The 56522-nt window shown below is 63.0% G+C and carries 53 protein-coding genes and 1 tRNA gene (1 of these 54 running past the window's edge); 30 read left to right on the top strand and 24 right to left on the bottom strand.

Annotated elements, in window-relative coordinates; translation table 11 throughout:
• Nucleotides 1–536: 536 nt before the first annotated feature.
• On the bottom strand, nucleotides 537–911 hold the full coding sequence (locus tag IFT57_RS22530; protein WP_192152721.1) for a c-type cytochrome: 375 nt from the start codon (nucleotides 909–911) through the stop codon (nucleotides 537–539).
• A 113-nt stretch (nucleotides 912–1024) separates the two neighbouring features.
• Here IFT57_RS22530 and ampC point away from each other — a divergent pair, with 113 nt between their 5' ends.
• Together ampC and IFT57_RS22540 are read left to right on the top strand one after the other, a co-directional pair.
• Nucleotides 1025–2185 carry a class C beta-lactamase gene (ampC, locus tag IFT57_RS22535; RefSeq protein ID WP_244657405.1) on the top strand — a complete coding sequence of 387 codons (1161 nt, stop codon included), beginning with the start codon at nucleotides 1025–1027 and terminating at the stop codon, nucleotides 2183–2185.
• 73 nt (nucleotides 2186–2258) lie between these two features.
• Nucleotides 2259–2819 (top strand): hypothetical protein, encoded by a 561-nt coding sequence (locus IFT57_RS22540; RefSeq protein WP_192152722.1) that lies wholly within the window; start codon nucleotides 2259–2261, stop codon nucleotides 2817–2819.
• A 250-nt stretch (nucleotides 2820–3069) separates the two neighbouring features.
• On the opposite strand, the gene IFT57_RS22545 is transcribed toward IFT57_RS22540, so the two are convergent.
• The 8 genes from IFT57_RS22545 to IFT57_RS22580 all read right to left on the bottom strand — a co-directional run bounded on the left by IFT57_RS22545 (nucleotide 3070) and on the right by IFT57_RS22580 (nucleotide 11792).
• Nucleotides 3070–4362 (bottom strand): sensor histidine kinase, encoded by a 1293-nt coding sequence (locus tag IFT57_RS22545; protein ID WP_192152723.1) that lies wholly within the window; start codon nucleotides 4360–4362, stop codon nucleotides 3070–3072.
• A 146-nt stretch (nucleotides 4363–4508) separates the two neighbouring features.
• Nucleotides 4509–4585 (bottom strand) — tRNA-Val (locus tag IFT57_RS22550).
• Between the two features lie 104 nt (nucleotides 4586–4689).
• Nucleotides 4690–5415 (bottom strand): UPF0149 family protein, encoded by a 726-nt coding sequence (locus IFT57_RS22555; RefSeq protein ID WP_192152724.1) that lies wholly within the window; start codon nucleotides 5413–5415, stop codon nucleotides 4690–4692.
• A gap of 23 nt (nucleotides 5416–5438) precedes the next feature.
• Nucleotides 5439–6425, bottom strand: coding sequence for an asparaginase (locus IFT57_RS22560; protein WP_192152725.1), 987 nt, complete (start codon nucleotides 6423–6425; stop codon nucleotides 5439–5441).
• A gap of 13 nt (nucleotides 6426–6438) precedes the next feature.
• The gene (locus tag IFT57_RS22565; protein WP_192152726.1) at nucleotides 6439–7629 is read right to left on the bottom strand and encodes a hypothetical protein; all 1191 of its coding nucleotides are present in this window, start codon (nucleotides 7627–7629) and stop codon (nucleotides 6439–6441) included.
• A gap of 12 nt (nucleotides 7630–7641) precedes the next feature.
• Complete coding sequence (locus tag IFT57_RS22570) at nucleotides 7642–8535, bottom strand: nitrilase family protein (RefSeq protein WP_192152727.1); 894 nt, start codon at nucleotides 8533–8535, stop codon at nucleotides 7642–7644.
• Nucleotides 8536–8664: 129 nt separating this feature from the next.
• The gene (locus IFT57_RS22575) at nucleotides 8665–10602 is read right to left on the bottom strand and encodes a flavin monoamine oxidase family protein (protein ID WP_192152728.1); all 1938 of its coding nucleotides are present in this window, start codon (nucleotides 10600–10602) and stop codon (nucleotides 8665–8667) included.
• 206 nt (nucleotides 10603–10808) lie between these two features.
• Nucleotides 10809–11792: a 2-hydroxyacid dehydrogenase gene (locus tag IFT57_RS22580; RefSeq protein WP_192152729.1), complete on the bottom strand. Its 984-nt coding sequence runs from the start codon at nucleotides 11790–11792 to the stop codon at nucleotides 10809–10811.
• A gap of 219 nt (nucleotides 11793–12011) precedes the next feature.
• On the opposite strand from IFT57_RS22580, the gene IFT57_RS22585 reads away from it, so the two are divergent.
• Nucleotides 12012–12893, top strand: coding sequence for an alpha/beta hydrolase (locus IFT57_RS22585; RefSeq protein ID WP_192152730.1), 882 nt, complete (start codon nucleotides 12012–12014; stop codon nucleotides 12891–12893).
• A 104-nt stretch (nucleotides 12894–12997) separates the two neighbouring features.
• A complete protein-coding gene (locus IFT57_RS22590; protein WP_122795201.1) occupies nucleotides 12998–13909 on the top strand; it encodes a formate/nitrite transporter family protein in 912 nt (303 codons plus the stop codon).
• 12 nt (nucleotides 13910–13921) lie between these two features.
• Here IFT57_RS22590 and IFT57_RS22595 read toward each other — a convergent pair whose 3' ends face one another.
• Nucleotides 13922–15001 carry an MBL fold metallo-hydrolase gene (locus IFT57_RS22595; protein ID WP_192152731.1) on the bottom strand — a complete coding sequence of 360 codons (1080 nt, stop codon included), beginning with the start codon at nucleotides 14999–15001 and terminating at the stop codon, nucleotides 13922–13924.
• Nucleotides 15002–15187: 186 nt separating this feature from the next.
• Here IFT57_RS22595 and IFT57_RS22600 point away from each other — a divergent pair, with 186 nt between their 5' ends.
• From IFT57_RS22600 to IFT57_RS22615, 4 genes are all read left to right on the top strand, one after another.
• The gene (locus IFT57_RS22600; RefSeq protein WP_192152732.1) at nucleotides 15188–17320 is read left to right on the top strand and encodes a putative bifunctional diguanylate cyclase/phosphodiesterase; all 2133 of its coding nucleotides are present in this window, start codon (nucleotides 15188–15190) and stop codon (nucleotides 17318–17320) included.
• A gap of 118 nt (nucleotides 17321–17438) precedes the next feature.
• Nucleotides 17439–18629, top strand: a complete 1191-nt coding sequence (locus IFT57_RS22605) for a GAF domain-containing sensor histidine kinase (RefSeq protein ID WP_192152821.1) — start codon at nucleotides 17439–17441, stop codon at nucleotides 18627–18629.
• Between the two features lie 87 nt (nucleotides 18630–18716).
• On the top strand, nucleotides 18717–19118 hold the full coding sequence (locus tag IFT57_RS22610) for a YidH family protein (protein WP_192152733.1): 402 nt from the start codon (nucleotides 18717–18719) through the stop codon (nucleotides 19116–19118).
• A complete protein-coding gene (locus IFT57_RS22615; RefSeq protein WP_192152734.1) occupies nucleotides 19115–19444 on the top strand; it encodes a DUF202 domain-containing protein in 330 nt (109 codons plus the stop codon). Before IFT57_RS22610 ends, IFT57_RS22615 begins: the two co-directional genes overlap by 4 nt.
• Before the next feature lie 4 nt (nucleotides 19445–19448).
• On the opposite strand, the gene IFT57_RS22620 is transcribed toward IFT57_RS22615, so the two are convergent.
• Nucleotides 19449–20084 (bottom strand): DUF998 domain-containing protein, encoded by a 636-nt coding sequence (locus tag IFT57_RS22620; RefSeq protein ID WP_192152735.1) that lies wholly within the window; start codon nucleotides 20082–20084, stop codon nucleotides 19449–19451.
• A 119-nt stretch (nucleotides 20085–20203) separates the two neighbouring features.
• Here IFT57_RS22620 and IFT57_RS22625 point away from each other — a divergent pair, with 119 nt between their 5' ends.
• Nucleotides 20204–20611 (top strand): GNAT family N-acetyltransferase, encoded by a 408-nt coding sequence (locus tag IFT57_RS22625; protein WP_342030373.1) that lies wholly within the window; start codon nucleotides 20204–20206, stop codon nucleotides 20609–20611.
• Between the two features lie 16 nt (nucleotides 20612–20627).
• Here IFT57_RS22625 and IFT57_RS22630 read toward each other — a convergent pair whose 3' ends face one another.
• Both IFT57_RS22630 and IFT57_RS22635 read right to left on the bottom strand, forming a co-directional pair.
• Nucleotides 20628–21605: a YihY/virulence factor BrkB family protein gene (locus tag IFT57_RS22630; protein ID WP_192152736.1), complete on the bottom strand. Its 978-nt coding sequence runs from the start codon at nucleotides 21603–21605 to the stop codon at nucleotides 20628–20630.
• A 221-nt stretch (nucleotides 21606–21826) separates the two neighbouring features.
• Nucleotides 21827–22018, bottom strand: coding sequence for a CsbD family protein (locus IFT57_RS22635; RefSeq protein WP_122474959.1), 192 nt, complete (start codon nucleotides 22016–22018; stop codon nucleotides 21827–21829).
• A gap of 217 nt (nucleotides 22019–22235) precedes the next feature.
• Between IFT57_RS22635 and IFT57_RS22640 the strand changes: the two genes are divergently transcribed.
• On the top strand, nucleotides 22236–22616 hold the full coding sequence (locus IFT57_RS22640) for a hypothetical protein (protein ID WP_122474961.1): 381 nt from the start codon (nucleotides 22236–22238) through the stop codon (nucleotides 22614–22616).
• Between the two features lie 21 nt (nucleotides 22617–22637).
• On the opposite strand, the gene IFT57_RS22645 is transcribed toward IFT57_RS22640, so the two are convergent.
• On the bottom strand, nucleotides 22638–23474 hold the full coding sequence (locus IFT57_RS22645; protein ID WP_192152737.1) for a CvfB family protein: 837 nt from the start codon (nucleotides 23472–23474) through the stop codon (nucleotides 22638–22640).
• A 215-nt stretch (nucleotides 23475–23689) separates the two neighbouring features.
• Here IFT57_RS22645 and IFT57_RS22650 point away from each other — a divergent pair, with 215 nt between their 5' ends.
• The 3 genes from IFT57_RS22650 (at nucleotide 23690) to IFT57_RS22660 (ending at nucleotide 25687) form a co-directional block, all read left to right on the top strand.
• Nucleotides 23690–23878 carry a hypothetical protein gene (locus tag IFT57_RS22650; protein WP_177327984.1) on the top strand — a complete coding sequence of 63 codons (189 nt, stop codon included), beginning with the start codon at nucleotides 23690–23692 and terminating at the stop codon, nucleotides 23876–23878.
• A gap of 161 nt (nucleotides 23879–24039) precedes the next feature.
• The gene (locus IFT57_RS22655; protein WP_122795208.1) at nucleotides 24040–24759 is read left to right on the top strand and encodes a TorF family putative porin; all 720 of its coding nucleotides are present in this window, start codon (nucleotides 24040–24042) and stop codon (nucleotides 24757–24759) included.
• 67 nt (nucleotides 24760–24826) lie between these two features.
• A complete protein-coding gene (locus IFT57_RS22660) occupies nucleotides 24827–25687 on the top strand; it encodes a DUF6279 family lipoprotein (RefSeq protein ID WP_192152823.1) in 861 nt (286 codons plus the stop codon).
• Between the two features lie 9 nt (nucleotides 25688–25696).
• Here the strand turns inward: IFT57_RS22660 and glcC are convergent, their stop codons facing one another.
• Nucleotides 25697–26449, bottom strand: coding sequence for a transcriptional regulator GlcC (gene glcC / locus IFT57_RS22665; protein ID WP_192152738.1), 753 nt, complete (start codon nucleotides 26447–26449; stop codon nucleotides 25697–25699).
• Between the two features lie 198 nt (nucleotides 26450–26647).
• Here glcC and glcD point away from each other — a divergent pair, with 198 nt between their 5' ends.
• From glcD to IFT57_RS22700, 7 genes are all read left to right on the top strand, one after another.
• A complete protein-coding gene (gene glcD, locus IFT57_RS22670) occupies nucleotides 26648–28147 on the top strand; it encodes a glycolate oxidase subunit GlcD (protein WP_192152739.1) in 1500 nt (499 codons plus the stop codon).
• Nucleotides 28147–29208, top strand: a complete 1062-nt coding sequence (gene glcE, locus IFT57_RS22675) for a glycolate oxidase subunit GlcE (protein ID WP_192152740.1) — start codon at nucleotides 28147–28149, stop codon at nucleotides 29206–29208. Before glcD ends, glcE begins: the two co-directional genes overlap by 1 nt.
• A gap of 18 nt (nucleotides 29209–29226) precedes the next feature.
• Complete coding sequence (glcF, locus tag IFT57_RS22680; protein ID WP_192152741.1) at nucleotides 29227–30447, top strand: glycolate oxidase subunit GlcF; 1221 nt, start codon at nucleotides 29227–29229, stop codon at nucleotides 30445–30447.
• Between the two features lie 59 nt (nucleotides 30448–30506).
• Nucleotides 30507–30908 carry a heme-binding protein gene (locus IFT57_RS22685; protein ID WP_122714292.1) on the top strand — a complete coding sequence of 134 codons (402 nt, stop codon included), beginning with the start codon at nucleotides 30507–30509 and terminating at the stop codon, nucleotides 30906–30908.
• Between the two features lie 30 nt (nucleotides 30909–30938).
• A complete protein-coding gene (locus IFT57_RS22690; RefSeq protein WP_192152742.1) occupies nucleotides 30939–33119 on the top strand; it encodes a malate synthase G in 2181 nt (726 codons plus the stop codon).
• Nucleotides 33120–33231: 112 nt separating this feature from the next.
• The gene (locus IFT57_RS22695; protein ID WP_192152743.1) at nucleotides 33232–33978 is read left to right on the top strand and encodes a response regulator transcription factor; all 747 of its coding nucleotides are present in this window, start codon (nucleotides 33232–33234) and stop codon (nucleotides 33976–33978) included.
• Between the two features lie 29 nt (nucleotides 33979–34007).
• On the top strand, nucleotides 34008–35336 hold the full coding sequence (locus IFT57_RS22700; RefSeq protein WP_192152744.1) for an ATP-binding protein: 1329 nt from the start codon (nucleotides 34008–34010) through the stop codon (nucleotides 35334–35336).
• Nucleotides 35337–35349: 13 nt separating this feature from the next.
• Here the strand turns inward: IFT57_RS22700 and IFT57_RS22705 are convergent, their stop codons facing one another.
• The 3 genes from IFT57_RS22705 to cysK form a co-directional block, all read right to left on the bottom strand.
• Nucleotides 35350–37302 carry a TonB-dependent receptor domain-containing protein gene (locus IFT57_RS22705; protein ID WP_192152745.1) on the bottom strand — a complete coding sequence of 651 codons (1953 nt, stop codon included), beginning with the start codon at nucleotides 37300–37302 and terminating at the stop codon, nucleotides 35350–35352.
• Between the two features lie 195 nt (nucleotides 37303–37497).
• Nucleotides 37498–38436, bottom strand: coding sequence for an aspartyl/asparaginyl beta-hydroxylase domain-containing protein (locus tag IFT57_RS22710; protein ID WP_049862475.1), 939 nt, complete (start codon nucleotides 38434–38436; stop codon nucleotides 37498–37500).
• A gap of 935 nt (nucleotides 38437–39371) precedes the next feature.
• Nucleotides 39372–40346, bottom strand: coding sequence for a cysteine synthase A (cysK, locus tag IFT57_RS22715; RefSeq protein WP_122795219.1), 975 nt, complete (start codon nucleotides 40344–40346; stop codon nucleotides 39372–39374).
• Nucleotides 40347–40469: 123 nt separating this feature from the next.
• Between cysK and IFT57_RS22720 the strand changes: the two genes are divergently transcribed.
• The 3 genes from IFT57_RS22720 (at nucleotide 40470) to IFT57_RS22730 (ending at nucleotide 43839) form a co-directional block, all read left to right on the top strand.
• Complete coding sequence (locus IFT57_RS22720; protein ID WP_122795220.1) at nucleotides 40470–41546, top strand: DUF748 domain-containing protein; 1077 nt, start codon at nucleotides 40470–40472, stop codon at nucleotides 41544–41546.
• 238 nt (nucleotides 41547–41784) lie between these two features.
• Entirely contained in the window at nucleotides 41785–42630 is an 846-nt protein-coding gene (locus tag IFT57_RS22725) for an AAA family ATPase (protein ID WP_192152746.1), read from the top strand.
• A gap of 30 nt (nucleotides 42631–42660) precedes the next feature.
• Nucleotides 42661–43839, top strand: a complete 1179-nt coding sequence (locus IFT57_RS22730) for a vWA domain-containing protein (protein ID WP_122795222.1) — start codon at nucleotides 42661–42663, stop codon at nucleotides 43837–43839.
• Between the two features lie 63 nt (nucleotides 43840–43902).
• Here the strand turns inward: IFT57_RS22730 and IFT57_RS22735 are convergent, their stop codons facing one another.
• Genes IFT57_RS22735 through IFT57_RS22745 form a run of 3 tightly spaced genes read right to left on the bottom strand, consistent with a single transcriptional unit; the run spans nucleotide 43903 to nucleotide 45780 of the window.
• Nucleotides 43903–44442 carry a DUF2937 family protein gene (locus tag IFT57_RS22735; RefSeq protein WP_192152747.1) on the bottom strand — a complete coding sequence of 180 codons (540 nt, stop codon included), beginning with the start codon at nucleotides 44440–44442 and terminating at the stop codon, nucleotides 43903–43905.
• Nucleotides 44443–44484: 42 nt separating this feature from the next.
• Complete coding sequence (locus IFT57_RS22740; RefSeq protein ID WP_122795224.1) at nucleotides 44485–45267, bottom strand: class II glutamine amidotransferase; 783 nt, start codon at nucleotides 45265–45267, stop codon at nucleotides 44485–44487.
• A gap of 30 nt (nucleotides 45268–45297) precedes the next feature.
• Nucleotides 45298–45780, bottom strand: a complete 483-nt coding sequence (locus IFT57_RS22745) for an MFS transporter (RefSeq protein ID WP_192048328.1) — start codon at nucleotides 45778–45780, stop codon at nucleotides 45298–45300.
• 120 nt (nucleotides 45781–45900) lie between these two features.
• Here IFT57_RS22745 and IFT57_RS22750 point away from each other — a divergent pair, with 120 nt between their 5' ends.
• Nucleotides 45901–47955 carry a S9 family peptidase gene (locus IFT57_RS22750; protein WP_192152748.1) on the top strand — a complete coding sequence of 685 codons (2055 nt, stop codon included), beginning with the start codon at nucleotides 45901–45903 and terminating at the stop codon, nucleotides 47953–47955.
• A gap of 249 nt (nucleotides 47956–48204) precedes the next feature.
• Here IFT57_RS22750 and IFT57_RS22755 read toward each other — a convergent pair whose 3' ends face one another.
• Nucleotides 48205–48483 carry a hypothetical protein gene (locus IFT57_RS22755; RefSeq protein ID WP_082484675.1) on the bottom strand — a complete coding sequence of 93 codons (279 nt, stop codon included), beginning with the start codon at nucleotides 48481–48483 and terminating at the stop codon, nucleotides 48205–48207.
• 84 nt (nucleotides 48484–48567) lie between these two features.
• Here IFT57_RS22755 and IFT57_RS22760 point away from each other — a divergent pair, with 84 nt between their 5' ends.
• The 5 genes from IFT57_RS22760 to IFT57_RS22780 all read left to right on the top strand — a co-directional run bounded on the left by IFT57_RS22760 (nucleotide 48568) and on the right by IFT57_RS22780 (nucleotide 54611).
• Nucleotides 48568–49248: a spermidine synthase gene (locus IFT57_RS22760; protein WP_192152749.1), complete on the top strand. Its 681-nt coding sequence runs from the start codon at nucleotides 48568–48570 to the stop codon at nucleotides 49246–49248.
• Between the two features lie 249 nt (nucleotides 49249–49497).
• Nucleotides 49498–50157, top strand: coding sequence for a DUF1120 domain-containing protein (locus IFT57_RS22765; protein WP_192048333.1), 660 nt, complete (start codon nucleotides 49498–49500; stop codon nucleotides 50155–50157).
• A gap of 235 nt (nucleotides 50158–50392) precedes the next feature.
• On the top strand, nucleotides 50393–51118 hold the full coding sequence (locus tag IFT57_RS22770) for a fimbria/pilus chaperone family protein (RefSeq protein ID WP_192152750.1): 726 nt from the start codon (nucleotides 50393–50395) through the stop codon (nucleotides 51116–51118).
• Nucleotides 51118–53490, top strand: coding sequence for a fimbria/pilus outer membrane usher protein (locus tag IFT57_RS22775; RefSeq protein WP_192152751.1), 2373 nt, complete (start codon nucleotides 51118–51120; stop codon nucleotides 53488–53490). Before IFT57_RS22770 ends, IFT57_RS22775 begins: the two co-directional genes overlap by 1 nt.
• Complete coding sequence (locus IFT57_RS22780) at nucleotides 53487–54611, top strand: DUF1120 domain-containing protein (protein WP_192152752.1); 1125 nt, start codon at nucleotides 53487–53489, stop codon at nucleotides 54609–54611. The genes IFT57_RS22775 and IFT57_RS22780 overlap by 4 nt, the downstream gene beginning before the upstream one ends.
• A 7-nt stretch (nucleotides 54612–54618) precedes the next feature.
• Here the strand turns inward: IFT57_RS22780 and IFT57_RS22785 are convergent, their stop codons facing one another.
• The gene (locus IFT57_RS22785; RefSeq protein WP_192152753.1) at nucleotides 54619–55269 is read right to left on the bottom strand and encodes a DUF1120 domain-containing protein; all 651 of its coding nucleotides are present in this window, start codon (nucleotides 55267–55269) and stop codon (nucleotides 54619–54621) included.
• Between the two features lie 182 nt (nucleotides 55270–55451).
• Nucleotides 55452–56108 (bottom strand): DUF1120 domain-containing protein, encoded by a 657-nt coding sequence (locus tag IFT57_RS22790; protein WP_192152754.1) that lies wholly within the window; start codon nucleotides 56106–56108, stop codon nucleotides 55452–55454.
• A gap of 227 nt (nucleotides 56109–56335) precedes the next feature.
• Here IFT57_RS22790 and dapE point away from each other — a divergent pair, with 227 nt between their 5' ends.
• A protein-coding gene (dapE, locus tag IFT57_RS22795; RefSeq protein WP_192152755.1) for a succinyl-diaminopimelate desuccinylase crosses the window boundary here: on the top strand, nucleotides 56336–56522 show its start. Its footprint extends 965 nt past the window's final position; 187 of the gene's 1152 nt are visible here — the first part of the coding sequence; it begins with the start codon at nucleotides 56336–56338; the stop codon falls past the right edge of the window.

The raw sequence follows: 56522 nt of genomic DNA on the forward strand, positions 1-56522 counted from the left end.
GCGCGCATTCTACGCTAGCCTCACATCCTGTCAAGCGTTTATTTCGAAGTATTTAGTTAATCTCTAACAACTTCAACCGCTTGCGCTTTCGATTGCTCGTCAGCGGGAGGCGAATATTACTAGATTTTACGGGTGAGTCAACACCTCTTTGCAAAACTTTTCACCCCATCGAGACCCTTCACGCCATCGACATAGTGCCGTCATGGACCTGGCAGCGCGCACTCAGGTCGATGGGGCTCGATCTGGCATACGTGCTGGCGCTTGGGATCGCCCATGGGCAGCTCGCGCTGCGAGGCCGGCCCTTTTCGCCAAGGGTCTGGCGGGTTCATGGGGTCTGTCATATAGACACCACTTGAAGCGCATCCCGCCAGACACACCACTATTGCCAATATTGCTTTCCGCATCCAATGCCCTCTTGAAAAGGATTGGAGAATACGAAGGCAAGCCAGCCTGTCAAAGAGGCTGGTTCCGAGATTGTCGTAGGATGCTGCCTTGAGGTCCAAGCCGGACGTGTGCTGACCGTGTCCTTCCCAGCTTCAGGGATTGCTCTTGAGGTACTCAAGCAGGTCGGCCATCTTTTGATCGTTGCCGAACCACCACAAACGCATTTTGGTACCAGGTACCACATCGCTGGGTGCCTCGACGAAGGCGGCGATCTTCTCGGACGTCCAGACGATGCCCGAGTTCTTCATCTCGGCAGAATAGCTGTAGTCCCTGGTGCTTCCTGCCGCGCGGCCGATCACGCCGTTTAGCTGCGGGCCGAATGCGGCCTGGGCACCGCGGCCTACTTTGTGGCAACCGCCGCAATTCTTGTCGAATGTTGCCTGGCCAGCTACGGCGTCTCCCGCAGCCAGGGCGTTGGCCTGCAGCGGGACCAGTAGCGCGAAAAGCGCGCAGGTTACTGATTTCATGTTTCCTCGGGGGTGTTGTTACAGACGCTCATCATAACGGCTGACACACCAAAGAGAGATGCCGGGATAATGCAGGGTGATCACTGCCGATAAAAACGAAAAAGGAGTCACTCATGCGCAGATCGCGCACAGCCATGGTCATGGTGGGTTTCGCGGCAATCACGACTGCATGGCCGGGCGACGGCACCTATGCCGCGCAGCCTGCAGTCGAACGCCTGGTAAAGGCTCGGGCCGAATCATTGATGGAGCAATACAACATTCCGGGCATGGCGGTCGCCATCACTGCCGGTCGCCAGCAGCTGTTCTTCACCTATGGGCTGGCGTCGCGCGAGACGAAGGCGCCCGTGACCGCAAACACACTGTTCGAGCTTGGCTCGATCAGCAAGACTTTTACTGCCACCCTAGCTACCTACGCGCAAGCCAATGGGCAGTTGTCCCTGAGCGATCATCCCGGCCAGTATCTGCCGACATTGCGCGGCACACCGCTGGACCAGGCGTCCCTTGCCGACCTGGGCACCCACAGCGCCGGCGGATTCCCTCTGCAACTGCCGGACGACATCCAGAACACCGCACAACTGATGACGTACTTTCACGACTGGCAGCCCACTTATGCACCGGGTACCCGGCGCAGCTACGCGAACCCCAGCATTGGGTTGCTCGGTATGATCGCAGCCACGAGCATGAAGATGCCGTTCGGCCAAGCCATGCACGACAAACTGCTTCCTGGTTTGGGCCTTGCTCACACTTACCTGAATGTCCCAACTGCGCAGTTGCCGCTCTATGCGCAGGGTTACGACAAGAACGACCAGCCGGTGCGGCTGAACCCTGCGGTATTGGCCGAGGAAGCCTATGGCTTCAAGTCCAGTGCGCGGGACATGCTGCATTATGTTCAGGCACAGATCGGAGCGGTGGCCTTGCCTGCGAAGCTGCGCGAAGCGCTGGACGCCACGCAAAGGGGCTACTTCAAGGTAGGTGGCATGACGCAAGCCCTGATCTGGGAACAGTACGGCTACCCCGTCGCGCTCGATACCCTGGTGCAAGGCAATTCCAATGCAGTAGCCCTGACCACCCAACCCACAAGCCCGCTGGAGCACCTGGACGAGGTATGGGTAAACAAGACCGGGTCCACCAATGGATTTGGCGGGTATGTGGCGTTTGTACCGTCACGGGGAATCGGCGTTGTACTGCTGGCGAACAAGAATTATCCGAACGAAGCGCGGGTCAGGTTCGCCCATGAGTTGGTCCAGGCACTGGACCAGCGACTGGACAAGTAGGGCGTTCACGCACGTTCTCAAGCCCATGGGTCTGGAGTAGGATCCGAGTCCTGACCTTATTGGAGTTTCGTCGATGCGCCGCACTTGCCTGTTTCTCGCTCTCACGCTCGGCCTGGTCAACGCGGCCTGGGCTGCCAAGCCAGCACCGAGCGCCCCGAAAGTGCAGACCGTCAAGACGCTCGACGGCAAGTTCATGTTTACCCTGCCTGCGGGGTACACCGCCAACCCGCTGCCACCTGCCGATCCGAAAAGCGACGCTGCAGGTGCCAAGGGGATGATGTACATGAATGAAAGGGAAAGACGCGTGGTGGTGACCACTGAGCTGCCCATTCCCAAGGGTGGGCATGCTGCCGACAACGATGATGAGTTCCTGACGGGTGCTACTGCAGGTTTCATCAAGCAACAGGCGACTGCACTGCCTGACTTCAAGAAGACTGCGGAAAAACGCATCACCTTGCGAAAGCTGGGCGTGGAGCAGATCGACAGCACCGCGACAATGGGCGGCGGCGCAACCATGACGACCACGTTCGTGGCCGGCTCCGGACAGACCATGTCGGTTGTGCAGGTGATTTCCCGCGCCAGTGACCAGACGGGTCATGCGGCCATGGTCAAGCATATCGTGACGGGCAAGTAACGGAATCGGCCCACCCTGCCCGGCTGTGGCAGGGGGTTTGCTGTGCGCAGGACAAAGCAGCGCCCAACAAAAAACCCGCCGAAGCGGGTTTTTTGTCTAGCCATTCCAACATCCTGTCAGCAGCTTCCTTGCAATGGCCGGTCGTCCCTGACCCTGAGTCGCATCCTTCGTCTCAGTTAGTGAGGCTAGATTACTGGGATCACGGTGATCGCAATAGAGGCGATTGGAGCCACGACGTGTAAGTGATTCGCTATACCGCTGCTGCCCGGCGCAACCAAAGGGTCACAGTGGTGCCCTCCCCCGGCCGGCTCTCGATCCGTGCGATACCGTCTGCGCTCGACGCGAAACCGTACACCTGCGACAACCCAAGCCCCGTACCCTGTCCGGCAGTCTTGGTGGTATAGAACGGTTCGAAGACCTGGGCCAGTACGTCTTCCGGGATGCCCGGCCCGTCGTCCGCAACGCTCAGGCAAAGGTAGGTACCGTCGGCCAGTTGGGCGTCGCCGCAGACGACACGTTCACAGGTGGCCACGCGGATCTGCCCGGCACCGCGCAGCGCATCGCGCGCATTGACCAGCAGGTTGAGCAACGCAGCGTCCAGTTGATGGGCGTCGCACATCACCGCCTGTGCTGGCGCTTGCAGATCCAGCTGCACCTTCGTCGACGTACCGAGCGCGCGACCGAACAGGTCACTGTTGTGCTCGATCCGCTCGTCAAGTACGACCGCCTGCACGCTGGGCTCTTCGCGACGGGCGAAGGCGAGCAGGTGATGAATCAATTGCGCGCCCTGCCGAACCGCCTGCAGACCAATTTCGGTAAGGCGTTCGACTTCCAGGGGCTTGCGTGCCTTGAGGCGAGTCATCTGCAGGCTGGCACTGACGGCCTGCAACAGGTTGTTGAAATCGTGGGCGATACCAGCAGTAAGTTGACCCAGCGAGGAAACCCGTTGGGCGTGGCGCAGGGTCTGCAGGGTTTGCTGGTGCTCGCCCAGCACGCTGTCGAGCTGACGGGACAAGGCGAGGGTCTGTTGCTCGCGCTCGGCACTGAGCAGGCGCAACTCCAATTGCGCAGCCGTTTGCCGTGCCAAGGCCTGCAAGGCGCTGCACTGCGCCGCATCCAGCGTACGCGGCACGGTATCGATGACGCATACCGTCCCCAGTGCCAAACCCTGACGCGAGATGATCGGCGCGCCGGCATAGAAGCGGATGTAGGGAGGGCCCAACACGAGCGGACTGCCCATGAAGCGCGGATCCAGATGAGTGTCCTGCACGATCATCACGGCATCAGGCGCAAGAATGGCATGGGCGCAGAACGCCAGGTCGCGGTGGGTTTCGGATACGTCGAGCCCCACACATGCCTTGAACCACTGACGCTCGCGATCCACCAGAGAAACCAGGCCGATGGGCGCCTTGCACAGCTGAGTCGCCAACTGGACGATATCGTCAAAACCCGGCTCCGGGACACTGTCGAGCACACTCAGATGTTCGAGCGCAGCCAGGCGTTCGGACTCGTCGATAGGCGATGGGGCCGGGCTGTGAGACATGCAAAAGGCCAAGTGAAGGAATTGATCGGCGATAATGCGCGCGGTGAGCCATGGCGGCAAGCATGTGCGGGCATATTGCGCATGAACGAAAAAGGGCGACCCTTCCGGATCGCCCTTCTGCACCGCCCAGCAGAGCGGATTTTGTTTGGTAGGCGCGATTGGACTCGAACCAACGACCCCCACCATGTCAAGGTGGTGCTCTAACCAACTGAGCTACGTGCCTGCTGTGGCGCGTAATTCTACGGATTGGTGCGCCACTGTCAACGGCAATTTGCCGTCACTGGTAAAAAAATCGCTCACTTGCAGTGGATGCATTCGATGCGTCCGTCAATGCAGGCAGCATTGCTTGAACTTCTTGCCGCTGCCACACGGGCAGGGATCGTTGCGACCCGTCTTGGTGTCGGCAGTGACGGGCGTCTTGCCCGGACGACGCTCGAACCAGTACTGGTGCAGACGGATGGCGGCCATCTGAATCATTTCCATGGCCTCCTCGGCGTCCAGTTGCTCGCCTGATGCGTCATGCTTCAAGAGGTCGACACCCTGCGTGTGCAGCGTGATCAATGCCAGCAGGTCCTGTTCCTGATCAGGCATGTCGAGCCAGCTGCCGCCCACCACAACCCCACGCTCATAGCCATAGCACCAGTCCTCGACACTGACGACGTCTTCGTCGTCGAACAGATTGAAGATCGGCGCGAAGTTTTCGAAGTCTTCCTCCAGCAACATGGCCAACTGATTCATGTGCTGGATGAGGAGGTCGAAGAATTTCTCGAACTGCTTGTCGTCCTTGAAGACCGGCAAGTGATCAGGCCCACCCCACAGCGCTGCGTACCAGTCGTCGAAAGCGATTGCCTGAGGGCACGAAACGATGGCTGTGAAAAAGCCATCGAGCTCGGAGATGCTGCCGACCGATTTCTCGCTGGCGTATTGCCCCAGTACGTCTTCCACGTAATCCAGTTGTGCGTCGGTCAGCGCGTCATTGCTGATGTTGTAGGCCATGGTCTGCTCGGTCGGGTCATCAAAAAGAATGCCCGCATTGTAGCCGCCAGCGTGCACGATGTCCCCGGATCTGCTGCTGATCAGTTGTCCGACGGGCTCAGGTAACGCCTGATGTCTTGCTCTTGGCCGCTACCAACCAACATCCACAGCAGGATCCTGCATTTGCGCGGGCAGAGAAAGCCGCCCATCACGGCGCCTTTCGCCTGCAGATCCACCTCGCCGCCTACAAAACCGTAACTGCAGCTGGCCGTTGGCCCACTGCCCGTGCGAGTGGCCACTATGACTGGCATATGCTGGGCAATGACTTGCAGGCTGGCGGCCCAGCACTGCGATACATGCCCGGCGCCGAAACCGGCAATGACCAAGCCCCGATACCCGGCGTCGACGACCCTGTCGAGCAACAAGGTGTCTGCATCCAGTGTGGCCTCCAGCAGCAACACGGTGTGATCGGTTCGGGTGGGATACGGCAGGCAGCAGCGCGCTGCAGGGGCGGCGGCGTAGTGCACCCGACCTTCGATCATCAAGCCAATCGGCCCGTAGGGTGCCGAGACGAAGGCATCCATGGCCAGGGCAGCCACCTTGCGCACCCGGGACGCCGCGTGCACCTGATCGTTGATCACTACCAACACGCCACGCCTGCGGCTGTGTTCGGCCAGCGCCACCTGACTTGCAGCCAGCAGATTCGCCGGGCCATCGGCACCGCAATGCGATGCCGCACGCATGGCGCCCGTCAGTACCAGAGGTTCGTCGAGATCCCACAGCAGGTCGAGGAAGAAGGCGGCTTCTTCCAGGGTATCGGTGCCTTGGCTCAAGACCACGCCGACGGCCCCGGCCGTGACACAGCCACGGGCCCATTCCAGGGCCTCGAGCAAGGCTTGGAAACTCATGGAGGCGCTAGGCAGTAGGCTCAGTGTGTGCACCTGAACCTCGGCCAGCGACGTCAATTCGGGCAGCAGATCCACCATGCCCTGCCCGCTCAAGCTGGGCTGCACACCCGCCCCGTTTGCCGGGGCCTGCATGCTGATGGTGCCGCCCAGGGCACCTACGGAAATTCTGGGTAGAGCCATGGGCGGTACTCCGTCAAAGGTTCGAGCTGCCGATGATCAGGCCGATCAGCGGAAGGATGAGCACAGTGCTGATTGCCATGGACAGCACGTTGCCGATGTAGCCATGCATGTAGGATGGCAGCCGCTGGCTGATGGCCACGGCAAGCGGCGGGGCCAGCAGTGCGCCCAACGCGGCACTGAGGATGATCACAGACAGGCTGCCACCATGGACCAGAATGGCGGCGGGGGCTACCGAGACGACAGGAATGTAGGTCGGATACCAGCCGCGGGCAATCCATTGGTGGCGCCAGATCAGCACACCCAGCGCTGAAGCCAGGGTTTGCGCCGCCAATAGTTGCAACAGCCAACCGGAACCGTAGAACGGACTGGCCGGATTCAGCATCAGAGCCAGCAGCGCGCCCAGCACCAACCCCAGGCTTGCCCATTCATTGCCGAAAAACGGCGCCTCGGAGAAGTCCGCAAGGATGCGGCGCAAGGTCCAGCGCACACCGTAATCCGGCGTCGGAGCCATTACCGGTGGCGCTGTCGCCGGTGCCGCATCGGGCCTGACCAGCACTGGGAAACGCTTGCACAGCAGGAAGCCGATCATGCTGCCCACGGCCATGCCGGTGACATTGCCGATCACCACTGGCAATACCAGCGGGGTACACACGTACTTGACGATGAGCAGGCAGGCCGGGGTGATCAGCACGGCGCCCATGACGGCCCCGGTGAGCGCCACGCGCCAGCCACGCCCGAACAACAGCACCGTGGCCGCTGGCATGGACACGAAAGCGACGAAGGTTGGTTGCCAGGTATCGGCCGACAGCGTCCAGCCCCAGAGCAGATTGCCCAGACCCAGGCCGAGCAGCGAGCTGGTCACCACCCACGGCCATAATCCAGTGCCGTAGCAGATGGCGAAGCCCTGCCAGCGCTTGCCGGTGTGATTGGCCCACCAGCCTAGCCCTGCACCCGCAAGCAGGCCGATGGAGGCAAACTCATGCTTGTAGAACGCGACTTCGCTGATATCACCCACCACCCAGCGCCACCAGGCCGCGGGATGGTGCAGATTAGCCATCATGTCGCCATAGCTGGGCCACAGCGCATCGACGGCCAGCAGCTTGCCGCTGATCACGGTCAGGGTAATGGCCAGCGACAGTATCAACAGGCCAGTGAGGGTTCCGCTGGATGTGCGGGCTTGTGTGTCGTGCAGAGAAGTTTGCATGACCAGCCCTCCTCAGCGCGGCAGCGCGACGTGACGGTCATAGCCCAGCATCGAGCCATAGAGGTCGACCCGGCGGTCGCGCGGCAGGTCGTTGAGGCTGTTCCAGATCGGTGCACTGCGTGCAGAGACGAGGTCGATGTCGGCATAAAGGATGGTTTCCTCTTCGGCTCCGGCCACCGCGCTGAGCGGCCAACCGTTGGTTCCGGCGATCAACGAACAACCGAGGAAGCGATCGCCGCGGTCGGTGCCAATGCGATTGGCCGCAGCGATGAAGGTGTTGTTGACGTGTGCTGCAGTGATGGTCAGGTACGACGCCATGCATTTGCCGGTTTCATCGAACAGGGGCGGCGGCGTCCACACCCAGTTGTTCAGGCTGCAGATGATGTCGGCACCCTGCAGGCTGAGCAGGCGTGGCACTTCCGGAAACCAGACGTCCCAGCAGATCATCAGCCCAATGCGCCCGATAGGCGTTTCGAACACCGGAAAACCGAGGTTGCCGGGACTGAACCAGAGTTTTTCAAGGTTCCAGAGATGTGCTTTGCGGTACTTGCCGATGAAACCTTCGGGGCCTACCAGCACAGCGCAGTCGTAAAGCTTGTGACCATCGCGTTCCGCCAGGCCGGCGGCGAGATAGACCTGATGTTCGCGTGCGAAGTCGATCCAGGCCTGCGCGCTGGGGCCTTCCGGCACGCCCTCGGCCAGCGCGAACGCTTCTTCGCGGTTGCGATAGGCGTAGCCGGTGTTGGCCAGCTCCGGCAGCACGATCAGTTGGGCGCCCCCTGCAACGGCGCGCTGGGCCAGGTGAAGGCTATGGGACAGGTTGAACGAGCGATGTTCGAGGCCACATTGTGGATCGAACTGAACGACAGCGACCCGCACGGGGCTGATAGCGGAAGCAGAGGACATGGAGGCACCTTTTTGTTGTTTTTGGATTGCCTCCGCATGAAAACGCATTCATTTAGATGATAAAACCGGACGCTTCCCAAGCATCTGTAGGATTAATCCGGCAAGTAGTGCCAAGGAGTACCAGGTCGTTCAGGACTCGGTGCCATACCGAGGGTAATGGGACAGATCGAATCCGCCGTTGAACGCGGCACCCTGGTTGGCGCAGAGGTTGATCACCGCATCCACGGCGCCGCGCAGCGCCGGTTCGGTCCAGCCGGCGTCGACCGAAAAAGACTCACCCGCGAAGTACAGCCCGGACAGGCTGCTGTAGTCGCGGTTGTAGCTCATCAACCCGACCGCATCCTGGTAGGCGCCGGCGCGGTAGAGTTTGGCGCAGCCCAGCGCATTGCGGTCCGTGACCCAGCGCTGCACGCGTGCATTGGTGGTGTCGATGAACGGAGAAATGCGCGAGCCGACATTGCTGCAGCGCAGCAGGATGCGGTCCAGCTCGCGCACACAGTTGTCGACCAGCTCGGCATCGCTGAACGCTGCCAGCTTGGTCGCATCGTCCTCCCAGGTGTAGCTGAGCAGGATGCAGTCATAGGCATAGCTGTCGTTGTAGCGATAGGCATAGACGTCGTGCACAAAACTGTCGGTGATGAGTATCTGCGGTATGTCACGCTTGGCCTGGAGAAAGGTTTTCTTCAGCGGCGCGTAGACTTTGCAGCTGGTTTCCCAGTGTGCGGTCTTGTAGGCATTGATGGTGGGCTGGGGCAGCATGGCCGGGGTGAAACCCGCCACCTGGATGCGCGTTTCGAGGATCCAGGAGGGCACCGTGACGATGACCGAGTCGAACCTCTGCTTCACTTGCCGGCTGGCCAGTGCGTCGCTTTGATGCCAGCGGTAACCCACTTCTATGCGGCCGTCGGCCAGTCGCGTGAGACTGTTCACCGGGCTGTCGGTAATCAGGCCCGCAGGCTGCTCGCGCAATCGCTCGTAGGGCGAGCGAGCGCCCTCCTTCAAGGGCATGAACATCAGGCACTCATCCAATGCGGCCAGACCCAGGTAGCGAGGTGGGGCGAACGACACGCCCTTGGAGTCGGTCACGGCCTGCTCCGTCAGGAACGGAGCGGCCAGCGGCTTGCCCTGGCCATCGACGCGACCATGAACCAGTTGCAGATGGCTGCTGAAGCCGAAGATCGCGGTGCGCAGCGGATAAAGGCTGCACACGTCATAGAAGGCGCCCCAACTGCCGTCGCCTATGCCGATGGCGTAGAAGATCGAAGATTCGTCGGCCGACATGCCCAGGCCACCGAAGTCTCCTGGCTGGTCGGGATCCCAGAGAGCGATGGCTGGAGAGCGAACCAGTTCGCGGAATGGTACATGCTGGTAGCGCGTGACAATGGCAGACCACAGGGCCGGCCACTCTTCACTGCCGAACACGACGGCGACCCGGGTCGCCATGCGCTCGGCGAACAGCTTCCATTTCTGGTAGACGGCTTGCAGCACGGCGGTCGGCGGCGACGTGCTGCCGTCGGGGTTGTTCCAGATCAGCAACTGAGGTTCGGTCTGCCCTTCAAGTTGACCTTCGCGCAGATAGATACCGGTGGAGCGTACGAAGGGCGTGCCGGGATTGGGGAAGTCCGAGGTCTTGAGGTCGTAGAGGCCAGCGTAGTAGGCCATCAATGAGCGGCCATCTACCGGCGCCTCGCCAGTGCGATTGAAAAAGGGCATGCGCATGGCGCCCATTTCGAAAGGCGTCGAGGCCGTGGATTGAGGGTTGTCGACCTGCACGGTGAGGTGACGTCCGCCGAGGCGGCGCGACTGCTCGATCAAGGTGATGCGTTCGAAGCCACAGCGCAGCAGTTCGCGGGCTGCCACCAACCCTGCAACGCCCGCGCCGATGATGCAGATGCGGTGGTGTGGGTTACCTGCGTGCGCAATGCCCCCGGTTTGTTCGAGCAGGCGGCGATAGTCGAAGCATAGATCCGGAGGGTTGGGAAAGCGGGCGGCCCACGGCAGGCTGGCGGGGTTTTGCACGGCGGCCGCGATGTCGGCGGGATGGTTGTGGGATGAGCCAATGGTCATGAATGACAGTCCTTGTCGGTCGGATTGAGGAGGCGTCAGTGTGCGAAGCCGTGGTGCGTCCAGGCAGAGGGATTGGGGGGCTGCGGTGTAGGAAGGATTTGGGGCGTATGTGGGAAGCAGGTGCGGTGGTTCAGGGAAGTTGCGGTGTGGCCGGACGCGGCTCGCGCCGCTGCTACAGGGGGCCGGGTGTGTCGCCGCGTCGGGTGTTAGACGGGACGGGGGTTTGTAACGACGTTCTGGAGGGGCTGGCCTTGGTGCAGCCGGTTGATGTTGGCGGCGATGAAGGCGTAGCGGCGTTCGAAGAGGCCCTGGGTCCAGCCGGAGGCGTGGGGCGTGCAGTAGGCATTGGACAGGTCTTCGAAGCGGTGGTGAGCGGGTGCGACCGGATCGGTGTCGCCGCTGGGATAGCTGTACCACACGTCCAGGTAGGCCTTGGCGATGAGGTTGTCGCGCAGGGCATGGTAGAGCGCGTGCGCGTCGACCACGGCGGCGCGGGCAATGTTGATCAACACGGCATCGTGGCGCATCGCGGCAAACTGCGCAGCGCCGAACGCGCCGCGGGTGCGCTCGTTCAATGGGCAGGTGAGGATGACGAAATCGGCACGCGTGAGTGCCTGGTCGAGCTCATCGGGGGTGTACGCCTCGTCCATTGGGCCTTCGACACGTCCGCCGTTGGCGCGAGCGGAAATGGCGATGACGCGCAGGCCGAAAGCCTGGGCACGGGTGGCAACAGCCTGGCCGATACGGCCGAAGCCGACGATGACCACGGTCTTGCCGAACAGCTCGCCGCGCGGCTGACGCTTCAGGTAGGCGCCCGTCCAGTGTTCGGTACTGAAGCGCGCACGAAGAACCGCCAGCTCGACCTGGTGTTCGAGCATGCAGGCCAGGGCGTATTCAGCCATGGGAATTTCATGCTCGAACACATTGCAGACAGTGGCACGGGGGGGCAGCGCGGCAAAGTCGATGCCGTCCAGGCCGGCGCCGGGTACCTGCAACAAGCGGAACGCCGGTGCGGGGCCAGTGCGCTGGAAGCGCATCGAGACCAGCACATCGGCGCCTTCGATCTGCGCGTCCCAGGCAGCCGATTCCTGTGCCTCGCGGGGCAGCGCAACGAATTGCGCCGGGTGGTCCAAGGCAGCGGAGAGCTCCTCGCGGTGTGTCGCGGCCTCTCCCACCATCACGATTTTCATCTGTCGTCCTCCTGTGGCGTAGCGCTGCCAGCAATGGTAGCGCAAACATCGTTAGTGGGCGGACAGTAGAAGATCGGCTCGGCGATGGCAATAGAGCGTGCGCAGTGCGCACCGGACAACCGCCCCGAGCGGCCCCTGACACCGCTTGAAATCAATTTGCAATGAACAGCCTCTGGTGCGTCCCTGTCCAGTACTCAGAACCGTTTGGAGTTTGCATGCATGGCGACACCTACCACCGCGCCACGTCGTCGGCGTTGGCTGCCCTTTCTGCTGCTGGCTTTGGCTATCGGTGTGGGCTTGCCGTATGGCTGTTCGCAACTGGCCTATAAAGAGCGGCAGCTGCTGTTCAACATCGAACCGGGTACAGCCAGTTGGTACTCGGGATTGCCCTCCGGGGTGACCGAGCTGCAGATTCCGGTCGAGAAGGCCTTGAGCAGTACCCAGTACCTGCATGCATGGTGGTGGCCAGCGCCGCGGGCCGATGCACCGGCGGTGCTGTATCTGCATGGCACTCGTTGGAACCTGACGGCACAAGTGCGGCGTATCAGTCAGTTGCGCGAGCTGGGCTTCTCGGTGCTGGCCATCGACTACCGCGGTTTTGGCGAAAGCCCTGGCGAGCTGCCGTCGGAGCGCACCGTGTACCAGGATGCCCAGGCTGCCTGGGCCCGACTGGTGCAACTGCAGCCCGACGCCGAGCGACGATTCATCTATGGCCATTCGCTGGGCGGTGCCATCGCGGTGGATCTGGCAGAGCATCTGGCCGAAGGTGACGAACCCAAGGCCGCCGGGCTGATCGTGGAGTCCACTTTCACCGACCTGGCCGCCGCTGCAGCGGCTGTGGCCAATACGTCCCTGCCCGTGCGCTGGATCATGTCGGAGAAATTCGACTCCATCGACAAGATCGGCGACATCGGGATTCCGGTGTTGATCGTTCATGGTCTGGATGACAGCTATGTGCCCGCGCGTTTCAGCCAGGAGCTGTTCGACGCCGCTGCCGAACCCAAGCGGTTGCTGCTGGTACCCGGGGGTACGCACAACAACAGCATGACCCTGGGCAGCCAGGCTTACGCCAAGGCGCTGCGCGAGGTATTCGGTTTGTAGCCGACGCCCGGCGGGCAGTAACGCAACTTATTCGGCGCCCTGAAGGTCTGTGCTGTGGCAGCCGTGCACCGGGCACGCGCGCCACCGCATTCGCAGGAACCTCCATGGAAAAGCACGAACCCAGCCTTGATGCTTCTGAAGCAGACGGCAAGACCCCTGGCCTGTCGGCCGACGAAAAAGCCGAGGTCCATGAAAACCAGCCGCCCCGCGCGGCGGTGCTGCATGAAACCATTCGCATACAGGGTGATCACGAACTCGAACGCACGGTAGCCGCCTTGTGGTGGTCTGCCTTGGCTGCCGGGCTGACCATGGGACTGTCGCTGATGGCCATGGGTCTGTTCAATTCACGCCTGCCCGATGGCGAAACCAGCAAGGTCATTGCCAGCCTGGGCTATTCGGCTGGCTTTCTTGCGGTGATTCTGGCACGCCAGCAATTGTTCACCGAAAACACCCTGACGGCCGTCTTGCCGATCATGAGCAAGCCGAGCCTGAGCAACTTCGGCCGGCTGTTCAAGCTGTGGGGCGTGGTCCTGGCAGGTAACCTGGCGGGGACCTTGCTGGTGTCCTACGTCATGCTGCATTTGCCGATCTTCGATGCCAAGACCGATGTGGCCTTTCTGGAAATTGGCCGCAAGGTGATGGAAAACGACCTGTCGCAGATGTTTTCCAAAGGCATCATCTCGGGCTGGATGATCGCCACCATGGTGTGGATGATCCCTTCGCAGGAAAGCGCCAAGATGTGGATCATCATCCTGGTTACCTACCTGATGGCACTGGGCGACTTCACCCACATCGTCGTGGGCTCGGCGGAGGTCTCCTACCTGGTGTGGGCAGGCGAACTGGACTGGAAAGCCTTCTGGCTCGACTTTGCCGCACCGACGCTGGCCGGCAACATCATCGGCGGCAGCTTCATTTTCGCCCTGATCAGCCATGCGCAGATCAGAAGCGAAAGCGGCCTGCCGCCCAAGGACGATGGCCAAGGCAAGGCGCGCAAGGAACCCAACGCCGACGCTTGAGCTCGTGCCGCATCAGGGCGTCGGCACGGGGGCCGGTGAATCGACCTGCTCCCACCAGTGCACACCGGCCTGGGGATTGCGCATGTCGACCCGCTCCCCCATGCGCGGCGTGCTCAACGGCACGTCCCTGGCCTGGGCCAGTGCGCTGATGCGATCAAAAGGTTCGTGCCAATTGTGTATCGACAGGTCGAAGGTCCCATTGTGGATCGGCAGCAGCGTCTTGCCGCGCAGGTCCAGGTGCGCCTGCAGGGATTCTTCGGGCTGCATGTGCACGTTCGGCCAGGCGACGTTGTAGGCACCGGTTTCCATCAGGGTAAGGTCGAAGGGACCGAACCGCTCGCCGATCTGCTTGAAGCCTGGGAAGTAACCGGTATCGCCGCTGAAGAACAGCCGGAAGTCCTTGTCGATGACCACCCACGATGCCCATAGCGTGCTGTTGCTGTCGAACAGGCTGCGCCCGGAAAAATGCTGCGAAGGGGTCGCCACCAGACGCAATCCGCCCACCTCTGTTTCCTGCCACCAGTCCAGCTGGCGCACCTTGCTGGCAGGCACGCCCCAGTCGAGCAGGCGGTCGCCTACGCCCAGAGTGGTCAGGAAGTATTCGGTCTTGTCTGCCAGCGCCTTGATCGCGTGCTCGTCCAGATGGTCGTAGTGGTCGTGGGACAGGATAACGGCCTTGATCGGCGGCAGGTCGGCGATGCTGATCGGCGGCTGGTGGAAGCGCAACGGGCCCGCCCACTGCACAGGCGAGGCGCGCTCGGAAAAGACCGGGTCGGTCATCAGGAACTGGCCATTCATCTTCAGCAGCACGGTCGAGTGCCCCAACCGCCACAGGCTGTAGTCCGCCGCCGCCAGCAGTTGCTGGCGAGACAGGCGCTCGACGGGCAACGCTGCCTGCGGACGGGTGCCTGGCGGCTTGCTCAACAGCAGGTATTTGATGCCGATGCGCAGCTTCTTCATGAAGCCGTCCTTGGGCAGGACCACCTGATTGCGATACTGGCCGTCCTCGCGCAACGAGGTTGGCAGTTCTTCGGCGTTAGGTGAAAACGACGTCATAAGCGCAAGCACTCCGAAAAGCAGTGGAATATTCATGCAGCCCTCTGGCTGGAAGATGCGTGTTACAGCATACGCTTTCGGCCTGGCGTGAGAAGCCCGTGCTCGGCCCGGAGCGCCGGGACAGTGCCTGCATCCGGCGCTTGGTCGCCCATCGGGAACCATGTCGCGGCCGCAACCGTCCAGATGAGCTCAAGAAACGTCTGTTCGCAAGGACCGCTGCTCATGAATGTTGTTGATGCCGCCAACCCTTCCCGCTATTCACGCCGCGCACGGCTTCTGGTGCTGGCGTTCGTGCTGCCCATCCTTGCCAGCGTGGTGATTGCTGGCGGCGCCGTGCTCGGCGTTCCCGGCTCGGTGGATCGCGCCGGCAACCCATCGGCAGAAACGGTCGCTGCGGACAGCGTGAGCGGCGAACGCGATCTGGGTGATAACAGTGGCCGGCCGCTGATCTCCCTCGAAGATGCCGGCGCAGGACTCCCCGTGCAGACGCCACCACCGGGTGGCGAACCGCTCTGGAGCATGTCGCTGCCGACGATTGCCGTACTGCTAATGGTCGTATTGGGCGTCTCTGGCGTGCTGTTGCTGAGGACGTTGCGCAGCTTGCGCGACATCGACCAGGACCATGCGCGGTTGCAGAACGAGCATCGGGCCCTGCAATCGAGCGAAGAGCGCCTGCGTGACCTGACCAGCGCCAGTTCGGACTGGATATGGGAGACCGACGAGTTCCTGCGGGTCAGTTATCTGTCCTCGGAATTCACCGCCTCCACCGGGTTTGCTGATGATGCCTGGCTGGGCCAGCCCATTGAACTGCTGCTGCAGTGCGATACCCTCCCTCCGGGCCAATGGCTGCAACAGTTGGGAAACACCACCACAGCAGCAGGGGCTGGTCAGTTGCGTTGCAGCTACCGCGACAGCGCCGGGCAGATGCGCCATAGCCGCATCGCCGCGCGGCCCATCGTGCTTGAATCGCGCGTGGTCGGTTATCGCGGCACGCTGGTCGACATCACTGACCAGGTCAGTGCCCAGGCTCAGTTGGCCCACCGCTCGACCCACGATGCCGTGACAGGCCTGGGGGATGAGCATGCCCTGACACGGTTCCTCGACCAGACCCTGGCCGACCGCCTGCGTCCGTTGCCATTGACCTTGCTGTTGCTGGATCTGGAAGGATTCGACGAACTGCAAGAGGCCCTGGACCAGCCCGCGCGCGAATGTGTTCTGCGCACGGTTGCCAGCCGCCTGCGCGACAGCACGCGCAGCAATGATCTGGTGACACGGCTGCACGCCGGACAGTTCATGCTGGTACTGGCCAGCATCGACGAGATGATCGAGATCGAGCATTTCTGCCAGCGCCTGATCAACAACATCCAGCGTCCGATCGTGCATGGCATCAAACAGCTACAGGTGGGTGTGAACATCGGTGTGGTCCATGACCAGCCCGCACGTGGCGATGCCAACGAGTGGATTCGCTGCGCGGACGTTGCCTTGCGTCAGGCCAAGGCTCGGGGCGCCGGCAGTTGGCAGCATTTTGCGCCCGCCCTGGATCGGCAGAACCAGCTCAGGCAACTGGAAAACGATCTGGCATCAGCCATACGCCACGAACAGCTGCTGCTGCACTTTCAGCCCAGGTTCAGCGCCGAGGCCGACCGAGTGGTCGCCGTTGAGGCACTGCTGCGCTGGCAGCACCCGGTCGAAGGCTTGCTTACCTCGGACGTTTTCCTGCCCTTGGCCGAGCGCAGCGACTTGATCGTAGCGATCGGCCGCTGGATGTTGGGTGAGGCCTGCAAGGCAGCACGCCACTGGCCACAGTCGATTGCCGTGTCGCTGAGCCTGGCACCGGCGCATTTCAGCCGCGGCGATGTTGCGCGTGATGTTCGTGACGCGCTGGCCGCTGCCCGCTTGCCTGCAAGCCGTCTGCAGGTGCAGGTCGCCGAGCAGGTGATGCTGGGCTGTGCAGAGGGTGCCGTGGGTGCGCTGAACGCTCTGAAGGAATTGGGTGCAGGTCTGATTCTCGATGAGTTCGGCAGTGGCTACTGTTCCCTTGGGTATCTGCGTCTGTATCCCTTCGATGGGTTGAAGATCGACCGGCGCTTCGTTGCCGGCATGGCTGACCACACGCGGGATCGCGCAATGGTGCGCGGGATGATTGACTTGGGCGAGGCCATGGGGGTGCGTGTGATCGGCGCCGGTGTCGATACCGTGCAACGGCTGCTCGCCCTGCAGCATGAGAGATGCGTGGAGCTGCAAGGCGATCATCTGAGCAAGGCCCTGGATCAAGCCACACTGGGGCCGTTGCTCAAGCAGCAGAGCGCCGCGCGCAGGTCTCACCCGCTGCCGCAGGCGGGTGAGTACAGCTGATATAAACTGTGCGGACCGAAGATTTTTTTACAGGCTCGAACGGCATCGCTAGAATCGGTGCACCGTCCGGACACGACCAGGCAATGGTTCCGGCATGCGCAACCACAATGGGCACTCCATGGGCACAACTGCAGCAGCCGACATAGCCACCCTCGCGCGTATCGACGCGGTCCCGGCAATCCTGCAGGTCATCTGCGAAACCACCGGGATGCGTTTCGCCGCAGTAGCCAGAGTCACCGAAGATTCGTGGATCACCTGCGCGGTGCTCGACAACATGGGCTTTGGCCTGGAAGTCGGCGAGGAGTTGGACGTGACCACTACCCTGTGTCACGAGATACGCGCCACCCACCAGACCGTCATTATCGACAAGGTCAGCGAAGACGAGGTGTACTGCAACCATCACGCGCCGCGTATCTACAAGTTCGAAAGCTACATATCGACGCCCATATTCCGCGCCGATGGCAGCTTTTTCGGCACCATCTGTGCACTCGATCCACGGCCCACGTACTTGAAGGGCAGCACCATCGAGCCAATGATGCAATCGTTCTCGCGTTTGCTGGCGGTGCAGATGGAGAATGAAGAACGGCACCAGCGAACGGCCACCGCGCTGCTGGAAGAACGTGAAATGGCCGATCTGCGTGATCAATTCATTGCGGTGCTCGGCCATGATCTGCGCAATCCCCTGTTTGCCATCAATGCCGGCTCTGAGCTGCTGCAGCGACGCGTCACGGATGAGCGCAGCCTGGGCATCGTCAAGCATATCCAGACCAGTGCACGTCGCGCTTCGCAGCTGATCGAGGATGTGCTGGATTTTGCCCGGGGCCGACTCGGGGCCGGTATCGTGGTGGACCTGCAGCCCGATGCCGACCTGACGCGAAGCCTGGAGCACGTGGTCTCTGAGCTGCAGCGCATCCATCCCGACCGGGTCATAACGATGGATGTCGACGACCTTCAAGGCGTGCTGTGCGACAAGGAGCGCATTGGCCAACTGCTTTCCAACCTGGTGTCCAACGCCATCATCCACGGTGCCGCGGACAGCGAGGTGCGTGTGTGCGGCCGAATGTCCGATCAGGCATTCACGCTGTCGGTACATAACCGCGGGCCGGCGATCGCCGAGAACGTGCGCTCGCAGTTGTTCAAACCTTTCGCCCGGCCAAGCGTGCGCAGCCCACGCGGTGGCCTTGGGCTGGGCTTGTACATTGCCTACCAGATCGCGCTGGCCCACGACGGTCGACTGGAAGTCGCCTCGAGCGATGAAGACGGCACGCAGTTCAGCTTCCACCTGCCCCTGACCACCAGCGGCGCCTGAGGCCGGGGCGACACGTGCGGAAAGTGGACGGCACGGCGGCCGGCAGTGGTAGCATCGCCCTACTTCCACACCCTGTCTGGCAAACACATGGCGAGACCTGACCCCGGGATCCCCCCCACCCATGGACAACGCAGCGCGCGGCAGCTGAAGCTGCTCACGGGCGGCAGCGAGCCCGACCCACGCTTCACGCTGGCTAACGAGCGCACATTTCTGGCCTGGATTCGCACGGCGCTGGCCTTGATGGCCGGCGGCATCGCCGTCGAAGCGTTCACCGCAGACGTGTTCGCACCCGAGTTTCGCAAGAGCCTGGCGGTCATCCTGCTGCTGCTGGGTATGCTGCTCAGTGGAAGTGCGAGCCTGCGCTGGCTGAACGTGGAGCGGGCGATGCGTCACAAGCAGCCCTTGCCCATTCCGTTGCTGGTGCCGCTGCTGTCCATTGGCGGTGCGCTGGTCACTGCAGCGCTGATAGCTTTCGTCGTACTGCGATGAACGTGCCGCACGCGGGGCATCAGGACGAAGGGCTGCAGCCTGAACGGACGTTGCTGGCGTGGGGGCGAACCCTGTTGGCGATGCTGGTGGCGAGTTTGTTCTTTCTGCGCTGGATGCCCAACCACGGCCGCTTCGCCGGCGGCTTGATCGCATTCACTCTGCTGGGGGCGTTGCTGATCTGGCTGAGCCAGCGGCGTCGATACCGCTGCAGAGTGGAAGGGATCAGCCGCGCGCGCTTCCCGGCCGACGTGAAGGGCGTGCTTGGCCTGGGCAGCATGGTCACAGTGATCGGCGGCGCGGCGATCTGGATCACCTTGATGACGTGACGCCTCAAGCGTAGTCGTTGCGCTCGGACTTGAGCAATGCCCAGGCCAGCCCGGCGACCCACAGCAGCGAGGCGAAGTAGTTGACTCGCTGGAACAGGCCGAAGCCACGGCCCACGTCCATGGCCGCTGCCATCCACGGCAGGCAGCCCAGCGCGAACAGACTGCAGATCAGGGACAACCAGACCAGACCCTTGCGGCCCTCGCGGCGTGCCACGACAATCCACAGTGCACTGGCGAGCGACAGGCTTGCCGACATGATCACGCTGGCGATGGTATGCAGGTTCTGCTGCGTCGAAGGGTATTGCAGGGAACAGCCGACGTCGCAGGTGAAGTACCCAGCCGCCAGGCTTGCCAGACCGTACACGATGATGAGCGAGGCGCTCAGCCGCGCCAGGCGCAGATGGGCATGGCCCGCGTACAGGCCAATACCGAACGCTATCGACAAGAGGCCCAGCGGGTACTGACCGAGCCAGGCCCAGAGGGCGTGAGTGGGTGCATCGGTAGCGCCCAACAGACCCATTGCCTGATCGATGTGGCTGTACCCGGCATACAGGCTGCCGGTCACGATGAGGCTTGCGGCCAGCCATAGCGGGCTGATCAGGCCAGCCAGGTAGAGTAATTTGCGAATCGGCTGCTGCACAGCGCATCTCCGTCATAAAAAAGAGGCCCGGACCTTACTACAGCGTCGGTGCCGTCACGAAGCAATTTTTCCCGCCGTGGGGCAAACCCGGCGCTTTGGCAATAACAGGATACATTTACGTGGAATTCATCGAACTGCCGCCCTGTGCGCGACCGCTGCTGGACAAGTTCTACAAGTTGCAGAACAGTCGGATGCGCAGCGTGGGCAACGCCCGCTGGTGGGTAGCACGGAGCGACGAAATCGTTGCAGGTTCGAACTTCCTGCCGGTGCTCGGGGGGCACTGGTTGACTGGCCTGCACGTGGCTGTCGATCAGCGCAACAAGGGCTTGGGCCGACGTTTGCTCAGCGCCGCCCAGACCACGCTGGGCGGGCCGGTATGGTTGTTTTGCGAACCGCCATTGCGTGGTTTCTACCTCAGCCTCGGCTTCGAGGATGCGACCACCCTGCCTGCCGAGCTGACCCAGCGCCTGCAGCGCTACCGAGCCAGCAAGAACTTGCTGGCCCTGGTGCGTCCGATTGCTGCTTGATCTGCATAGCCTATGTTCAAGGCTGCTGGCGCGCTGCAACCGATGACGGCGTGGCAGGGTTTGCACGCAGGTCCTTTTCGCCCGTGGGTACGGTCCCGGTCTGGTCCACAGCGGGGGCGGTTTCCTCCGGATCCTTGGCACCCTTGTCCTTGCCCTCGGCCGACATGTGTTCGATCACTGCATTCATCTCGGCGCCCAGCAACAGCACGGCAGACGAGATATAGAAATACAGCAGCAACACGATAATCGCGCCGATGCTGCCGTACATGGCGTTGTAGTCGGCGAACGTTTTCACGTAGTAGGCAAAACCCAGCGATGCGACGATCCAGACCACCACGGCGAGCATCGAACCGGGCGTGATGAAGCGGAACTCCTGCTTCACGTCAGGCATGACGTAGTAGATCACCGCGACGGCGATCATCAACAGGATGACGATCAGCGGCCAGCGCAGGATGGTCCACAGGGTGACGATGAAATCTTCCATGCCGATCTGCCCGGCCAGCCACTGCATGACCTGGGGACCGGTGACCATCAAGGCCGCTACGCACAACAGCATGCCGGCAAGGCCGATGGTGTACAGGATCGACAAGGGAATGCGCTTCCAGGCCGGACGCTCTTCGACCACATCATAGGCGGCGTTCATTGCGCTCATGGTCAAGCGCACGCCTGCCGAGGCGGTCCACAGGGCGACTACGATACCAATGGAAAGCAGACCACCTTTGGACTGCTGCAACTGGTCGATCACAGGATTGACCTGTTCCAGCGCCTGTGGCGGTAGCACCAACTCGGACTGCAAACGCATCCACGAGAAGAAATCCGGCAGATGCAGGAAACCGATCAGGGCGATCAGGAAAAGCAGAAAGGGGAATAGCGAGAACAACATCTGGTAGGCCAATGCCGAAGCATAGGTAGGCATTTCGTCGTCAACGAATTCCTTGACCGTGCGAACCATGACCTTCATGAAAGGCAGGTTGTTCATGTGGGGAAATAGCATAGCGTCTCCTTGCGCCACTCGACTTTCGAATACACTGCCTGGGTGGATGCACAACCCAACTGAGTCAAGCAGTCGCGGCAGGCTCATAGCGGCACGCTTTCTACCGTAAAGCTGCAGGAAAAACGACAATCAGAGTATGTACGTCCGTGTCCGCCCAATAGCACAACGGCCATCGTTTGATGACCGTTGGCGAACTTCACTCAGGCAGGAAACACGCTGCCTCAGGGTTTTTTTACAGCGTCTTTCACAGTGTTCTTGACTTCGCCTTCTACTTGCTGGGCTTCGCCTTTCTTCTCTTGCACTGCACCTTTGACCTGCAGTTCTTCGTTACCGGTGACTTTGCCCACGCCTTGCTTGACGTTGCCGACTGCTTCGTTGGCCATGCCTTTGATCTTGTCTGAAGTGCCGCTCATGGTATGTCTCCTGGTCATTTAGGAATGTCTTGTCTCGACACAGGAATTGACCGGCACCGGCCATCCAGAGTTTCAAATTATTTTGCGTGGCAAAAGACGCCGTGGTCGTGCGGCAGGCACATGGGTTTTGCCAGCGCTTTATGTTCGGCCGATTTGCCCGCAGAATGCCGGTCGGATTCGGCCAGTGCGCCGAAGCGTCATACCTGTAGGAATTTTCATGAAACTCGACAAACCCCAAGCCATCGCCCGTCGCAACAAGGAACTGGGTGGCGCGGTGCTCGGCGTCAACAACTGCCATTTCACCGTGCTGGACGCCAAACGCAACATCTGGTGGTTCGACATCCCTGTGGCACGCCTGCAGATCGGCCAGTACGAATGGATTCACCTGCTGCTGCATACCCCTTCCAGTGATCAGTTGCTGCACCTGAAAGTGACCACGGCGTTCTTGCGTGAGCACATGGAAGGGCTGGTGGTACGCAATGCCGGCAAACGCAAGTCGACAGTCAGCCTCGAGCTGAGCGCCGACAAGGATTCGTTCCTCAAGGATGTGCGCCCCACCGGCAGCGGCGTCGGCTTCGCGCCATTCCTGCAGGCCTGAGAGCGGCCTGCGTGACGGGCTTCAGACCAGTTCGATACGGTCGGCGTGGATGACGATCTGGCCGTCCTTGTACAGCGCGCCGATGGCTTTCTTGAAGTTGCCCTTGCTGACACCGAAGAGGTCGCTGATCACCTGCGGATCGCTCTTGTCGCTGACCGCGAGGGTGCCCTGGTTGGCGCGCAGCTTGTCGAGGATCTGGGCATTGAGGCTGCTGGTCAGTTGCGCGCCAATGGGCTGCAGGCTCAGGGCAATCTTGCCGTCGCTGCGCAGCTCCTTGATGTAGCCCTTCTCCTGCTTGCCGGAGCGCAGGAACTTGAACACTTCGTTCTTGTGGATCAGGCCCCAGTGGGCGTTGTTGATGATGGCCTTGAAGCCCATGTCGGTTTCTTCGACCACCAGCAGATCGACTTCCTGGCCTACCTGATAGGCCGGCGGCAGCTTGTCGAGGTAGCGATCCAGGCGGGCGGTGGCCGTAATGCGGCGCGTACGTTTGTCCAGGTACACGTGCACCACGCAGTACTCGCCCGCTTTCATCTGGCGTTTTTCTTCGGAGAAAGGCAGCAGCAGGTCCTTGGGCAGCCCCCAGTCGAGGAAGACGCCAATGCTGTTGATTTCGACGACCTTGAGGCTGGCGAACTCACCCACCTGGACCTTGGGCTTTTCAGTGGTGGCCAGCAGTTTGTCTTCGCTGTCCAGATACACGAAAACGTTCAGCCAGTCTTCGTCTTCGCTGGGAGTATCCTTGGGGATGTAGCGATTGGGCAGGAGGATCTCGCCATCTGCGCCGCCGTCCAGATACAGCCCGAAGTCCGTATGTTTTACCACTTGCAATGCGTTGTAGCGCCCGACTAAAGCCATTTCGAATATTCCTCGTCACCTGGCTCGGCATTCTACCCGAGAACCTTGCGGTTGGCTGCGCAAGGCGCCTTGCGCGGCAGGTATTGGAGCGCCAGAACCTTGCAGGCGAGAACCTTGATAGCCGGGGGTCACAGCGTCACCGCTGGTCCATATAGCCCAGCCGGGAGAGGATAAATCGTGTACAATGCCTGGCCATATTAATTTTTGACAGGTTAATGGCAGCCATGCGCGTTAAAGCATCCAACAGCAAAGTCAAACCCGCTCCAGCCGTAGAAACCAGCGAGTCGATCAACGAACAGATTGCCGCATTTCTCAAGTCCGGTGGCGAGATCCAGCAGATTGCCAAGGGCGTGAGCGGCCAGACCTTCACCCCGTCCAAGCACATCAGCCTGGGCAAGAAGTAAGTTTGCGGCCCGGCCATCGCGCCGGGCAAAACTTCAGCGTCGTGTTACTCCCCGCATCACCCTCATCCCCCTTGAATCGACGAATGGCAGCGTCGCGCCGCCCATGAGCGGTATGCTTGCACCCTTCTAGATCGGGCCGTCCAGGCTTACTGGAGGTAGGTATGTTCAGACCCAGCTGGTTGTTGATAGCCGGACTCGTGGTCCCCCCTTCCCTGTGCGCCCAGGTCATTCAACGTGACATCGGCGATTTCAACCTCAAGCTCGGCACCACACCGTCGCGCAGCATGGCCGTGGGCCTGGTGCAGCCGAGCACCGGCAGTTCCTTCCACGGCGGGCTGGACCTGACTCACGACAGTGGTCTGTATTTCGGCCAATGGTCGCCCAACATGGGCCTCGCCTCCTCCAGCAATCTGGAGGTGGATTCCTATATGGGCTACAAGCATCCGTTCGATAATTCGCTGGGTTATGAAGTGGGCGTGATCCAGTACAGCTACCCCGAACTGGATGCGCCTTCGACGCATGCGTTCTACGCCGGCCTGCGTGTTCTGGATCGGCGCTTCGGCGCAGCGTTCAACAATACCCCCGACGGCCAGAACAGCACGCTGTTCGCTGACCTGGGCGGCCTGCCCCTGCTGGATGTGGGCTTTACCATGAAGGTCAGCAACCATCAGCTCACCACCCCATTCACCATCGGCGAGGGGCAGGAAGTGCGGGCATTCAACGACTGGTCGCTGCAGATGTCACGGCCGATCGGCAGCTTCGACCTGGACTTCATCTACAGTGGCTCGGACCTGAGCGGCGCCAATTGCGCTGCCTATTCAGGCCAGAATGGCCAGTGTGACAGCATGTTCATGCTCAAGGCCCAACACGCGTTTTTCTGAACCGCACGCACCGGCATGGCTCTATAACCACAACAACGCCATCGCACGGACCGCTGCCATGAATCCTCTGTTTCGTCGCTTGTCGCATTGCGTGCTGCTCGTGGGCTTGTGCCTGGTGTTCAGTGGTTGCACGCGGGTGGACTTGGCCTATCGCAATCTGGACGTAATCATTCCATGGTCGATGAACGACTACCTGGACATGAACCGCGAGCAGAAAAGCTGGTTCGACGAACGCCTCAAGGAACACCTGCGCTGGCACTGCACCACGCAACTGGCAGACAACCTGCAGTGGCTGGACAAAATCCAGCAAATGGTTGCCCAGCAGCAGGTGACTGCGCCGGCACTGCGCGAACGTACTGCCGAAGCCAAGCAGGCAATCTCCGCCATCGCCGTGCAGGTCACGCCCTCGGCGGTCGAGTTGCTGCAGGGGCTGGACGACAACCAGGTGCGGGCCCTGCAGCAGACGCTCGACGAGGATCTGGTCAAGCGTCGCAAGGAATACGTGGAGCCGCCACTGCAGGCACAGATCGACGAACGCGCCAAGCGCATGAGCAAGCGCCTGACACCTTGGTTCGGCAAACTCACCGATACGCAGCAGCAGCGCGTGCAGGCTTGGTCGCAGAGTCTGGGCGAACAGAATCGTGAATGGATCGACAACCGCGAGCACTGGCAGGCGCAGTTCATGGCTGCCTTGCAGCAACGCCAGTCGACCGAATTCCCCGCGCGGATCGCGCAATTGCTGCAACAGCGCGAAGCGGTGTGGACCCCGCAATACAAGCTGGCCTATGCACGCACCGAGCAGGCAGCCATCGACCTGATGACGGGGCTGGCGGCCGACAGTACACCTGAGCAACGTGTGCGCATCGAGCGCAAGCTGGGTGAACTGCGCGATGACTTCGCCAACCTCAAGTGCCTGAAGAACACCTGATCCGAGGTTTCAGGCCCAGCCTTCCAGACGCAGCGTCGCACGTACCAGACGCTGCTCTTCGCCTTCGATTTCCCGCAGGTTGGCGCAGATGCTTTCGATATGGGCAACGGCCGCCTTGCGTGCTTGTTCGGGCTGGCGATTGATCACTGCGGCATAAAGCTTGGCGTGCTGCTTGTCGATCTGTTGTTTCTGTGGCTGGCGGTGGTACAGGTTGTTCACGCAGGCAAACACCGAGTTGAGCAGCAGGTCAGTCAACGAGCGCAGGGTCTGTACCAGCACCGGATTGTGCGAAGCGTCGCAGATCGCCAGGTGGAAGGCATGGTCCAGGTGCGCATGCCGGGTGGCGTCCAGCGGTTGGTCGTGGGCGGCCAGCAATGCCTGATAGCTGCGCTCGATCAAGACGAAATCAGCCTGAGTACCGCGCAGCGCGGCCAGCCGTGCCGACTCGCCTTCGAGCAGTGAACGCACTTCGAACAAGTCGTAGAGCGTGCGCGGCTGGGAACTGAACAGGTGCATCAAGGGTGTGGCATCGTTGGCGGGAGACAATGACGCCACGAACGAACCGCGGCCCTGCTCGGTGGCGATGATGCCCCGGGCGCGCAACAGCTTGAGGCCCTCGCGCAGCGCGTTGCGCGACACACCGAGTTTTTCCACCAGTCGCCGCTCCGATGGCAGCGGTTGGCCGGTCTTGAGAACGCCATCGACGATGAGCCGCTCGATGCGTTCGCACACTACATCGGCGATCTGAGGTTTGTTGTGCATGCCGTGCCTGCTGGTAGGACCATCGCCCGAGACTACCGCCGAGCATTCGGCGATCACCCGAAAATAAGCCAGTAGACGCCTCGATAGAAGCCCCCCGGCGAAAAGAACTGGTCCTACCAGTGGTTCCGACCATAGACAGGCCGGGTGTTTGCGACCACTGTTGAGCGCATAAGAACGACAAGCCGGTGGCCTGCGCCCATGAACATCCTCTACGACGAACGCATCGACGGCGTCCTGCCCAAGGTCGACAAGGCCGCACTGGTGCAGGCACTGCATTCCCGCATCCCCGACCTTGCCGTACTGCATCGCGCCGAAGACCTGCGCCCCTACGAATGCGACGGACTCAGTGCCTATCGCACCGTACCGCTGCTGGTGGTGTTGCCCGAGCGTATCGAGCAGGTCGAGGCTCTGCTCAAGTTGTGCCACGCGCAAAAGGTGCCCGTCGTCGCACGTGGGGCAGGTACCGGACTGTCCGGGGGTGCCCTGCCACTCGAACAAGGTGTGCTGCTGGTGATGGCGCGCTTCAAGCAGATTCTCGAGATCGACCCCGCCGGACGCTGGGCGCGTGTGCAGCCCGGCGTGCGCAATCTGGCGATCTCCCAGGCGGCGGCGCCGTTCGGCTTGTATTACGCCCCCGACCCCTCGTCACAGATCGCCTGCTCGATCGGCGGCAACGTTGCGGAAAACGCCGGCGGCGTGCACTGCCTCAAGTACGGTTTGACCGTGCACAACCTGCTCAAGGTGCAGGTGCTGACCATCGAGGGTGAGCGCCTGACCCTGGGCAGCGATGCCCTCGACTCGCCCGGTTTCGATCTGCTGGCGCTGTTCACCGGTTCCGAAGGCATGCTCGCCATCATCACCGAGGTGACCGTCAAGCTGCTGCCCAAGCCGCAGGTGGCCAAGGTGCTGCTGGCCAGCTTCGACTCGGTGGAAAAGGCCGGGGCGGCCGTGGCCGACATCATCGCCGCAGGGATCATTCCCGGTGGCCTGGAAATGATGGACAACCTGGCCATTCGCGCTGCCGAAGACTTCATCCATGCCGGCTATCCGATGGACGCCGAAGCGATCCTGCTGTGCGAGCTCGATGGCGTGGAAGCCGATGTGCACGACGACTGCCAGCGCGTCTACCAGGTGCTGACGGAGGCCGGCGCGACCGAGGTCCGTCAGGCCCGCGACGAGGCCGAACGCCTGCGTTTCTGGGCCGGGCGCAAGAATGCGTTTCCTGCCGTGGGCCGACTCTCGCCCGACTACTACTGCATGGACGGCACCATTCCGCGTCGCGCCCTGCCGGGCGTGCTCAAGGGCATCGCCGAATTGTCCGAGCAATACAGCCTGCGCGTGGCCAACGTGTTCCATGCCGGGGACGGCAACATGCACCCGTTGATTCTGTTCGATGCCAACCAGGCCGGTGAGCTCGAACGCGCCGAAGCACTCGGCGGGCAAATCCTGGAGCTGTGCGTGGCGGTGGGCGGCAGCATCACCGGCGAACACGGTGTGGGCCGGGAGAAGATCAATCAGATGTGCGCCCAATTCAACAGCGACGAGCTGACCCTGTTCCATGCGGTGAAGGCCGCGTTCGACCCCGATCGGCTGCTCAATCCCGGCAAGAACATTCCGACCCTGCAGCGCTGTGCCGAGTTTGGCGGCATGCATATCCACCACGGGCAACTGCCATTCCCCGAACTGGAGCGCTTCTGATGGCCGACCGCGATTTCGACGCCAGCGAGCAACTGCTGGATCAGGTTCGGCAGGCGCTGGCCGACGACCGCCCGCTGTGCATTCAGGGCGGCAACAGCAAGGCCTTCCTGGGATGCATCGGTGCCGGCGAGCGCCTCGATACGCGCGCACACTGCGGCATTGTCAGCTACGACCCTACGGAGCTGGTGATCACCGCACGGGCCGGCACGCCCTTGCAGGCCCTGCGCGCCGCCGTCGAGCAGGCCGGGCAGATGTTGCCGTTCGAGCCACCGGCCTATGGCGAGCAGGCCACCCTGGGCGGCACGGTCGCGGCCGGATTGTCGGGGCCGCGTCGACCCTGGGCCGGTTCCGCCCGCGACTATGTACTGGGCACCCGGGTCATCACCGGGCTGGGCAAGCACCTGCGCTTCGGCGGCGAGGTGATGAAGAACGTCGCCGGCTACGACCTGTCCCGGTTGCTGACCGGCAGCTTCGGCACGCTGGGCGTGCTGACCGAGGTGTCACTCAAGGTGCTGCCCAAGCCACGCGCCTGCTTCAGCATCAAGCTGACCTGCGACGCCGAGCGCGCCTTGCTCAAGCTCGCCGAATGGGGCCAGCAGCCAATGCCGATCAGTGCCGCCTGCCACAGCGATGGCGTTCTCTATCTGCGCCTGGAGGGCGGCGAAGGCTCGGTGGCCGCAGCCCACCAGCGCATCGGCGGCGAGCCCATCGACTCGGCGTTCTGGGATGAGCTGAACGAGCATCGGCTGCCCTTCTTCGCGCAGCCCGAAGCACTCTGGCGGTTGTCGCTGCCCAACAACACCGCTGCCTTGCAACTACCGGGCGAACAACTGATCGACTGGGGCGGTGCCCAGCGCTGGCTGAAATCCAACGCCAGCGCCGCGTCGATTCGCCAGGTGGTCGAGGCGGTCGGCGGGCACGCCACCTGCTACACCACAGGCGTGACCCCCGAGCCGTTTCAACCCTTGCCCGAGCTGCTGCTGCGCTACCATCGCCAGCTCAAGACGCAGTTGGACCCACAGGGCATCTTCAACCCCGGCCGCCTCTACGCGCAGCTGTGAACCAGGAGCCGTGAACCCATGCAGACCCAATTGAGTGATCAGGCCCGCCTGCTGCCGCGCGCCGAGGAAGCCGAGCGTATTCTGCGCAGCTGCGTGCACTGCGGCTTCTGCAATGCCACCTGCCCCACCTATCAACTGCTGGGCGACGAACTGGACGGCCCGCGCGGGCGCATCTACCTGATCAAGCAGGTGCTCGAAGGCCACGAGGTGACGGCGGACACGCAGCAGCACCTCGATCGCTGCCTGAGCTGCCGCAACTGCGAGACCACCTGCCCTTCGGGAGTGGACTACCACAACCTGCTGGACATCGGCCGTGCAGTGGTGGATCAGGCGGTGCCGCGGCCGGTCGAACAACGCTGGCTGCGCGGCGGTCTGCGCGCGCTGGCCCCGCACCCGACCGCTTTCAAGGCGCTGATCCAACTGGGCCAGACCTTTCGTCCACTGTTGCCGCAACGCCTCAAGGACAAGCTGCCGCGTCAGGTGCATGCTGCCGTGTCGCGGCCCGCGACGCAGCACGCCCGTCGCGTATTGATGCTCGAAGGTTGCGTGCAGCCCGGGCTGTCGCCCAACACCAATGCCGCCGCCGCGCGCGTCCTTGACCGCTTGGGAATCACCGTTACGGCGGTTCGCCAGGCCGGTTGCTGCGGCGCGGTGGATTACCACCTGGACGATCAGGCCCGTGGCCTGCAGCGCGCCCGACACAATATCGACGCCTGGTGGCCTGCAATCGAAGCGGGCGCCGAAGCCATCGTGCAGACAGCCAGCGGTTGTGGTGCGTTCATCAAGGACTATGGACACCTGCTGGAACAGGATCCGACCTACGCCGACAAGGCTCGAACCGTCAGCCGCCTGGCCAAGGATCTGGTCGAGGTGTTGCGCGACGAGCCGGTGGAACAATTGGCTGTTCATACCGACCTGCGCCTGGCCTTTCACTGCCCGTGTACCTTGCAGCATGCGCAGAAGCTGGGCGGCGTGACCGAACACCTGTTGCGCCGGTTGGGCTTTCATTTGACCGACGTACCGGACGGCCACCTGTGCTGCGGTTCCGCCGGTACCTACTCGGTGACTCAGCCGGTGTTGTCGCGGCAATTGCGCGACAATCGCCTCAATGCCCTGGAAAGCGGCGCCCCCCAGGTGATCGCCACTGCCAACATCGGTTGCCAGAACCACTTGGATGGGGCCGCGCGCACCCCGGTACGGCACTGGATCGAACTGGTCGAACAGGCCATGGCCGATTGACCCTGTATTTTTGAATGCACTGCACTTTTAACCTCTCGACAACAGAACTGGAGAAGCCCATGCAAAGCAAAGCGATTCTTGGCCACGAAGACGTCACCCGCATCCTCGCCGCAGCACGCGCCGAGGCGCAGAAGAACAACTGGGCAGTGGGCATTGCCGTGGTCGACGACGGCGGTCATCTGCTGGCGTTCGAACGCCTGGACGGCGCCGCCGCCAGCACCGCCTACATCGCACCGGGCAAAGCGCGTACCTCGGCCCTGGGGCGCAAGGAATCGGTGGTGTTCGAAGAGATGGTCAACAACGGACGTACCGCGTTCCTGTCGGGTAACCTCATGACCTGTCTGGAAGGTGCCGTGCCGCTGATCCACGAAGGCCAGGTCATTGGTGCGGTCGGCGTGTCCGGGGTCAAGCCCGGTGAGGACGCGCAGGTCGCCAAGGCCGGCGCCGCTGCCCTGGTCTGAATTCCCGCCCCCGTATTCGAGGAGACTGCAATGAAGCACCGCATGAGAGCCCAGCGTCTGCAGGTCGACGCCACCCTGTACGATTTCATCGAGAACGAAGTACTGCCTGGCAGCGGGCTGGAATCCGAAGCGTTCTGGACCGGTTTCGACGCCCTGGTCCATGAATTCGCGCCGCAGAACCGCCTGCTGCTGGCCGAACGCGACCGTTTGCAGACCGAACTGGACAACTGGCACCGTGCCCACCCCGGACCGATCCAGGACCCGGCTGCCTACCGCAGCTTCCTGCAGTCCATCGGCTACCTGCTGCCACAGCCCGACCGCGTCGAGATCAGCACCTGCGATGTCGATGACGAGATCGCCCGGGTGGCCGGCCCGCAACTGGTGGTGCCGTCGACCAATGCCCGCTATGCCCTGAACGCGGCGAACGCTCGTTGGGGCTCGCTGTACGACGCGCTGTATGGCACCGACGCGATTCCGGAAAGCGATGGCGCGACCAAGGGCCAAGGCTACAACCAGGTTCGCGGCGACCGCGTGATTGCCTTCGCCCGCGCCCTGCTCGACCAGAGCACTCCGCTGGCCAACGGATCGCACCGCGATGCCAACGGCTACCGCATCGAGGGTGGCCAGTTGCAGGTGAGTCTGACCGACGGCAGCGTCAGCGCCTTGGCCGATCCAGCTCAGTTCGTCGGCTATCAAGGCGATGCGCAGCAACCGGTTGCCGTGCTGCTCAAGCACCATGGCCTGCACATCGAGATCCAGATCGACGCGACCTCGCCTATCGGGCGTACCGACGCGGCGGGTGTGAAGGACCTGCTGCTCGAAGCGGCCCTGTCGACCATCATCGACTGCGAAGACTCGGTAGCGGCGGTGGACGCCAGCGACAAGGTGGCGATCTACCGCAACTGGCTGGGCCTGATGCGCGGCGATCTGACCGAGGAACTGGAAAAAGGCGGCCAGCGCATCACCCGCCGGCTCAATCCCGACCGCCAGTACCACACGCCGGCAGGCGGCGAGTTGACTCTGCACGGCCGTTCGCTGTTGTTGATCCGCAACGTCGGGCACCTGATGACCAATCCCGCGATTCTCGACGATGAAGGCCGCGAGATCCCCGAGGGTATCCTGGACGGCGTGGTCACCAGCCTGATCGGACGCTACGACCTGGAGCGCAAGGGTAACTCGCGCACCGGCAGCCTCTACATCGTCAAACCGAAGATGCACGGCCCGGCCGAGGTGGCCTTCGCGGACAAGCTGTTTGCCGCCATCGAAGACCTGCTCGAGCTTTCGCGCAATACCCTGAAGATCGGCATCATGGACGAGGAGCGCCGCACCTCGGTGAACCTCAAGGCCTGCATTGCCGCAGCATCGACCCGCGTGGCGTTCATCAACACCGGCTTCCTCGACCGCACCGGCGACGAGATCCACAGCGCCATGCAGGCTGGGCCGATGATGCGCAAGGGTGACATGAAGGGCAGTGCCTGGATTGCCGCGTACGAGCGCAACAACATGCTCACCGGGCTGGCCTGCGGCTTGCGTGGCAAGGCGCAGATCGGCAAGGGCATGTGGGCGATGCCCGACCTGATGGCCGACATGCTGGTGCAGAAGATCGGCCACCCCAAGGCCGGCGCGAACACCGCGTGGGTACCCTCGCCCACTGCGGCCACGTTGCACGCCCTGCACTATCACCAGGTCAACGTCAGCGAGGTGCAGCAGACCCTGGAACAGATCGACGCAGCAGGCGAGCACGACGCTCTGCTGGACAACCTGCTGACCATCCCGGTGGTGGCCAATGCGCAATGGAGCGCCGACGAGATCCGTCAGGAACTGGACAACAATGCCCAAGGCTTGCTGGGCTATGTAGTGCGCTGGGTCGAACAAGGCATCGGTTGCTCCAAGGTGCCGGACATCCACGACGTCGGGCTGATGGAAGACCGCGCAACCCTGCGTATTTCCAGCCAGCACCTGGCCAACTGGCTGCTCCACGGCGTGGTAAGCCGCGAGCAGATCGTCGAAACCCTGGAGCGCATGGCCAAGGTAGTCGACCAGCAGAATGCCGGTGATCCGTCATACCGGCCCATGGCAGCGGATTTCCAGGCATCGGTGGCGTTCACCGCCGCCAGTGCGCTGGTGTTCCAGGGCTGCGAGCAGCCCAGTGGCTATACCGAGCCGTTGCTGCACCGGTTCCGCCTGGCATTCAAGAACGCCCAGGCGTGACATCGGCCGGGATGGGAAGGTTGTCGCCGACCTGTCCCGGCACTGCTGCGGCGGTTTCCCGCTTGCTGTAGTATCGCGTTCCGAATGAGAATCATCCGCGAACGCAATCACCATGAATCCTTCCTCTCCTCGCTTGCTGGTGGTCGATGACCATCGCAAGATCCGTGAGCCGCTGGCCATCTACCTGCGCCGCTTCGGTTTCGACGTGCGCACCACCGAAGACGCCGCCGGCATGTGGGCGCTGCTCAAGCAGGACGTGTTCGACGTACTGATCCTCGATGTGATGCTGCCCGACGGCGATGGGTTCGAGCTGTGTCGCACGCTGGCGCACAAGTCCACGGCGGCGGTCATCCTGTTGACCGCGCGCGATGCCTGCGCCGACCGCGTTCAGGGCCTGGATGCCGGTGCCGACGACTACGTGGTCAAGCCCTTCGAGCCGCGTGAACTGGTGGCGCGCATCCACAGCGTGCTGCGCCGGCGTGGCACCTTGGGCACAACGCTGACGGCCGTGCCGGCAGCCCTGCCAGCGCCCTTGCGCTGCTACCACTTCGCCGACCTGAGCTTTCGCAGCGGCTGCAACACATTGACCCGCCGAGACCGCAGCCAGGTGCGCTTGAGCACCGTGGAGGGCCGCTTGCTGGAAGTCTTCCTGGATCATCCCAATGCCGTGCTGGGTCGCGAACGCTTGATCGAACTGACCTCGCGGCCCGGCAGCGATCTGTTCGATCGCGCCATCGACCGGCAGATCAGCCGCCTGCGTCGCAAGCTGGACGACAACGCCCTGCAGCCCCTGTTGCTGCAAACGGTGTGGGGCGGCGGCTATCGCCTGGCGGCCAACGTCGCCCAGCAGCCGGCATGAGGGGACTGCGCAAAGCATGGCCTCAGACCATGGCACGCCAGCTGGGGCTACTGCTGCTGCTGGCACTGCTGGCGTCCAACCTGATTGCCGTGCTGCTGCTGCAACGCACCGGCTCGCTGGTGCACCCGCTGTCGCGCACGCTGGTGGTCGAGCGCCTGGCCAGCGCCTACCACGCCGCCCGCGATCTGCCCCCGGCCGCTGCGCAGCACCTGCTCGAGGCCATGACCACTGCCGATACACATTTCTGGATCGCCCCCGACGCCGAAGTCCAGCCGTTCGTCATGCACAGCGAAGAACAGCGCCTGGCCACGGCCGTGCGCCAGCGGCTGGGTCTGCAGCAAGACACCGTGGTCGTCCTGCAACTGGAACGACGCAATGGCGGCCCGGCCCGTGAACACCTGTTCAAGCGCGCCGGTTGGGAGGCGCTGCGCCTGCGCAGCTCGATAAGCCTGCCCAACGGCGCACAGCTCAATGCCGAGCAGGCCCCGGCCGGTGCCTATGAGTGGGGCCGACTGCTGGCCTACAGCGTGCCGGTCAGCACCATCCCGGTATTGTTGATCGTGGCTTTCTTCATGCGCCGGGTGGTCGCGCCCGTGAAGCGCCTGGCGCTGGCCACCGAGCGGGTCAGCCGTGGCGAATGGATCGCGCCGCTGCCGCTGTCCGGCCCGCGCGAGGCCCGCGAACTGACACTGGCGTTCAATGTGATGCAGGCGCGGATCGCCCGTCATGTCGAAGGCCGCACGCGCATGCTGGCCGCCCTCAGCCACGACCTCAACACGCCCATCACCGAGCTGCGCCTGCAGGTCGAGTTGCTGGAGGACCCGACCCTGCGCGGGGACATGCTCGATAGTCTCGACGAGTTGCGGGCGATGGTCAGTGAAACGCTGAATTTCGTGCGCGGCGATGCGGTGCAGGAGGCTACTAGCGAGGTGTCGCTGAGTGATTTGCTGGAAGACCTGGCGCGGCGCTACCAGACCTTGGGCACGCCCGTCGAGTGGGCGGGCTCGCCCCCCGTGACCTGTCGCTGCCGGCCACTGGCGTTGAAGCGCGCCCTGACCAACCTGATCGACAACGCCTTGCGCCATGGCGGCGATGCGCAATTGCGCCTGTACCGCGAAGATGCGGGCGGACTGTGCATCGAGATCCGCGACCACGGACCGGGGATCGACGCTGCCTGGTTGCAACAGGTGTTCGAGCCGTTCGTGCAACTGGGCAAAGGCGGTGCCGACCCCAGCCAGGGAGGCGGGTTGGGCCTGGGCCTGGCGATTGCCCGCGCCTGCGTGCAGGCCCACGGCGGGGAACTGTTGCTGGAAAACCGCGCACCGGGGCTGGCAGCCCTGGTGCGTTTGCCAGGCTGAATTTCGGCGGGTATCAGAAGCGCAGGGTGGTACCCATCCAGAAGGTCCGACCGTAATTGACCGTGCCGTAGGTGTCGTCGTCCAGGCGCTTGTCGGCGACGTTGTACACCGCGGCCTTGAGGGTGATGTCGCGGGTCAGCTCGTACGAGCCGCCAACGTCGGCGGTGGTATAGGCCGGCGCCGGTTCGCCGCTCAAGGTGGTGCCGTATTCCTGGCCATAGTAGTTGACCGAGGCCCAGGCCTGGGCGCGGTCAGACAGGGTCCAGTCGGCGCTGATATTGGCCTTGTGCTCGGGTGTCAGCGACAGCGGTGCGCCGGCATTGCTGCCGCTCTTCTGCTCCGAGTCGGTGTAGGTGTAGTTGCCCTTCAGCGCCACCTCGCGAGTGATGTCCCAGCGTCCGTTGAGCTCGGCACCGGTGATCGTCGCTTCGTCGACGTTGATGCGGTCCTGGACGATGTAGCCATTCCAGCGCCGCGCGGTGTTTTCCGTGGACAGTTTGTCCTTGAAGACGTTGTGGAACACCGTGGCCCCGGCCGACAGGTCGTTGCGATTGGACCACAGCGCCGACAGCTCGTAGTTGGTGCTGGTTTCGGGCTTGAGGTCCGGGTTGCCGAGATTGACGTAGGTGTTGCGGCGAATGGTGGCGTAGCCGGGCACTACGGCGCGAATCTCCGGTGCCTTGAAGCCGCGCGCCACGCCACCTTTGAACGTCCAGTCCGGGGTGGCGCGCCATACCCCGTAGATGCGTGGGCTGACGTGGGTGCCGTATTGCTCGTGCTCATCCACCCGGGCACCGGTGGTCAAGGCGAAATCGTCGGTCACCGACCATTCGTTCTCGGCGAACAGCGCTTTCTGGGTCACCGAAAACTCGTAGTCGCGGCCGTCCATCAAGCCTTGGTTCCAGTCGGTCAGCTTGGCGCGGTTCCATTGCAACCCGGTGGTGGTGATGTTGTAGGCCGTGGGGATGACCAGCTTGGCATCGAGCACGGTGTTTTCCACCACCGGCTTGCGTCCGAGAATCTCCGGCTGGTTGGCCGCCGCCTTGCCTTCGCGGCTGGCCTTTTCATAAGCGAGGGACACGTCCGAGGTGGCCCAGCCCCAGCGGCCCTGGTGCGAGATGGAATAATGATCGCGGTTGTTTTCCTGCTCGCGAGTGGCCCAGTTGACGCTGGTACCGTCGCCGTTCTTCAGGCGCGTGGCGCCGCCTTCCAGGAGAATGTCGTGATCCTCGGTGGGCGTGAAGGCGAGGCGTGCGGTGAGGTCCTTGTGGTCGGCCTTGGTGAAACCATTGGTGAGTTCCACGTCGTCATCGGCCTGACGGTCGAGGTAGCGGCCCCAGACCTGCACCCCCAGGTATTTTTCCACCAGCGGGCCGTTGAGGTAGAACTGGGTCTGCCGCGAATTGCCCTGGTCGCTGTGCTGACGCGCGGCGTAATCGTAGGAAACCGAGCCACCCCATTGCGTGGAGACCTTGCGGGTGATGATGTTGATCACGCCACCGATGGCGTCCGAGCCGTACAGCGAAGACATCGGTCCGCGGACCACTTCGATGCGCTCGATGGCTTCGGCCGGTGGCACGAAACTCTGCTCGTAGCCACGGTTGCCGTTGACTCGGGTTTCACGGCTGCTCTGGCGTTTGCCGTCGACCAGAATCAGGGTGTAGTCCGGTGGCATGCCGCGGATGGAGATATCGGTTTCATTGGCGCTGCCGTTGACGACGACCCCCTCGATGTTGCGTACGGCGTCGCCGAGATCGTTGTAGGATTTTTTGCGCAGCTCATCGCCGGTGATGATGGTGACGGAGGCCGGGGCGTCCTCCACGCTTTGCTCGAAGCCTGATGCTGTGACCACGACCTCGTCGAGGACGGTCGGTGCAGCCAGTTCGATCGGTTCGGCTTGCGCCAGCCCGGCAGCGGCCAGGGCGATCATTGCGGCCAAGGGCCGCAAGGAAAGTGGAGGATGCATGGAACTTCCCTACGATTCTGTTGTAAAAGCGAATCGTATGCATCCTCAGGCACGAAGGTTGGACAAGGTGTGACAGGGGCAGGATTTGCGGTGTCAGGGCTGGCCTCTTCGCCTTACGCGCAAACCCGCTCCCACAAGACTTCTGCGTCCGGTGGGAGCGGGGTTGCGCATAGGGCAGCGAAGATGCCCAAGCGGTCAGCCGAACAGCCAGTAACCCAGCGCCGTCAGCACGACCACTGCCAGTACTGGGCGCAGCACGCGGTATGCCTTGGGATTGGCTCGCTTGAACTGCTTGACCTTGCCACTGAAGCGATCGCTGAAGGTCTTGCTCCAGGCATAGGCCTGGTTGATGCCGCCCACGCGTTCGTCGTCAAGGTTCTGCGGTGCGGTGGCACGCCCCAGAAAGGCGCTGACGCGCTTGTTCAGGCTCGCCATGAAGCGGTTGCTCAGCGGCCGCTCGATGTCGCAGAACAGGATGACCCGGGTGTGCTCGGTTTCGTTCTTGACCCAATGCACGTAGGTTTCGTCGAACATCACGTCGTCGCCATCGCGCCAGGCGTACTCCTGACCGTCCACGAAAATGCGGCAGGCATCGGAGTTTGGCGTCGACAGGCCTAGGTGGTAGCGCAGCGAACCGGCGAACGGATCGCGGTGCGGGTTCAGATGGCTGCCGCCGGGCAACAGGGCGAACATGGCGCCCTTGACGTTGGGAATGCTGTTGACCAGTTCGACGGTGCGCGGGCACAGCGCGTTGGCCGACGGCAGGGATTTGTCGTACCACTTGAGGTAGAAACGCTTCCAGCCTTTCTTGAAGAACGAGCCGAAACCGGCATCGTTGTTCTTTTCGGCGGCGCGGATGTAGCCCTCGTCGAACAGGTGCATGGCCTCGTCGCGGATGACCTGCCAGTTATCCTTGAGCACATCCAGCTCCGGAAACTTGCTACGGTCCAGATAGGGCTTGGACGGCACGCTGGAGAACAGGTACATCAAGGCGTTGTAGGGAGCGAACAGGGCCGAATGGTTGACGAACTGGCGCAACACCGGCAGACGCGCCTTGCCCCGCAGGTGCACGTAGAGTGTGCTGCCGATGAACAGCAGCAACACGGCAGCCTTGGCGGCGAAGGAAAGGGTCATGGAGCGGATCCTCGAGTGGGCAGTGCGCCATGATAAACCCTGAGGGCCCGACTGGAAATGAAAGGCGTTGGGCGGTGGTCGGGCTGCGCGAAGGGAGCGCGGTGTGTCAGTTGTACCGCGGCGCGGCTTTCGCGGCCGCGGACCGCTCCTACAGAAGTCCAGGTGTACCCGTGGGAGCGGTCATCGGCCGCGAAAAGGGCGGCGCGGTGTGTCAGGGGTACCGCGGCGTGGCTTCCGCGGCCGCGGACCGCTCCTACAGAAGTCCAGGTGTACCCGTGGGAGCGGTCATCGGCCGCGAAAAGGGCGGTGCGGTGTGTCAGGCATACCGCGGCGTGGCTTTCGCGGCCGCGGACCGCTCCTACAGGAGTCCAGGTGTACCCGTGGGAGCGGTCATCGGCCGCGAAAAGGGCGGTGCGGTGTGTCAGGCATACCGCGGCGTGGCTTTCGCGGCCGCGGACCGCTCCTACAAGAGTCCAGGTATACCCGTGGGAGCGGTCATCGGCCGCGAAAAGGGCGGCGCGGTGTGTCAGGGATACCGTGGCGTGGCTTTCGCGGCCGCGGACCGCTCCTACAGGAGTCCAGGTGTACCCGTGGGAGCGGTCATCGGCCGCGAAATGGGCGGCGTGGTGTGTCAGGGGTACCGCGGCGTGGCTTTCGCGGCCGCGGGCCGCTCCTACAGGAGCTGGGTATACCCGTGGGGGTGGTCATCGGCCGCGAAAAGGGCGGTGCGGTGTGTCAGGCATACCGCGGTGTGGCTTTCGCGGCCGCGGACCGCTCCTACAGGGGGCTGGGTATACCCGTGGGAGCGGTCATCGGCCGCGAAAAGGGCGGTGCGGTGTGTCAGGCATACCGCGGTGTGGCTTTCGCGGCCGCGGGCCGCTCCTACAGGGGCTGGGTATACCCGTGGGAGCGGTCATCGGCTGCGAAAAGGNTGATCAAGCCTGCAGTTCGGTTTCGGTGAACAGGTCGCTGAACAGCATGCTCGACAGATAACGTTCGCCCGAATCGGGCAGGATCACCACGATGGTCTTGCCCTGCATTTCCGGCTTTTCCGCCAGCTTGGCTGCGGCCGCCATGGCCGCGCCACAGGAAATACCGCAGAGGATGCCCTCCTCCTGCATCAGGCGCCGCGCCATGGCCTTGGCTTCGTCGTCACTGACCAGCTCGACCCGATCCACCAGCGACAAGTCGAGGTTCTTCGGAATGAAGCCGGCGCCGATGCCCTGGATCTTGTGCGGCGCCGGAGTGATGTCCTGGCCAGCCATGGCCTGGGTAATGATCGGCGAGCCCAGCGGCTCGACCGCAACGCTGAGGATCGGCTTGCCCTGCACCTGCTTGATGTAACGCGAGATACCGGTAATGGTACCGCCGGTACCCACGCCCGCCACCAGCACATCAACGGCGCCGTCGGTGTCGTTCCAGATCTCCGGCCCGGTGGTCTTTTCATGAATCGCGGGATTGGCCGGGTTGTCGAACTGCTGGGGCATGAAATACAGCTCGGGATCACTGGCGACGATCTCCCCTGCCTTTTCGATGGCGCCCTTCATGCCGCGGGCCGGCTCGGTCAATACCAGCTCTGCACCCAATGCCTTGAGCACCTTGCGGCGCTCAAGGCTCATGGACGCGGGCATGGTCAGCATGAGCTTGTAGCCGCGCGCAGCGGCCACGAATGCCAGGCCGATGCCGGTATTGCCCGACGTCGGCTCGACGATGGTCATGCCGGGCTTGAGCTTGCCCGAGCTTTCAGCGTCCCAGATCATGCTAGCGCCAATGCGGCACTTGACCGAGTAGCCGGGGTTGCGCCCCTCGATCTTGGCCAGCAGGGTCACCCCGCGCGGGCCGATGCGGTTGATCTGCACCAACGGCGTATTGCCGATGGAATGGGCGTTGTCGGCGTAAATGCGGCTCATGGCGTAAGGGTCCTTGTGCTGCAGCAGGAAAAATCCAAGGTTAAGCCCGCGATGGGGGCGAGTCCAGCGAACGGATGAGACTGTGGACAGTCAATCGCTAACTATCGTTCTGGAGATCCTGCCATGAAACGTCGTTACAGCTGGCCACTATGGACCGTGACCGGCCTGGTCGTATTGGTGCTGGCGCTGCACATTGCCCTGCCCTATCTGGTGCGCGACTACTTGAACGACAAGCTGGCCGACATGGGTGACTACAAGGGCCGCGTCAGCGACGTCGACCTGGCCTGGTGGCGCGGCGCCTATCAGATCAACGGCCTGCAGATCGTCAAGACCTCCGGCAAAGTGCCCGTGCCGCTGCTCGATGCGCCGGTGATCGATATCGCGGTGAGCTGGCACGCCCTGTGGAACAAGCATGCTGTGGTCGCACATGTAGAGTTCCTGCACCCCGAGCTCAACTTCGTCGACGGTGGTACCAACAAGCAGGCCACCCAGACCGGTGCCGGCACCGACTGGCGCGACCAGATGAACAAGCTGCTGCCGATCACCTTGAACGAAGTGCGGGTCAACGATGGCAAGATCAGCTTCCGCAATTTCTCGTCCAAACCCCAGGTCAACCTCAGCGCCACCCAGGTCAACGCCAGCCTGTACAACCTGACCAATGTCGAGGACCTCGAAGGCAAGCGCGATGCGCGTTTCGAAGGCCACGCAAAGCTGTTCGGCCAGGCCCCCATTGAAAGCACCGCCACGTTCGATCCGTTCAGCAACTTCGAAGACTTCGAATTCCGCTTGCGCGCCACCGGCATCGAGTTGCGTCGGCTCAACGATTTCTCGGGTGCCTACGGCAAGTTCGATTTCAACGCCGGCAGTGGTGACATCGTGATCGAGGCCGACGCCGACAACGCCCGCCTGAGCGGTTACATCAAGCCGCTGTTGCACAATGTCGACGTGTTCAACTGGCAACAGGACGTCGAGAACAAGGACAAGGGCATCTTGCGCTCCATCTGGGAGGCCGTGGTCGGTGGGACCGAGACGGTTCTGAAAAACCAGTCGCAGAACCAGTTCGCGACCCGGGTCGAACTCAGCGGCAATGTGCATCGTCAGGACATCAGCCCATTGCAGGCGTTCTGGCAGATCTTGCGCAACGGATTCGTACAGGCTTTCAATGCACGCTATGAACAGGCGCCGCCCAAGCAGGAGTGAGGCGAGTGGCCCGGCCGACGTCTTCGCGGGCAGAGGGCTCAGCCGCTCTCCTTGGGTTTTCTCGTAGGAGCGGTCTTGGGCCGCGAACCAGGCGCCGCAGTTTATCTGGCGAACCGCGTGGCACCGTTCGCGGCCACAGACCGCTCCTACGGGGTTTGCGCCAAGCCTTCTGACACACCCCAAACAGCTCGTTGCGCTATATAGTCGGCCACTACTTTTGATCACCGAGGACAGCCCCATGAAGTTCGAAGGCACTCCCGCCTATGTCGCCACCGACGACCTCAAGCTGGCGGTCAATGCCGCGATCACCCTGCAACGACCCCTGCTGGTCAAGGGCGAACCGGGCACTGGCAAAACCATGCTGGCCGAACAACTGGCCGAGTCGTTCGGCGCGCGCTTGATCACCTGGCACATCAAATCCACGACCAAGGCCCACCAGGGGCTGTACGAGTACGATGCGGTCAGCCGCCTGCGCGACTCGCAGCTGGGCGTGGACAAGGTCCACGATGTGCGCAACTACCTGAAGAAAGGCAAGCTGTGGGAGGCGTTCGAGGCGGACGAGCGCGTCATCCTGCTGATCGACGAAATCGACAAGGCCGACATCGAGTTCCCCAACGACCTGCTGCAGGAACTCGACAAGATGGAGTTCTATGTCTACGAGACCAACGAAACCATCAAGGCCCGTCACCGCCCGATCATCATCATTACCTCCAACAACGAAAAAGAGCTGCCCGACGCATTCCTGCGCCGCTGCTTCTTCCACTACATCGCCTTTCCCGACCGCCCGACCCTGCAACGCATCGTCGACGTGCACTACCCCGACATCAAGAAAACCCTGGTGGCCGAAGCCCTGGACGTGTTCTTCGATGTGCGCAAGGTGCCCGGCCTGAAAAAGAAGCCTTCCACCTCCGAGCTGGTCGACTGGCTAAAACTGTTGATGGCCGACAACATTGGCGAAGCCGTGCTGCGCGAGCGTGATCCGACCAAGGCCATCCCACCGCTGGCCGGGGCACTGGTCAAGAACGAACAGGACGTGCAATTGCTCGAACGCTTGGCGTTCATGAGCCGGCGCGGCAATCGCTGATCCCCCTTTTCGACTGCGAGGGCGTGCGCCATGCTGCTCAACCTGTTCAATGAAATGCGCGCGGCCAAGGTACCGGTGTCACTGCGTGAGCTGCTCGACCTGATCAATGCCCTGGAACAGCGGGTAACGTTCGCCGACATGGACGAATTCTACTTTCTGGCGCGGACAATCCTGGTCAAGGACGAACGTCATTTCGACAAGTTCGACCGGGCATTTTCAGCCTACTTCAATGGTCTGCAGAACCTCGATCAACACCTCGAAGCGCTGATCCCGGAAGAATGGCTGCGCAAGGAGTTCGAGCGCTCGTTGAGCGCCGAAGAACGTGCGCAGATCCAGTCCCTGGGCGGGCTGGACAAGCTGATCGAAGCCTTCAAGCAGCGCCTGGAAGAACAGAAAGGCCGGCATGCCGGCGGCAGCAAGTGGATCGGCACCGGCGGCACCAGTCCGTTCGGCTCCGGTGGCTATCACCCCGAGGGCATTCGCGTGGGCGATGCCGGCGAGCGCCAGGGCAAGGCGGTGAAGGTGTGGGACCAGCGCGAGTACCGCAACCTGGACGACGGTGTGGAACTGGGTACGCGCAACATCAAGGTGGCACTGCGTCGATTGCGTCAGTTCGCCCGGCAAGGGGCGGCCGAAGAGCTGGACATCGACGGCACCATCGATCACACCGCACGCGATGGCGGGCTGCTCAACATCCAGTTGCGTCCCGAGCGGCGCAACAACGTGAAGCTGTTGCTGCTGTTCGATATCGGCGGTTCGATGGACGCCCACGTGAAGGTCTGCGAGGAGCTGTTCTCGGCCTGCCGTACCGAGTTCAAGCACCTCGAGTATTTCTACTTCCACAACTGTGTCTACGAGACGGTCTGGAAGGACAACCAGCGGCGCAACGCCGAGCGCATCAGCACCCACGACCTGCTGCACAAGTACGGCCCCGACTACAAGGTGGTGTTCATCGGCGATGCGGCGATGGCACCTTACGAGATCACTCATCCGGGCGGCAGCGTCGAGCACTGGAACGAGGAGGCTGGGCTGGTGTGGTTGCAGCGGTTCATGCAGACCTACCGCAAGCTGATCTGGATCAATCCCTACCCCGAGAACACCTGGGGGTACACAGCGTCGACGCACATCATTCGCGATCTGGTGGAACAGCGAATGTTCCCATTGACCCTGAGTGGGTTGGAGGACGGGATGCGCTACTTGGCCAAGTGAGAGGTATTGCGTGAGGTTGTTCGCGGCCACTGACCGCTCCTACGGTGAAGGTAGGAGCACGCTCTAGCGTTCGCGGCGCACCAGGGGTTCGGCCACGGGTTTGGCGCGGCGACGGCCGAACCACAGGGTCCAGCCGATGAACAGGATGATGCATTCCACCACCCAGGCCAGCAGCAGGGCACAGGCAATGCCCCAGGCGATTGCCTCGGGTGCCAGCAGCACCTGATAGCTGTAGCCATTCAAGGTTTCCTGACGCAATTGCGGATCGGCCTTGGCCAGCACGTGCCAGGCTTTCGCATACCAAGGCCCCTGCAGCGCTTGCCACTCGCGTTCCAGCAACTGATTGCGGGCCAGCAGTGCGCCGATGCTGGCGGCGTCGCTGCGGAACACCGGGTCTTCGCTGGCACGGTAGTGCGCCACCAGCGCCTGCAGGTCGCCATTGAAGAAGCGCTGCGCAGTCTCGCTGAAACCCCGCAGGCTCTGCTGCGCTTCGAGCCGATGGGCCTCGACCCGCTGGCTGTAGTCGTTGATCACGCCGGGCACTTGCACACCCACCAGCAAGCCGACGGCAAACAGCACAAGTCGCAGGTAGCTTCGCAGCATGAACGTCCTCTCAGTCAAAGGTGGCAGGGCCACGGTGGGGTGTCAGGCAGGCTGCGCCTGTCCGGTGGCCACGCACTCGCCCTGGCGCCACAGGCCCCAGTTGCCGGGCGCGTAGCGGTTCCAGGTTTCGTTCTCGGTCAGCGGCTCGGTGGCGATCACCGTCACCACATCGTCAGGCGTGGTCTCGGCCTGGAAATCGACGATCACGTCCACGTCTTTGAGGCGTGCCGGACCGAAAGGTGCCCGCCGGGTGATGTGCACCAGCTTGGTCGAACAGAAGCAGAACAGCCAGTCGCCATCGCTGAGCAGGCAGTTGAATACACCCTGCCCACGGTACTGCTCGCAGGCCTGCACCAGGATAGGCAGCAGGCGCTCGAACTCGACCGGTTCGGGAAAGGATTCGCGGACGCGGTTGAGCAGGTCGCAGAACGCCGCTTCGCTGTCGGTATCACCCACCGGACGATAGAAATCGGCGCGCGGGTCGAAATCGGCCAGCTGGCCATTATGGGCGAAGCACCAGTTACGTCCCCACAGTTCACGCACGAAGGGGTGAGTATTGGCCAGGCAGACCTTGCCGACGTTGGCCTGGCGAATGTGGCCGATGACCACTTCGCTCTTGATCGGGTAGCGCTGCACCAACTGCGCCACTTCCGATTCGCTGCTCGCGGTCGGGTCCTGAAACAGGCGCAGTCCGCGGCCCTCATAGAAGGCGATGCCCCAGCCGTCGCGGTGGGGGCCGGTGCGGCCGCCGCGCTGCATGAGGCCGGTGAAGCTGAAAACGATATCGGTCGGTACGTTGGCACTCATGCCCAGAAGTTCACACATGCACGGTACTCGAGACGATGGAACGTGGATTCAGATGCGCGGTTCAACCCGCAGGTTGTCCCGTGGCGGCGTGGGCACGGGGCGCTCTTCGCGTTCTTCAACGCCACGTGCGCGGCTTCGATCGTCGCCCTCGCGCTGCGCGGCGGCGTCTACCTCGGCCTGCGCCAGGCGCCGGGCCTGGGCCTTGCGCAGGAACGGCAGGCGCACCAGGGCGAAAATAACGTACACGCCCAAGGCAATCACTGCGGCCATGGCCAGGTCGGAAATCGCACCCCAGGCACTGCCGCCCATCTTGAACAGCAGTTCCAGGGCGCTGATGGCCACGGCCGGCGCCAGCAGGTCGCGAGCCGGGTCGACCACGGTGGGCGTCAGCAGCAGCACCACGCCCAGCAGGCGCAATGGCTCGCGCAGGTAGCGCCACATCCAGCGGGTGATACGAAACCACACCAGAATGCAGCCCAGGGCGGCGAAGGCGTAGATACCCCAGGCGAGGAAATAGTCGTTCTCGGTCATGGTGTCCGTGGCATGGCAGGCAAATAGGCGCTTATGATAACGGCTTTTCGTCTGCCCGGCGCTGCTGTTGTCGTGCCCCCGGGGCACGCACCGCCAGCGCCCGCGCCAAGAGAGCCGCTCATGTCCCAGCCTATCGTCGCCCCCATCGCCCATGTCGCCGCCGGTGACGACCCCTACGCCTGGCTGCAGGCGCGCGACCACGCCGACGTGCTCGACTACCTCAAGGCCGAGAACGCCTGGCAGGAGGCACAGCTGGCCGACCAGGCCGAGCTGCGCGAGCAGTTGTTCGAGGAAATAAAGGGGCGCATCCGCGAAACCGACCTGTCCCTCGCCTCGCCGTGGGGGCCATGGCTGTACTACACCCGCACCACCGCCGGCGACGAGTACCCGCGGCACTATCGCTGCACACGCCCGGACGACGGCACCACCCAGGTCGATGAGCATTCCGAGCAGTTGCTGCTGGACCCCAACGTGCTGGCCAAGGGCGGCTTCCTGTCGATGGGTGCATTCAACATCAGCCCCGACCACCAGCGCCTGGCCTACAGCCTGGACACCAGTGGCGACGAAATCTACCGCCTGTTCGTCAAGGAGCTGGCCACCGATACGGTAGTGGAACTGCCCTTCGACGACTGCGACGGCAGCATGACCTGGGCCAACGACAGCCAGACCCTGTTCTTCGGTGAACTGGACGAGACCCACCGCCCTCACCGGCTGCACCGCCATACCTTGGGCAGCGATGGCGCCGAGCAGGTGTTCGAGGAGAACGACGGGCGCTTTTTCCTGCACTGCTACCGTTCCAGCTCCGAGCGCCAGCTGATCCTGCTGCTCAACAGCAAGACCACCAGCGAAGCCTGGGTGCTGGATGCCGACCAGCCTGCAGGGGATTTCACCTGCCTGGCGCCAAGGGTCGAGGACCATGAATACTATCCGGATCACGGCCAACTCGACGGTGCTTGGACCTGGTTCATCCGCAGCAACCAGTCGGGCATCAACTTCGCCCTGTACCAGGCTGCCGACACCGGCGCGGCACCGACTCGCGAGCAGTGGCGAACGCTGATCGCGCACCGTGACGATGTGATGCTCGAAGGGGTTACCCTCAATGTCGCTGCCTTTACCTTGAGCCTGCGGGCACGTGGCCTGCCGATCATCGAGGTACATGCCCAGGGTCTGGCGCCCTACCCTGTGCAACTGCCGGATGCCGCATACAGCCTGTATGTGTCCGACAGCCTGGAATTTGCCAGCGAGCAGATTCGCTTGCGCTACGAGGCCTTGAACCGGCCTGGCCAGGTTCGTCAACTGAACCTGCGCGACGGTGCCCAGGTGGTGCTCAAGCAGACCCCGGTGCTGGGTCGGTTCGATGCCGACGACTATGTCAGCCAGCGCCTCTGGGCTACCGCCGCTGACGGCACTCAGGTGCCGATCAGCCTGGTGATGAAGAAAGCCTTCGTTGGGCAGGCCACGCCGCTGTACCTGTATGGCTACGGCGCCTACGGCGAGAGCCTGGATCCGTGGTTTTCCCATGCGCGGTTGAGTTTGCTGGACCGCGGCATTGCCTTTGCAATCGCCCATGTGCGCGGCGGCGGCGAGTTGGGCGAGGCGTGGTATCGGGCGGGCAAGCAGGAACACAAAGGCAATACCTTCAGCGATTTCATCGCCTGTGCCGAACACTTGATCGAGCAAGGGCTGACGCGCGCCGAGCAGCTGGTCGTCAGTGGCGGCAGCGCGGGCGGCCTGTTGATCGGCGCCGTGTTGAACCAGCGTCCGCAGCTGTTCCAGGCGGCGGTGGCGGAGGTGCCGTTCGTGGATGTGCTCAACACCATGCTCGACCCCGACCTGCCGCTGACCGTGACCGAATACGACGAGTGGGGCAACCCGCAGGAGCCTGAGGTGCACGCGCGCATCAAGGCTTACGCGCCGTACGAGAACGTCACCGCGCAGGCGTATCCGCACGTGCTGGTAATCGCCGGCTACAACGACAGCCGTGTGCAGTACTGGGAAGCGGCAAAATGGGTAGCGCGCTTGCGTGCGCGCAAGACCGACGACAACCTGCTGCTGCTCAAGACCGAACTGGGCGCCGGCCACGGCGGCATGAGCGGCCGTTACCAGGGCCTGCGCGACGTGGCGTTGGAATATGCCTTCGTGCTCAAGGCCTTGGGGACACCCAAACAATCTTGATGTGGCGTACCTGAAGGAACGCGGTGAGCCCGGACGCGGCTTGCGCCGCTGCTACAGGGGGTCGTGGTGTGCCGGGTGCGGTCGGCCTGAAGAAACGCGGTGAACCCGGACGCGGCTTGCGCCGCTGCTACAGGGTTCGCGGCGCATCGGATGCGGTGGGGATTGCGGGGTTTCAGGCGGCTTGTAACCCCCTGTAGCAGCGGCGCGAGCCGCGTCGGCGGTGAATGCGGTATGCCGGGGAAAACGCGATCAACCGCCGGGGGACTTGGGCTTGACCGGAGTTGGCGGGGTGTCCTGACGCTCGGGTTCGGGGACGTTCTCGGCCTTGGGTGGTGCAGGCAACGGTATGGGCGGCAGCAACGGCGGCGAATTGCTCATGCCCTCGCCGCCATGGGTCGACGGCACGGTGACCTGTGGATAGGGGGTTGGCGTGGGTGTACCCGGCGATCCCGGGGGCAGCGACGAGGCCGATGCGACACCGGCACACAGGGCAACACATGCAAAGACCGATACACTGCGCAACTTCATTGAACACCCCAAGGCCTGACTGCCTGTTCCGATGACACAGGCTACTACCATGGCACTACCTTGTCCTCCTTCCGAGATTGACCGATGAAACGCTTCGTACTGCTCGACACCACACCGATCCCCGATAACGGCGGTGCGCTCTGCCTGTTCGAGTACGGCGAAGACTTCGTCATCAAGATTCAGGGCGGTGACGGCGGGCAACTGATGAACACCCGCATGCACGGTTCCGAAGACGCCCTGGCCGAGATCCCCTGCCGCAAGGTGGCCGGGCGGCCGAATTCGCGGGTGCTGATCGGCGGGCTGGGCATGGGTTTCACCCTGGCTTCGGCGCTCAAGCACCTGGGAAAGACCGCCGAGGTGGTGGTCGCCGAACTGGTTCCGGGCGTGGTCGAATGGAATCGCGGGCCGCTGGGCGAAAAAGCCGGCAATCCACTGGCCGATCCGCGCACGGTCATCCGCCTGGAAGATGTCGCCAAGGTGCTGCAGGCCGAGCCGGCCGGCTTCGATGCGATCATGCTGGACGTCGACAACGGCCCCGAAGGCCTCACCCAGAAGGCCAACAGCTGGCTCTATTCGAGCGGCGGCTTGGCAGCCTGCGCCAGGGCGCTGAGATCCAAGGGCGTACTGGCCGTGTGGTCGGCAAGCGCCGACCGCCAGTTCAGCGACAAACTGCGCAAGGCCGGCTTCAAGGCAGAGGAAGTGCAAGTATTCGCCCACGGCAACAAGGGCACCCGTCATACCATCTGGATCGCCCAGAAAATCTGACCCAACTGCGCCATAGGAGCGGTCCGTGGCCGCGAAGCACGCACCGCGGTCCGCCAGACGCACCGCGGCGCCTGCTTCGCGGCCAATGACCGCTCCTACGATGAGAGGCAAATTCGTGTCTGGCTGTGGAAATCAGCTAGGAAGTTTCACTGCAAACTTCTGAAACAGCTCACTGACGGTATGCCCTGCCCCTTCTAGAGTCGGCGATGTTGCGTTGTGCAACGACCCCTAGCCAATCTGGAAGCCTTCATGAACCTATTATCCCGCCTGATGAGCGGTGCCGCTGTGCTGGCCGTATTGCCGGTTGCCATGGCAGCATCGACAGTTGATTTCACTGTCACCGGAACGATCGTGCCGGCAGCGTGTACGCCCGTCTTGAGTACCAGCGAGTTCAACCACGGCCGCATTTCCAAAGCGGATCTGAACCAAGATCAATACACGAGTTTTTCCGGAAAAGGAAAAACGGGCACGCTGTCCATTACCTGTACAGCACCTACGGTTTACGCGATCAAAGGTATCGACAACCGAGCTGACTCTGCTGTGCGCTACTCCAATGTGGTCTCGCCGTATGGCATTGGATTTACACCGATGAATGAAAAGATCGGCGCGCACTATCTAGAGATATCCGTACGCGGATCGACGCTTGACGGCGGCGCCGCACTGCTGATGACCGCCGCATCACTTGGCTCCCCATGGAGCGCGCCGGCGACCTCCGAGAAAAACATTCGCAACGATGGACGGTTGATCGGGCTGGCGAAGACGGTGGATACCCGCGACAGTCCCAGCGCTGTCGAAGTCGCCGTGCTCACACTGCGTTCCTATCTGGAAATCGCACCGGCCAAGGGGCTGACGCTCACCGATGAGGTTGCCCTCGACGGCGCCGCCACCGTCGAAGTCGTCTACCTCTAACAGGAGGGCGCTGCGGTGGTTCCGAGATCCGCCGAGCCGCACTTTCCATCAATCCTACGGTACTCGCCAACCTTTCCCCTGCCCAACACGGAAGGGTCCGAGTCGCAGCCTGGCGGATTGCTTTTAGAGTACCGCAGCCTCCGCGCAGCCCCATCGCCCCACAAGATCTTCCCGGCACTGCGGTGCCGAGGAAGGCGTGGCCGTCTTCCTTGCATCTTCCTGCCTGGAGTGCCTGATGAATCGTCGCCTCACCCGCCTCCTACTTCGATGCGTGTGCATCGCCGCCCTGCTGACCTGCAGCCCTGGGCTTTTCGCCGACGGCATGATCCCGGAAACCTCGGTGGTCATCGTTTACGAAGGCAAAACCGAGGCCGCCATCAAAGTGACCAATAGCGACCAGAATCCAGCGCTGCTGCATGTCACCCTGGAACACATCCCCGAAGACAAGGCACCGTTGCTGTTCGTCACCCCACCCATTGCACGGGTCGAAGCGGGAGAATCGCAGTTGGTGCGCTTCATCCTGTCCAACCCCGAGCCACTGACCACCCAGCGCCTGAAAAGGGTGATCTTCGAAGGCCTGGCACAGAGTAGTCAGCCGGCTACCCCCGGAGAGGCACGGGTGTCGGTGAACGTGCGGCAGAACCTGCCGGTGATCCTCCATCCCAAGGGTCTGGCAAAGAACGCCGAGCCCTGGAAAGGCCTGCACTGGTCGCTGCACGACGGCCAGTTGACGGTCGCCAACCCCACCCCCTATGTCGTGCGCCTGTCCCAGGAACTGCACAGCCTGCCAAGCCAGACCCCGTGGCAACTGCCGCGCAGCTACGTTTTGCCCGGCGACACCTTGACCCTGCCCGGCAATGCGTCGGCGGCCGCCGATGGGCAGATCCGTTTCACCCCTGCCACCGTGTACGGTTTTGCCGTAGGCACCCATGAGGCGACCCTGAACCAAGGCGCGCCTTGATGACCGCGGTCAGACGCAGCACCTTGTCCGCGCTGACGTTAGCGCTGTATACCCAGGCGGCACACGCGACGCCGTTCGACAGCGAAACCCTGCGCCTGCGGGGCATCGACCCTAGCCTGGCCGCCTACTTGAGCCAGACCGCGCGATTCACCGAAGGCGTGCACGCCGTGCGCCTTTGGGTCAATGGCCAGCCCAAAGGGATTGTCCAGGCCCGCTTCGACGCGGCAGGCGCTCTGTGTATCGACCAGGCCGTGCGCGACGCGGGTGAGCTGATCGACACCGGGCCGACCTGCAGCGATTTCCTCGGGCAATTTCCGCAGACCCTGGTCGAGCTGATGCCACAGGCCGGTGAGGTCAGGCTGTTGGTACCCGCACCCGCGTTGCGCAGCGCATCTGCCGACCTCCCGGCCTTTACCCGAGGTGGGGTTGCCGGCCTGCTCAACTATGACGTGCAGGGCCTGTACAACCAGTTCAATGGTCAACGCAGCCGGTTTCTTTCGGCCAACACCGAGGCTGGCGTCAATGCAGGCGATTGGATCCTGCGCAGCCGTCAGTTCTATAGCTCGGTGCAGGGCAAAGCGAACCTGCAGCACATGGAAGCCTATGCGCAGCGCACCTTCAGCGACCAGCAGGCGATGCTGCAGTTGGGCCAGATCAACCTGAGCAACCCGGTGCTCGCCGGCGCGCGCGTCACCGGCGCGCAGTGGATGAGCGAACCGGCGCTCGGCGGCAGCGGCCGTGGCGCTCGGGTGCAGGGCATTGCGGCTACCCAGGCGCGGGTGGACGTTCGCCAGAGCGGCGTGCTGATCTATTCCACCGTGGTGCCGGCCGGACCTTTCGAGCTCAGCGATATTCCTCAGCTGGATCGGCGCAGAGACTTGGACGTCACGGTGATCGAGGCCGATGGCGAACGTCGCACCTTTACTGTCCTGGCGGCTACTCTGGGCCTGGACTTGCCTGCACGGGGCTTTGCGCTGGGCATTGGCCAGCTGCGCGACAGCGGTCGCAGCGCCCGGGAGCCTTGGGTACTGAGCGCCGGTGGCAGCTATCCGCTGGCCCCCGCCGCCAGTTTCAGCGGCGGTGCCCTCATCGCCCAAGGGTATAACGCCGGCGGCGCCGGATTGAACCTTGAACCCTGGCCCGGCGCGCGAGCGCAGGGCCAGGTGCAGGCCGCACATGCCAGCGAATCGGACGACCAAGGGTTGCAGGGCAGCATCAGCCTCAATCAGCAGCTCGGCGATCGCTGGTCGGCTCTACTCAGCGCCGGTCGGCAGACGGTCGGCTATCGAGAACTGATCGACAGTGCGTGGAATCAGACCGCGGACCTGAGCAGCCGCCCGCGCGACCAGTACGCTTTAGGCCTGGCCTGGAGCCATCCCTGGACGGGCAGCCTGAGCGGCACGTGGTCCACCGCCACGGCTTTTGACGGGCAACGCTCCAGTCGGGCCCAAGTCAACTGGGGGCGACGGCTCGGCCCCGTGTCCCTGACCGCTACCGGGCAATGGCAGCTGGCCGGCGACGGTGGCCTGGGCAACGCCTTGTATGTCAGCGCCAGCCTGCCCCTGGGTGACGGCTTGAACTGGCGTTCGACCGCCCGCAACGACAGCACCGGCATCCGCCTGGGCAGCGGTGTGCAAGGCCGCTGGGACGAGCGCACTCAGTACCGAGTCGCCGCCGAGCGCGCCAGTCGCACCGGCGAGGTGAGCTACAACGGCGGCATCTCGCGGCTGACCCAGGCCAGTCAACTGGACGTCGGCTATGCCAACTACGGCAGCGACAGCCATGGCTACAGTGGCGCTGCACGAGGCGCCGTGGTGCTGCACGAAGACGGCGTCACCCTGTCGCCCTATCCGTTGCAGGACACCTTTGGCCTGCTGACCCTGGAGAATGTCGCGAACGTGCAGATCGATACCCCCGGCGGCAGCGTGTGGACCGACCGCAAGGGCCGCGCCGTGTTGCCGCAACTGGCACCGTTCGGTCGCAGCAACGTGCAGGTGGCTACCGCCTCGTTACCGCGTAACGTCGACGTGCACCAAGGCGCCGCTACCCTCCAGGTCTCGCGTGGCGCCGTGCCGCGGATCACGTTTGGCGTGGAGGTCACGCGACGCCTGCTGCTTCAGGTGCAGGACGAAGCCGGGCGGCGCCTCAACCGTGGCACGGGCGTCACCGATGCTCAGGGCCAACTGGTGACACTGGTGCAGGAAGACGGCGCGGTCTTCGTGCCCAATGTCCACGCGAGCCCGCAATTGTGGAGCCGCACGGTGGACGAGCAGCCCTGCCGTTTGCAGTTCGAGCTGCCGGCCAGCGCCGATACCCAGGCCTATTACGAGCAGAGCGTGGCGCAGTGCCGCGTCGAGGAGCGCGAATCATGAACCGTCGCATCAGCCTGGCAGGGCTGCTGGCCATCGCCTTGGCAGCGCCGTTGCAGGCACTGGCGCAGGCATGCAGCCTGTCGCTCAGCCCGACCGACATCGACCTGGGTCAATTCAATCGCACGACCGTGCAGCTGGAGTCCGGCGAGTTGCCGCTGCCGCCGCGTCGACTCAGCCTGAGCGTACTGTGTGAAACCGAACAGGATCTGACGCTTGCCTATCGGGCCAGCCAGTTCTCGAACCAGGGCTATGCCTTGGGTTCGCAAGGCGCCTACCGTCTGCGCGTGCTGCAGGCATCGGTGGACGATCAGCCCGTACAGTGGGGCCAGGTGGCGGCCGCTGTGCCACCGGTTGCAACCCGCACCGGCGCGGCGGCGCTGGAAGGGGACCAGCCACTGCAGCCGCTGCGGGGCGGCCGCGCGGTGAGGGGCAAACACCTGCAGGCGCAGATCGAACTGCAGGCCACGCTGGCCCCTACCGTGCTGGCCGCCAGCGACGCCCATGAGCTGTCGGCCAGCGGCAGTTTCGACATTGTCGGTCAACAAAAGCCATTGCTGGTGAGGGCCGGGTTCGCTCCAGCGGCGTGTCGGCCCTCCCTGGGGGGCAACGCGAACGTGAACTTCGGTCGCATTGGCATGGCCGACCTGCGGCGCGAATCGGTCACCACGTTCAGCCGGCAAACGGTGCTGGAAGTGGACTGCGACGCACCAACGCGCTTCGCTATCCGCGCGTTGGATAACCGGGCCGGCTCCGTCAGCGACCAGCTTCTGGCTGCCGCTCCGACGTTGTTCGGCATCGGCCGCACGGCGGACGGTCAGGCCTTGGGCGGTTTCACTGCTCGGCTGGGCGCGGGGATCGGTCGTGACGGCAGCAGTGCTTACCCCTTGCTCGGAGACGCTTCTGCGCAAACCTGGCGACCGCACCCCGATGGATGGCTGCGCAGTGACGGCCAGCCCACTGCGCTCGGGCGACAAGCGACACCCGGCGTCGCCCCCGGCGCCTGGTCGGGGCTGTCACTGCCGCTGACCGTCGAACTGCACCTGGCACCAGCCCGAGGGCTGGACGTGCGCCAGGAAACCCCGATCGACGGCTCGGCCACACTGGAGATCCTCTACCTGTAGCGCATGCTTACAGGTAGACCAGCTCCACGGTGACGTGTCCGTCCAAGGGCACGGCATCGGTCACGGTCAGGCTGCGCGCAGGAGCGATAACGCCATGGGCGCGGATGCCCAGCTGGGCCATTCGTACCACTACGGCACCGGTGTCTACGCCGACACGGTCGACCAGCCCCAATAAACTGCCGTCGGTAGGCAGCGCCATCGGCTGGGCGGTAGAAGTGCTCCACAGGCTGCCGGTACGATCGCCGAGGCTGAGAAATACACGACGGCCATCGACGGTCGAACGTGCTGGATCGACTTGCAGATGATACGCGCCAATCTGCTCATCCGCCGCCGTGCGGCCCATACCCAGTCGACCAGCAATGCCGGAGTCATAGGCTGAACCGGCGCGGTTGTCCACCAGGCGCAGACCATACAAGGTCGGTGTGCCGCACTGAATCGTCAGGTTCGGCGTGTGCTCGATCATCGCGGTAGGCCGCTCGGGGTGCAGGTCGGCCGAACTCACGGTGCCGAAGTGCAGCGTGCTGACACTCAGGATGGGCGTGCAAGCGCTGGGAACGAGCGTTCCGGTGACTTGAATATCCACAGTGGAAGCGCAGAAAGCAGGCGTGGTGAAGCCGAGCGCCAGCATGGCGGTCAGCGTCCGAAAGCCAGGATGCATGATGTTGTCCCTCACTGTCCGATGAGCTGACCGGCACGGGAAACCGGTCACGCTCTTCAGGCTGAAGGGGAAGTTTCCCCTTTGAAAGAGGAAATTTCTGAAGAAAGGTAAATCTGTTCCTACGAAAGATCTTGGTACAGGTAGATCTGACTGCACCTAGTTCTTCCTTCACGTAGTTCTTCCTACAAATAGAACAACTCAAGGGTAGCGGCACCGGCCAAGGGCACTTCAGCGTCCAACGTCAAACTGTCGGTCGGCGCGATGGTCAGGTAGGACACCAGGGTCAGCACGGCGTCCTTTGCCGGCATGGGTCCGCCGCCGTCGATTTTCCGGCTGGCCAGACCAATGAGCTGACCATCGTTGCGCAAGCTGCGCGCACGGCGTTCGGCGGCGGACCAGGCATTGCCAGTGGGGCTGCCTATCAACAGCAGAACCGGTTCGCCATCCAGGCTCGAGCCTTCAGGATCTATACGTAGCCTGTAAGAGCCGATTTTCTCGTTCTTGCTGGTCAAGCCCAGCCCGAAACGGCTGCCATCGATGTTTTCCAGGACTGAATCGGCGCGATTGTCCACCGCACGAAGCGCATAAGCGGTAGCGGCTTCGCAATTTATGTTCAACGTTGAGGTACGGGCACGATCGAGCAGGACGGTGGGCGCTGAAGCAAGCAGGTCGCGGGTATACAACCGCCCATGATCGAAAAGCGCGTTGCTCAGGGTAGGTGTGCAGCCACCCGGCACGATCGAACCGGTGACGGTAATGTCCACCGACGGCGCGGCGACGGCCGTGGCGATGGAGGTGAGCAGCGTGGCAAGCAGGGTAATGCGGGTAACGGCGTTCATGTCGTTGTCTCAGGCTATGCGCTCGCGTGAAGGAGGTGGCGCGTGCGGCATGGTGATAGCCACGCGCGGGTCAAGACATGAGAGATCGGCCACTGCACCCGACGAAGGTGCGCGCAGCGGTGTAGGTCCTGGGACGCGAAAGCGCCGCCAGCGGGCGTGCGGTGTTGGCCCATGCGTTTTTGCTTTACCATATCGCCCCTTTGCCCGCCCCTGCTTCCGGAGTTTCCATGACGGCCGCCGCCGACCTTTCGCCCACGCTGCAGCTCGCCTGCGACCTGATCCGCCGCCCTTCGGTCACGCCCCTGGACGCCGATTGTCAAAAGCTGATGATGCAACGCCTGGGGCAGGCCGGCTTTGCGCTGGAGCCGATGCGCATCGAAGAGGTGGATAACTTCTGGGCCACTCACGGTACCC

The organism is Pseudomonas sp. CFBP 13719, from assembly GCF_014842095.1.
GTDB lineage: Bacteria > Pseudomonadota > Gammaproteobacteria > Pseudomonadales > Pseudomonadaceae > Aquipseudomonas.

Coding starts and splice junctions, on each gene's coding strand:
- IFT57_RS22530 (WP_192152721.1), bottom strand. CDS start 911: ATGAAATCAGTAACCTGCGCGCTTTTCGCGCTACTGGTCCCGCTGCAG.
- ampC (WP_244657405.1), top strand. CDS start 1,025: ATGCGCAGATCGCGCACAGCCATGGTCATGGTGGGTTTCGCGGCAATC.
- IFT57_RS22540 (WP_192152722.1), top strand. CDS start 2,259: ATGCGCCGCACTTGCCTGTTTCTCGCTCTCACGCTCGGCCTGGTCAAC.
- IFT57_RS22545 (WP_192152723.1), bottom strand. CDS start 4,362: ATGTCTCACAGCCCGGCCCCATCGCCTATCGACGAGTCCGAACGCCTG.
- IFT57_RS22560 (WP_192152725.1), bottom strand. CDS start 6,425: ATGGCTCTACCCAGAATTTCCGTAGGTGCCCTGGGCGGCACCATCAGC.
- IFT57_RS22565 (WP_192152726.1), bottom strand. CDS start 7,629: ATGCAAACTTCTCTGCACGACACACAAGCCCGCACATCCAGCGGAACC.
- IFT57_RS22570 (WP_192152727.1), bottom strand. CDS start 8,535: ATGTCCTCTGCTTCCGCTATCAGCCCCGTGCGGGTCGCTGTCGTTCAG.
- IFT57_RS22575 (WP_192152728.1), bottom strand. CDS start 10,602: ATGACCATTGGCTCATCCCACAACCATCCCGCCGACATCGCGGCCGCC.
- IFT57_RS22580 (WP_192152729.1), bottom strand. CDS start 11,792: ATGAAAATCGTGATGGTGGGAGAGGCCGCGACACACCGCGAGGAGCTC.
- IFT57_RS22585 (WP_192152730.1), top strand. CDS start 12,012: ATGGCGACACCTACCACCGCGCCACGTCGTCGGCGTTGGCTGCCCTTT.
- IFT57_RS22590 (WP_122795201.1), top strand. CDS start 12,998: ATGGAAAAGCACGAACCCAGCCTTGATGCTTCTGAAGCAGACGGCAAG.
- IFT57_RS22595 (WP_192152731.1), bottom strand. CDS start 15,001: ATGAATATTCCACTGCTTTTCGGAGTGCTTGCGCTTATGACGTCGTTT.
- IFT57_RS22600 (WP_192152732.1), top strand. CDS start 15,188: ATGAATGTTGTTGATGCCGCCAACCCTTCCCGCTATTCACGCCGCGCA.
- IFT57_RS22605 (WP_192152821.1), top strand. CDS start 17,439: ATGGGCACAACTGCAGCAGCCGACATAGCCACCCTCGCGCGTATCGAC.
- IFT57_RS22610 (WP_192152733.1), top strand. CDS start 18,717: ATGGCGAGACCTGACCCCGGGATCCCCCCCACCCATGGACAACGCAGC.
- IFT57_RS22615 (WP_192152734.1), top strand. CDS start 19,115: ATGAACGTGCCGCACGCGGGGCATCAGGACGAAGGGCTGCAGCCTGAA.
- IFT57_RS22630 (WP_192152736.1), bottom strand. CDS start 21,605: ATGCTATTTCCCCACATGAACAACCTGCCTTTCATGAAGGTCATGGTT.
- IFT57_RS22635 (WP_122474959.1), bottom strand. CDS start 22,018: ATGAGCGGCACTTCAGACAAGATCAAAGGCATGGCCAACGAAGCAGTC.
- IFT57_RS22640 (WP_122474961.1), top strand. CDS start 22,236: ATGAAACTCGACAAACCCCAAGCCATCGCCCGTCGCAACAAGGAACTG.
- IFT57_RS22645 (WP_192152737.1), bottom strand. CDS start 23,474: ATGGCTTTAGTCGGGCGCTACAACGCATTGCAAGTGGTAAAACATACG.
- IFT57_RS22650 (WP_177327984.1), top strand. CDS start 23,690: ATGGCAGCCATGCGCGTTAAAGCATCCAACAGCAAAGTCAAACCCGCT.
- IFT57_RS22655 (WP_122795208.1), top strand. CDS start 24,040: ATGTTCAGACCCAGCTGGTTGTTGATAGCCGGACTCGTGGTCCCCCCT.
- glcC (WP_192152738.1), bottom strand. CDS start 26,449: ATGCACAACAAACCTCAGATCGCCGATGTAGTGTGCGAACGCATCGAG.
- glcD (WP_192152739.1), top strand. CDS start 26,648: ATGAACATCCTCTACGACGAACGCATCGACGGCGTCCTGCCCAAGGTC.
- glcE (WP_192152740.1), top strand. CDS start 28,147: ATGGCCGACCGCGATTTCGACGCCAGCGAGCAACTGCTGGATCAGGTT.
- glcF (WP_192152741.1), top strand. CDS start 29,227: ATGCAGACCCAATTGAGTGATCAGGCCCGCCTGCTGCCGCGCGCCGAG.
- IFT57_RS22685 (WP_122714292.1), top strand. CDS start 30,507: ATGCAAAGCAAAGCGATTCTTGGCCACGAAGACGTCACCCGCATCCTC.
- IFT57_RS22690 (WP_192152742.1), top strand. CDS start 30,939: ATGAAGCACCGCATGAGAGCCCAGCGTCTGCAGGTCGACGCCACCCTG.
- IFT57_RS22695 (WP_192152743.1), top strand. CDS start 33,232: ATGAATCCTTCCTCTCCTCGCTTGCTGGTGGTCGATGACCATCGCAAG.
- IFT57_RS22700 (WP_192152744.1), top strand. CDS start 34,008: ATGGCACGCCAGCTGGGGCTACTGCTGCTGCTGGCACTGCTGGCGTCC.
- IFT57_RS22705 (WP_192152745.1), bottom strand. CDS start 37,302: ATGCATCCTCCACTTTCCTTGCGGCCCTTGGCCGCAATGATCGCCCTG.
- IFT57_RS22710 (WP_049862475.1), bottom strand. CDS start 38,436: ATGACCCTTTCCTTCGCCGCCAAGGCTGCCGTGTTGCTGCTGTTCATC.
- cysK (WP_122795219.1), bottom strand. CDS start 40,346: ATGAGCCGCATTTACGCCGACAACGCCCATTCCATCGGCAATACGCCG.
- IFT57_RS22720 (WP_122795220.1), top strand. CDS start 40,470: ATGAAACGTCGTTACAGCTGGCCACTATGGACCGTGACCGGCCTGGTC.
- IFT57_RS22725 (WP_192152746.1), top strand. CDS start 41,785: ATGAAGTTCGAAGGCACTCCCGCCTATGTCGCCACCGACGACCTCAAG.
- IFT57_RS22730 (WP_122795222.1), top strand. CDS start 42,661: ATGCTGCTCAACCTGTTCAATGAAATGCGCGCGGCCAAGGTACCGGTG.
- IFT57_RS22735 (WP_192152747.1), bottom strand. CDS start 44,442: ATGCTGCGAAGCTACCTGCGACTTGTGCTGTTTGCCGTCGGCTTGCTG.
- IFT57_RS22740 (WP_122795224.1), bottom strand. CDS start 45,267: ATGTGTGAACTTCTGGGCATGAGTGCCAACGTACCGACCGATATCGTT.
- IFT57_RS22745 (WP_192048328.1), bottom strand. CDS start 45,780: ATGACCGAGAACGACTATTTCCTCGCCTGGGGTATCTACGCCTTCGCC.
- IFT57_RS22750 (WP_192152748.1), top strand. CDS start 45,901: ATGTCCCAGCCTATCGTCGCCCCCATCGCCCATGTCGCCGCCGGTGAC.
- IFT57_RS22755 (WP_082484675.1), bottom strand. CDS start 48,483: ATGAAGTTGCGCAGTGTATCGGTCTTTGCATGTGTTGCCCTGTGTGCC.
- IFT57_RS22760 (WP_192152749.1), top strand. CDS start 48,568: ATGAAACGCTTCGTACTGCTCGACACCACACCGATCCCCGATAACGGC.
- IFT57_RS22765 (WP_192048333.1), top strand. CDS start 49,498: ATGAACCTATTATCCCGCCTGATGAGCGGTGCCGCTGTGCTGGCCGTA.
- IFT57_RS22770 (WP_192152750.1), top strand. CDS start 50,393: ATGAATCGTCGCCTCACCCGCCTCCTACTTCGATGCGTGTGCATCGCC.
- IFT57_RS22775 (WP_192152751.1), top strand. CDS start 51,118: ATGACCGCGGTCAGACGCAGCACCTTGTCCGCGCTGACGTTAGCGCTG.
- IFT57_RS22780 (WP_192152752.1), top strand. CDS start 53,487: ATGAACCGTCGCATCAGCCTGGCAGGGCTGCTGGCCATCGCCTTGGCA.
- IFT57_RS22785 (WP_192152753.1), bottom strand. CDS start 55,269: ATGCATCCTGGCTTTCGGACGCTGACCGCCATGCTGGCGCTCGGCTTC.
- IFT57_RS22790 (WP_192152754.1), bottom strand. CDS start 56,108: ATGAACGCCGTTACCCGCATTACCCTGCTTGCCACGCTGCTCACCTCC.